General features: G+C 40.8%; 45 protein-coding genes and 8 tRNA genes (1 of these 53 cut by a window edge). 27 read left to right on the top strand and 26 right to left on the bottom strand.

Going from position 1 to position 57,671, the window contains the following annotated elements; all coding sequences use genetic code 11:
* Positions 1 to 153 carry the final stretch of an endonuclease SmrB gene (gene smrB, locus H5164_RS02530; RefSeq protein WP_124016323.1) on the top strand. 375 nt of this gene lie to the left of the window's left edge, so 153 of the gene's 528 nt are visible here — the last part of the coding sequence; its start codon lies beyond the left edge, outside the window; its stop codon occupies positions 151 to 153.
* 85 nt (positions 154 to 238) lie between these two features.
* On the opposite strand, the gene sixA is transcribed toward smrB, so the two are convergent.
* On the bottom strand, positions 239 to 712 hold the full coding sequence (sixA, locus tag H5164_RS02525) for a phosphohistidine phosphatase SixA (protein ID WP_182697072.1): 474 nt from the start codon (positions 710 to 712) through the stop codon (positions 239 to 241).
* A gap of 188 nt (positions 713 to 900) precedes the next feature.
* Here sixA and H5164_RS02520 point away from each other — a divergent pair, with 188 nt between their 5' ends.
* The 3 genes from H5164_RS02520 (at position 901) to H5164_RS02510 (ending at position 8,838) form a co-directional block, all read left to right on the top strand.
* Positions 901 to 3,690, top strand: a complete 2,790-nt coding sequence (locus tag H5164_RS02520; protein WP_182754615.1) for an insulinase family protein — start codon at positions 901 to 903, stop codon at positions 3,688 to 3,690.
* 284 nt (positions 3,691 to 3,974) lie between these two features.
* Positions 3,975 to 8,273 carry an EAL domain-containing protein gene (locus tag H5164_RS02515; RefSeq protein ID WP_259396714.1) on the top strand — a complete coding sequence of 1,433 codons (4,299 nt, stop codon included), beginning with the start codon at positions 3,975 to 3,977 and terminating at the stop codon, positions 8,271 to 8,273.
* Positions 8,274 to 8,394: 121 nt separating this feature from the next.
* On the top strand, positions 8,395 to 8,838 hold the full coding sequence (locus H5164_RS02510; protein ID WP_182754610.1) for a hypothetical protein: 444 nt from the start codon (positions 8,395 to 8,397) through the stop codon (positions 8,836 to 8,838).
* Positions 8,839 to 9,067: 229 nt separating this feature from the next.
* On the opposite strand, the gene H5164_RS02505 is transcribed toward H5164_RS02510, so the two are convergent.
* The 3 genes from H5164_RS02505 to fadI form a co-directional block, all read right to left on the bottom strand.
* Positions 9,068 to 9,358 (bottom strand): hypothetical protein, encoded by a 291-nt coding sequence (locus tag H5164_RS02505; RefSeq protein WP_259396713.1) that lies wholly within the window; start codon positions 9,356 to 9,358, stop codon positions 9,068 to 9,070.
* A 241-nt stretch (positions 9,359 to 9,599) separates the two neighbouring features.
* Complete coding sequence (fadJ, locus tag H5164_RS02500; protein WP_182754608.1) at positions 9,600 to 11,726, bottom strand: fatty acid oxidation complex subunit alpha FadJ; 2,127 nt, start codon at positions 11,724 to 11,726, stop codon at positions 9,600 to 9,602.
* Positions 11,727 to 11,731: 5 nt separating this feature from the next.
* Entirely contained in the window at positions 11,732 to 13,042 is a 1,311-nt protein-coding gene (gene fadI, locus H5164_RS02495) for an acetyl-CoA C-acyltransferase FadI (protein WP_182754606.1), read from the bottom strand.
* Between the two features lie 248 nt (positions 13,043 to 13,290).
* Here fadI and H5164_RS02490 point away from each other — a divergent pair, with 248 nt between their 5' ends.
* The 15 genes from H5164_RS02490 (at position 13,291) to H5164_RS02420 (ending at position 33,318) form a co-directional block, all read left to right on the top strand.
* Complete coding sequence (locus H5164_RS02490) at positions 13,291 to 14,247, top strand: MoxR family ATPase (protein ID WP_182723297.1); 957 nt, start codon at positions 13,291 to 13,293, stop codon at positions 14,245 to 14,247.
* Between the two features lie 41 nt (positions 14,248 to 14,288).
* Positions 14,289 to 15,224: a DUF58 domain-containing protein gene (locus tag H5164_RS02485; protein ID WP_182723296.1), complete on the top strand. Its 936-nt coding sequence runs from the start codon at positions 14,289 to 14,291 to the stop codon at positions 15,222 to 15,224.
* Entirely contained in the window at positions 15,225 to 15,773 is a 549-nt protein-coding gene (locus H5164_RS02480; protein WP_182754604.1) for a DUF4381 domain-containing protein, read from the top strand. It abuts the gene before it with no gap.
* On the top strand, positions 15,767 to 16,774 hold the full coding sequence (locus H5164_RS02475; RefSeq protein WP_182754602.1) for a VWA domain-containing protein: 1,008 nt from the start codon (positions 15,767 to 15,769) through the stop codon (positions 16,772 to 16,774). The genes H5164_RS02480 and H5164_RS02475 overlap by 7 nt, the downstream gene beginning before the upstream one ends.
* Positions 16,771 to 18,873 carry a VWA domain-containing protein gene (locus H5164_RS02470; RefSeq protein ID WP_182754600.1) on the top strand — a complete coding sequence of 701 codons (2,103 nt, stop codon included), beginning with the start codon at positions 16,771 to 16,773 and terminating at the stop codon, positions 18,871 to 18,873. Before H5164_RS02475 ends, H5164_RS02470 begins: the two co-directional genes overlap by 4 nt.
* Positions 18,867 to 20,498, top strand: a complete 1,632-nt coding sequence (locus H5164_RS02465; protein ID WP_182754598.1) for a BatD family protein — start codon at positions 18,867 to 18,869, stop codon at positions 20,496 to 20,498. The genes H5164_RS02470 and H5164_RS02465 overlap by 7 nt, the downstream gene beginning before the upstream one ends.
* Before the next feature lie 101 nt (positions 20,499 to 20,599).
* Positions 20,600 to 21,163, top strand: a complete 564-nt coding sequence (locus H5164_RS02460) for a sigma-70 family RNA polymerase sigma factor (protein WP_124016313.1) — start codon at positions 20,600 to 20,602, stop codon at positions 21,161 to 21,163.
* Positions 21,156 to 21,863 (top strand): DUF3379 domain-containing protein, encoded by a 708-nt coding sequence (locus H5164_RS02455; protein ID WP_182742607.1) that lies wholly within the window; start codon positions 21,156 to 21,158, stop codon positions 21,861 to 21,863. Before H5164_RS02460 ends, H5164_RS02455 begins: the two co-directional genes overlap by 8 nt.
* A gap of 135 nt (positions 21,864 to 21,998) precedes the next feature.
* Entirely contained in the window at positions 21,999 to 23,459 is a 1,461-nt protein-coding gene (gene putP / locus H5164_RS02450) for a sodium/proline symporter PutP (RefSeq protein ID WP_182754596.1), read from the top strand.
* Between the two features lie 441 nt (positions 23,460 to 23,900).
* Positions 23,901 to 25,184, top strand: a complete 1,284-nt coding sequence (locus tag H5164_RS02445) for an OmpP1/FadL family transporter (protein ID WP_182754594.1) — start codon at positions 23,901 to 23,903, stop codon at positions 25,182 to 25,184.
* 242 nt (positions 25,185 to 25,426) lie between these two features.
* Positions 25,427 to 26,476, top strand: coding sequence for an efflux RND transporter periplasmic adaptor subunit (locus H5164_RS02440; protein ID WP_182754593.1), 1,050 nt, complete (start codon positions 25,427 to 25,429; stop codon positions 26,474 to 26,476).
* 5 nt (positions 26,477 to 26,481) lie between these two features.
* Positions 26,482 to 29,754 (top strand): efflux RND transporter permease subunit, encoded by a 3,273-nt coding sequence (locus H5164_RS02435; protein WP_182754592.1) that lies wholly within the window; start codon positions 26,482 to 26,484, stop codon positions 29,752 to 29,754.
* Between the two features lie 44 nt (positions 29,755 to 29,798).
* Positions 29,799 to 30,011, top strand: a complete 213-nt coding sequence (locus tag H5164_RS02430; RefSeq protein ID WP_124016307.1) for a DUF2892 domain-containing protein — start codon at positions 29,799 to 29,801, stop codon at positions 30,009 to 30,011.
* A gap of 28 nt (positions 30,012 to 30,039) precedes the next feature.
* A complete protein-coding gene (locus tag H5164_RS02425) occupies positions 30,040 to 30,402 on the top strand; it encodes a rhodanese-like domain-containing protein (RefSeq protein WP_165870093.1) in 363 nt (120 codons plus the stop codon).
* Between the two features lie 462 nt (positions 30,403 to 30,864).
* Positions 30,865 to 33,318 carry a S8 family serine peptidase gene (locus H5164_RS02420; protein WP_182698080.1) on the top strand — a complete coding sequence of 818 codons (2,454 nt, stop codon included), beginning with the start codon at positions 30,865 to 30,867 and terminating at the stop codon, positions 33,316 to 33,318.
* 77 nt (positions 33,319 to 33,395) lie between these two features.
* On the opposite strand, the gene H5164_RS02415 is transcribed toward H5164_RS02420, so the two are convergent.
* The 5 genes from H5164_RS02415 to H5164_RS02395 all read right to left on the bottom strand — a co-directional run bounded on the left by H5164_RS02415 (position 33,396) and on the right by H5164_RS02395 (position 36,547).
* A complete protein-coding gene (locus H5164_RS02415) occupies positions 33,396 to 33,998 on the bottom strand; it encodes a histidine kinase (protein WP_165870087.1) in 603 nt (200 codons plus the stop codon).
* A gap of 215 nt (positions 33,999 to 34,213) precedes the next feature.
* Positions 34,214 to 34,750 carry a YaeQ family protein gene (locus tag H5164_RS02410; protein WP_124016303.1) on the bottom strand — a complete coding sequence of 179 codons (537 nt, stop codon included), beginning with the start codon at positions 34,748 to 34,750 and terminating at the stop codon, positions 34,214 to 34,216.
* 78 nt (positions 34,751 to 34,828) lie between these two features.
* Positions 34,829 to 35,740, bottom strand: coding sequence for a bifunctional precorrin-2 dehydrogenase/sirohydrochlorin ferrochelatase (locus tag H5164_RS02405; RefSeq protein WP_182723286.1), 912 nt, complete (start codon positions 35,738 to 35,740; stop codon positions 34,829 to 34,831).
* 8 nt (positions 35,741 to 35,748) lie between these two features.
* Positions 35,749 to 36,108: a rhodanese-like domain-containing protein gene (locus H5164_RS02400; protein WP_182698082.1), complete on the bottom strand. Its 360-nt coding sequence runs from the start codon at positions 36,106 to 36,108 to the stop codon at positions 35,749 to 35,751.
* Between the two features lie 118 nt (positions 36,109 to 36,226).
* A complete protein-coding gene (locus H5164_RS02395) occupies positions 36,227 to 36,547 on the bottom strand; it encodes a putative signal transducing protein (protein WP_124016300.1) in 321 nt (106 codons plus the stop codon).
* Between the two features lie 164 nt (positions 36,548 to 36,711).
* Here H5164_RS02395 and H5164_RS02390 point away from each other — a divergent pair, with 164 nt between their 5' ends.
* The gene (locus tag H5164_RS02390; RefSeq protein WP_124016299.1) at positions 36,712 to 37,113 is read left to right on the top strand and encodes a DUF3224 domain-containing protein; all 402 of its coding nucleotides are present in this window, start codon (positions 36,712 to 36,714) and stop codon (positions 37,111 to 37,113) included.
* A gap of 267 nt (positions 37,114 to 37,380) precedes the next feature.
* Here the strand turns inward: H5164_RS02390 and secF are convergent, their stop codons facing one another.
* From secF to queA, 5 genes are all read right to left on the bottom strand, one after another.
* The gene (gene secF, locus H5164_RS02385) at positions 37,381 to 38,328 is read right to left on the bottom strand and encodes a protein translocase subunit SecF (RefSeq protein WP_124016298.1); all 948 of its coding nucleotides are present in this window, start codon (positions 38,326 to 38,328) and stop codon (positions 37,381 to 37,383) included.
* Between the two features lie 14 nt (positions 38,329 to 38,342).
* A complete protein-coding gene (gene secD / locus H5164_RS02380; protein WP_182754591.1) occupies positions 38,343 to 40,193 on the bottom strand; it encodes a protein translocase subunit SecD in 1,851 nt (616 codons plus the stop codon).
* Between the two features lie 18 nt (positions 40,194 to 40,211).
* The gene (gene yajC / locus H5164_RS02375; RefSeq protein WP_124016296.1) at positions 40,212 to 40,544 is read right to left on the bottom strand and encodes a preprotein translocase subunit YajC; all 333 of its coding nucleotides are present in this window, start codon (positions 40,542 to 40,544) and stop codon (positions 40,212 to 40,214) included.
* A gap of 25 nt (positions 40,545 to 40,569) precedes the next feature.
* Positions 40,570 to 41,694 (bottom strand): tRNA guanosine(34) transglycosylase Tgt, encoded by a 1,125-nt coding sequence (tgt, locus tag H5164_RS02370; RefSeq protein WP_182754590.1) that lies wholly within the window; start codon positions 41,692 to 41,694, stop codon positions 40,570 to 40,572.
* Positions 41,695 to 41,836: 142 nt separating this feature from the next.
* The gene (gene queA / locus H5164_RS02365; RefSeq protein WP_182698083.1) at positions 41,837 to 42,877 is read right to left on the bottom strand and encodes a tRNA preQ1(34) S-adenosylmethionine ribosyltransferase-isomerase QueA; all 1,041 of its coding nucleotides are present in this window, start codon (positions 42,875 to 42,877) and stop codon (positions 41,837 to 41,839) included.
* A gap of 457 nt (positions 42,878 to 43,334) precedes the next feature.
* On the opposite strand from queA, the gene H5164_RS02360 reads away from it, so the two are divergent.
* The 3 genes from H5164_RS02360 to H5164_RS02350 all read left to right on the top strand — a co-directional run bounded on the left by H5164_RS02360 (position 43,335) and on the right by H5164_RS02350 (position 45,369).
* On the top strand, positions 43,335 to 43,934 hold the full coding sequence (locus tag H5164_RS02360; protein WP_124016293.1) for an ACP phosphodiesterase: 600 nt from the start codon (positions 43,335 to 43,337) through the stop codon (positions 43,932 to 43,934).
* A 25-nt stretch (positions 43,935 to 43,959) separates the two neighbouring features.
* Positions 43,960 to 44,550: a protein disulfide oxidoreductase gene (locus tag H5164_RS02355; protein WP_182754589.1), complete on the top strand. Its 591-nt coding sequence runs from the start codon at positions 43,960 to 43,962 to the stop codon at positions 44,548 to 44,550.
* Between the two features lie 165 nt (positions 44,551 to 44,715).
* Complete coding sequence (locus tag H5164_RS02350; RefSeq protein WP_182698086.1) at positions 44,716 to 45,369, top strand: RluA family pseudouridine synthase; 654 nt, start codon at positions 44,716 to 44,718, stop codon at positions 45,367 to 45,369.
* 78 nt (positions 45,370 to 45,447) lie between these two features.
* On the opposite strand, the gene sstT is transcribed toward H5164_RS02350, so the two are convergent.
* The 6 genes from sstT to H5164_RS02320 form a co-directional block, all read right to left on the bottom strand.
* Positions 45,448 to 46,680: a serine/threonine transporter SstT gene (gene sstT, locus H5164_RS02345; protein ID WP_182698087.1), complete on the bottom strand. Its 1,233-nt coding sequence runs from the start codon at positions 46,678 to 46,680 to the stop codon at positions 45,448 to 45,450.
* A 497-nt stretch (positions 46,681 to 47,177) separates the two neighbouring features.
* The gene (locus tag H5164_RS02340) at positions 47,178 to 48,080 is read right to left on the bottom strand and encodes a chemotaxis protein CheV (protein WP_124016289.1); all 903 of its coding nucleotides are present in this window, start codon (positions 48,078 to 48,080) and stop codon (positions 47,178 to 47,180) included.
* A gap of 523 nt (positions 48,081 to 48,603) precedes the next feature.
* Positions 48,604 to 49,083 carry a dual specificity protein phosphatase family protein gene (locus H5164_RS02335; protein ID WP_124016288.1) on the bottom strand — a complete coding sequence of 160 codons (480 nt, stop codon included), beginning with the start codon at positions 49,081 to 49,083 and terminating at the stop codon, positions 48,604 to 48,606.
* An 11-nt stretch (positions 49,084 to 49,094) separates the two neighbouring features.
* On the bottom strand, positions 49,095 to 50,378 hold the full coding sequence (locus H5164_RS02330) for a DEAD/DEAH box helicase (RefSeq protein ID WP_182754588.1): 1,284 nt from the start codon (positions 50,376 to 50,378) through the stop codon (positions 49,095 to 49,097).
* 71 nt (positions 50,379 to 50,449) lie between these two features.
* On the bottom strand, positions 50,450 to 51,001 hold the full coding sequence (locus H5164_RS02325) for a methylated-DNA--[protein]-cysteine S-methyltransferase (RefSeq protein ID WP_182754587.1): 552 nt from the start codon (positions 50,999 to 51,001) through the stop codon (positions 50,450 to 50,452).
* Between the two features lie 4 nt (positions 51,002 to 51,005).
* The gene (locus H5164_RS02320) at positions 51,006 to 52,541 is read right to left on the bottom strand and encodes a DNA-3-methyladenine glycosylase 2 family protein (protein ID WP_182754586.1); all 1,536 of its coding nucleotides are present in this window, start codon (positions 52,539 to 52,541) and stop codon (positions 51,006 to 51,008) included.
* A 223-nt stretch (positions 52,542 to 52,764) separates the two neighbouring features.
* Here H5164_RS02320 and H5164_RS02315 point away from each other — a divergent pair, with 223 nt between their 5' ends.
* On the top strand, positions 52,765 to 54,594 hold the full coding sequence (locus H5164_RS02315; RefSeq protein WP_182754585.1) for an ABC transporter ATP-binding protein: 1,830 nt from the start codon (positions 52,765 to 52,767) through the stop codon (positions 54,592 to 54,594).
* 241 nt (positions 54,595 to 54,835) lie between these two features.
* On the opposite strand, the gene H5164_RS02310 is transcribed toward H5164_RS02315, so the two are convergent.
* The 6 genes from H5164_RS02310 to H5164_RS02285 all read right to left on the bottom strand — a co-directional run bounded on the left by H5164_RS02310 (position 54,836) and on the right by H5164_RS02285 (position 55,469).
* A tRNA-Val gene (locus tag H5164_RS02310) sits at positions 54,836 to 54,911 on the bottom strand.
* A 28-nt stretch (positions 54,912 to 54,939) separates the two neighbouring features.
* Positions 54,940 to 55,015, bottom strand: a tRNA-Val gene (locus tag H5164_RS02305).
* Between the two features lie 36 nt (positions 55,016 to 55,051).
* A tRNA-Val gene (locus H5164_RS02300) sits at positions 55,052 to 55,127 on the bottom strand.
* Between the two features lie 41 nt (positions 55,128 to 55,168).
* Positions 55,169 to 55,244: transfer RNA gene (locus H5164_RS02295), tRNA-Val, on the bottom strand.
* A gap of 33 nt (positions 55,245 to 55,277) precedes the next feature.
* A tRNA-Val gene (locus H5164_RS02290) sits at positions 55,278 to 55,353 on the bottom strand.
* 40 nt (positions 55,354 to 55,393) lie between these two features.
* Positions 55,394 to 55,469 (bottom strand) — tRNA-Val (locus H5164_RS02285).
* A 256-nt stretch (positions 55,470 to 55,725) separates the two neighbouring features.
* On the opposite strand from H5164_RS02285, the gene gltX reads away from it, so the two are divergent.
* The 3 genes from gltX (at position 55,726) to H5164_RS02270 (ending at position 57,664) form a co-directional block, all read left to right on the top strand.
* Complete coding sequence (gltX, locus tag H5164_RS02280; protein WP_124016283.1) at positions 55,726 to 57,135, top strand: glutamate--tRNA ligase; 1,410 nt, start codon at positions 55,726 to 55,728, stop codon at positions 57,133 to 57,135.
* Between the two features lie 102 nt (positions 57,136 to 57,237).
* Positions 57,238 to 57,313: transfer RNA gene (locus H5164_RS02275), tRNA-Ala, on the top strand.
* 275 nt (positions 57,314 to 57,588) lie between these two features.
* Positions 57,589 to 57,664 (top strand) — tRNA-Glu (locus tag H5164_RS02270).
* Positions 57,665 to 57,671: the final 7 nt, after the last annotated feature.

The following is a 57,671-nucleotide window of genomic DNA, read 5'->3' as shown; positions in this document are numbered from 1 at the left end:
GGTTATGGAATGGGAATTTTAAAGCAACAAACGCCAATGTGGCTAGCACAACATCCAAACGTAAAAGCCTTTCACCAAGCACCAAAAGAATGGGGCGGCGATGCAGCGTTGTTAGTATTGATTGATATTGGTGATCATCCTCACCGACGTTAATTTGAGAAAATAAGCACGGACAGTAAAAAGGTAAGTAATCACTTACCTTTTTTGCAAACTGGTTTTATGCAACACGCAATTACCATTACACAACAACTTGATGTGGTGCTGTCATTGCTACGAAACTGGCATTTTGAGCATGTTTGTCAATATGAGCCACTGCAGAAGTAGCAAACAAAGGCGGTTCCATACCAGCCACAAGCTCACTAACCATAAAGCCTAAAAGAGGCATATGAGCAATAACCAAGACATTATCTGCCTTATATTGTTCGGCATAAGCCAAGACAAGATCAACCGCTCTTATTGCATCACCGGAAGGAGTAACATCGTCAAGTACCAGCAACTTACGCGGTTCAGGTAAGTGTTTACTGACTTTTTGCCATGTTTGCTGAGATCGTAAATACGGACTCACAATCACCAAGTCAAAATGACTGACTTGTCTTGCTAACCAATTAGCCATATCGCCCGTCTGAATTCGACCATTGTCAGTTAACTTTCGTTCTCTGTCTGACGGTGCATTCAAACTCGCTTCACCATGGCGCATCAAAAATAGCTGCATACTTCTCTCAAGATATTTTTATTCTCATTATGACCCAATTGTAGCGTTAATCCCCGTAACAACAAACCTAGAATTAAGCATATTAAGATAAACTTTAGTCGATAATAGGATAAAACTGCCCAAGGTAATTTGCTAAAAAGTAATAACAAGATCAATATATAACAAGTTATCTTTTCTGGAGCCTCCTCTTGCCTGAATTTCCAGCAGTTTATAAAAGCCAAAATGATCATCGCCAGTATCAATATCGAGTGTTAAATAACCAACTCAAAGTACTGCTGGTTGAAGATATGCAATCAAATCAAGCCGCTGCTTCTATGGCAGTGAGTGTTGGTCATTTTGACGATCCGGTTGAGCGTCCTGGTATGGCACATTTTCTTGAACATATGTTGTTTTTAGGGACTGAAAAATATCCAGACTCAGGCGAGTATCATGCTTACATTAATCAACATGGCGGCAGTAATAATGCATGGACAGGTACTGAACAAACAAATTTTTTCTACAGTATTAACGCTGAAGCCTTAGAAGGTTCACTAGACAGATTTAGTCAATTTTTCATTGCACCTAAGTTTGATTTAGAGCTGGTTGATAGAGAAAGGCAAGCAATCGAATCTGAATTCAGTTTGAAATTAAAAGATGACATTCGCCGTGTTTATCAAGTCCAAAAAGAAACCGTTAACCCAAAGCATCCGTTTTCAAAATTCTCTGTAGGTAACCAAAAAACCTTAGCAGGCAAACAAGCAGGCATAAGAGATGAACTGCTGGCTTTTTATCAACAACATTACAGCGCAAATATCATGACATTGTGCGTGGTAGCCCCCTGCCCTATAGCCAAACTAGAAAGCATTGTTGAGCAATACTTTTCAAACATCCTCAATAGAAATGTAAGTAAACACTATCCTTGTGAAGCGTTGATAACAAAGGCTGAACAACAAAAGCACATACAAATAATACCGTTAAAAGATCAAAAACGAGTCAGTATTAGTTTTTCCCTGCCAGAGATAGACCAATTTTATAAACGCAAACCGCTTACATTTATCAGCCACTTACTCGGTAATGAAAGTCCGGGAAGTTTGCTTTCGTATTTAAAAATACATGGGCTAGCCAATAATTTATCTGCGGGCGGTGGTGTTAACGGCTACAACTTTAAAGATTACTCAATTAGCATACAATTAACCGACAAAGGATTGATAGAACTTAATGAAGTGGTTAGCTGTGTTTTTGAATACATCGAGCTAATTAAACAGCAAGGTATTCAAGCGTGGCGTTACCAAGAACGAGCCAACTTACTTGATACGGCATTTCGGTTTCAAGAACAAATTAAAACCTTGGATCTAGCGAGTCATCTTAGTATTAACATGCACCATTACGATATTGAAGACATTATCTATGGCGACTATCGTATGGATGAGATGCTCGAGGATGAAACTACACAACTGCTTGGCATGATGTCGGTGAGCAATATGCGTTTGCTCACGGTAGCGAAAGAGTCTCAAGTCGATAGTCACGCTGATTGGTACAACACTCCTTATCAGGTTAGAGCATTACAGCCTCAGCAAATCGCAAAATGGTCATTAGTCTCCATAAGAGATGAGCTCAAGCTGCCTGAAAAAAATCCGTTTATTGTCGCCAATCCGCAAGCTCGAGCAAACAAAAGCAATACACAAGTACCAACCATTGTTGCTGAAGGCGAAGGTTATCGCATTTGGCATAAAAAAGATGATGAATTTAATGTCCCTAAAGGGCATTTATATTTATCGCTAGACTCAGAGCAAGCTAGCTCAACACCAAGACAAGCAGCATTAACAAGACTGTACGTTGAAATGCTAATTGATTACCTAGCAGAACCAACATACCAAGCAGAGGTTGCTGGGCTTAACTATAATATTTACCCCCACCAAGGTGGTATTACTCTGCATTTAACCGGTTTTACTGGTAACCAAGAAAAACTGCTCACTCTAATCATCAATAAAGCCCGCGAGCGTAACTTTACCGAACAACGTTTTAACATGATTAAAAATCAGATATTACGTAGTTGGAATAACGTTGCTCAAGCCAAACCGATATCACAGTTATTTACCAGCCTAACCGTGACACTGCAAAAAAGAAGTTTTGAACCGACCAGAATGGCTGAAGAACTTACGCTGCTGAGCCTTGATGATTTACATCAACATGTAAGTGTATTTTATGAAAAAATTTATCTTGAAGGTCTGGTATACGGTGACTGGCTGGTTGAAGAAGCGCAGCAACTAGGCAAGCGCTTACAGCATTTATTATCATTAGTCACAAAACCAAGCGCAGAAGCATCACGCGAATTGATTAATCTGGATAAAAGAGGTTCATTACTGCGGGAGAAAACAATTGCTCATCAAGATAGCGCGATTATTGTTTACTATCAGTCCCGAAAGGCGACTCCCGAACGTGTTGCATTATTCAGTTTATTAAACCATACGATGTCATCAACCTTTTTTCATGAACTGCGCACCAAACAGCAATTGGGCTATATGGTGGGAACAGGTTATTTACCGTTAAACAGACACCCTGGAATAATTTTTTATGTGCAGTCTCCTACTACGGGGCCAAGGCAACTTCTTGAAGCTATAGATGAATTCATCGCTGACTTTAATTATGCAGTGATGCAAATAACGAATGAACAATGGGAAAGCACCAAGCAAGGCATGATTAGCCAAATCATGGAACACGATACCAACCTAAAAACCCGCAGCCAACGCTACTGGGTAAGCTTAGGTAATCGAGACTATAAATTTAATCAACGTGAAATGGTCGTATCGGAAGTCGAAAAACTCACCAGAGCAGACTTGATTAAGTTTATGGTCGCGCACATGCGCAGTAAAGATTGTGATCGTTTAGTCCTATTTAACAGTGGAGATCAACATCTCAATCAAGCAAGCTTAAGTTCAGATAATATGATCGAAGACTTAAAAACATTTAAACAGCAAGCTGATAAATTTCAGTTTTAGCAAATGTCTTTAGCTAAAAGGCGTCATATACCAAGTAGGCTACCATTATGTTAACAAATCGTCTTAGCTACAATTAATAGTACGAAATACCAAATAAAACTTTCGTATTAGTTAACCAGTTGATTAAAAAATAGTTATTTAAGCATTTTATGGTAATAATTGACTAATATTCTATCAATCAGACCTTTTTTGTTAACATGCTTTTGACAAAGCCCTTAGTTTCTGAAAAAGTAGACAAATCATCGACTTCTTTGCGGCATCGAAAGAGAATAAGTATAAAAATTATGCCTAAAATTTTACTCTTCATATGTGTTTATTTTATTTTTAGCTTCGGCGCTACAGCCATTGAAGCTGACAAAGCAGAATCAAACTTCGATCTACTGCTAAATTATACTAACTACGGCGTTGCAGATGGTTTATCCCAGGACACCGTAACGGCGATCGTTGAAGATGCGGAGGGTTATGTATGGGTTGGTACAATCAATGGCTTAAATCGTTTCGACGGTAATGAATTTAAGCAATTCTATGCCAATGATAATGCAAATTCTCTACCCAGCTCATTTATTCGTAATTTACTGATTGATGACAATGGTGTTCTGCAAATCGGGACAGATAAAGGTCTCGTTCAATTTGACAAAGAAACAGAATCATTCACTAAAAACAGTATCTCAACTCAAATTGGTGAACAAGCCATTTGGTCAATATCAAAGCAAGATGATGAAGTTTTTATTGGCTTGAATGGCAAATTTATATCTTATAACAATGAAAACTTAAAAATAAACTATTCCGTTGATAATAGTATATTAGGTGAAATAAAACACATTATTAAATTTAATAATAAAATATATTTAAGAAACTATGAAGGTGTCTTGTTTTTCATTATTGATGGAACACTTAACAAGATACTATCAAATACAAATGATATTTCTTTAATCAACGAAAAGGTTATTGCAGTCACCAACGAAGGTGTATTTGATATTGCCACCTACCCAAAAAAAATATCTAACATTAAACTAACAAGTATAACCCCTTACATTGATAATAAATCATTAGCTATAAATACGAATGAAATATACATTTTAAGTTATAATGATGAATTTATTGCAAAAAAAACAGGGCAAATAAACATACAAAAAGAAAAACTAAAGAAAACATTCATAAAAGAATACGACAATAATTTTTATATATCAAATTATAACGATGGTTTTTTAAAAATTGCGCACAATGCAAACTACATAAAAAAGATAAATATCGAAAAAAGCATTTGGTCATTAACATCGAATGAACAAAAAATATTTTTAATCGGCGACAATAGTACTCTAAACATTTACAACAAAAACCTAACACTTATAGATAAGAAAAAAATTAAAGTCCCTCATGGTCCTAAATCAATATTAGTCGACCATGAAAATATTTTTATTGGGACATCATCCGGGCTGTACCAATTTAATTTAAACACTGGCGTTGAGAAAAAAATAATCAATGAAACAGTATTTAACATAAAGAAGTTTGATGATTTTTTGTATGTTTCTACATTCACAGGGAATGTGTACAAAATGAAACTTAGTGGAGAAGTATATGACGTTATAAATACAAAGTCAGGATATCCAGTTTATGACACTCTAGTAATAAATGATTCTCTGTGGATCGCGTCTCAAAATGGCTTGCTCAGATATAAAAACAATAAAATAACATCCATATTTGACGGCGATTTTGTTTTCAACATACTTAAAGGCGATAAGGGTATTTATTTTGGCACTAGAAACTCTGTTTATTTAATAAAAGATGAAAAAAATTTAGAAATATCAAAAGTTCTTGATAGAAATAAAATAATATATTCATTAACAAAAATAAATAACAAAATAATTGCCGCATCCAATAGAGAAGTTAACATTATAGATCTTGATGATAATATTAACTATACTCTCGGAATGAACAATGGTTCATCAGAAGATTATAACACTCAAGCAGCACTGGTATTAAATGATAATGTATTACTAGGCAGTAACAATGGAGTTAATTTAATTAATCCTGATGATATTATAAAAAAGTTGAAAAACGAAAAAAGAAAAGGAATTATCTTTCAAGAACTACTTCTATTTAACACCCCAGTAGGAATAGGAGAAGGTATACTAAATAAACCATTAAATGAACAGGGTGAAATAACGTTAAAGTATTCAGACTACCCTTTCACAATAAAGTTTAATATATTAGGAAATCTAAATAACAACTATGATTTTTTTTATTATTTAGAAGATTTGGAAAAAGACTGGCTATCTACCAAAGGGAATAATACTGTAACATATACTAATTTATCAGCTGGGGAATATACATTCAAAGTCTATGCTGTAGACATATTATCAGGTAAAGAATCTGATGTTAGAAGTATATCTGTTTTTATTACGCCCCCATGGTGGTTATCCATACAAGCTAAACTTGCATACAGTTTATTTTTTATAATAATAATATCTTTATCTGTTAGAGCAATTATCCGCCGTAGACAAATCCAAAAACAAATAGCACAAAGCGAAGAGCGGTTAAAACTTTCTTTGTGGGGAAGTGGCGATGAAATGTGGGATTGGGATATTGAAAGTGGCAAAATTTACCGCTCGAACATCTGGGGCTCTTTAGACTTCCCTCAAGACGGCCGTCGCTCGGGTAATCCTGATGAAGAAAGTAATATCCACCCTCTCGATAGAGAACGGGTGACCAAAGCGTTAAATGATCACTTTAGCGCACTGACAGACCATTTTGAAATAGCATATCGAGTCAAAGCACGTAACCAGCAATGGATATGGATTTTAGATAGAGCAAAAATTGTCGAGCGCGATCAAAAAGATCGACCTTTGCGTATGACTGGCACGATTAAAGATATTAATAATATAAAACAAGCAGAAGAGCAATTGCGTTTATTCGCAAGAGCTATTGAAAATATCTCTGAGGGGATGTTTATTCTTGATGAAAAATATCAATTTGTTGAAGTAAATGAAGCTTGCTGTGAACTCAGTGAATTAACAAGAGAAAAATTTGTCGATGAAATACTCAACTTCTCTCGCTATCCAGCGAGCTATTCTGAACAAATAAGAAACTTACTAAAACAACAAGGTCGTTGGAGCGGCGAAATTGAAGCCAGTAAAGGTAAAGACAATTTTTTCTTAATGGAGCTAACCATTGATGCCATCTACAATGAACAAGGTGAAACCAGCCATTATGTCGGTGTTTTCTCAGATATAACACGTCGTAAACAACAGGAAGAAGAGCTCAGAAAGCTGACCAACAATGACTTACTTACCGGTTTACCTAATCGTTCTAGTTTGCAAGTCACACTAAGTAACCTAGTCAAAAAAGATATTCATCATACGTTAATGGTGCTTGATTTAGATAATTTTAAGCGTATTAACGATTCTTTAGGCCATCAGATTGGTGATGATTTATTAATTGGTGTAGCAGAGAGAATTAAATTAGCCATTCCCAAACATGCCAGCCTATACCGCCTTGGAGGAGATGAATTTGCCTTACTCGTCGATCAACATCCTGATATAGGTGCATGCGCCGCCATTGCCACACAAGTGATTAATTGTTTAAAGCCGGCTTTTATTCTTAATAATGATTCACTCGTACTCGGTATTAGTATTGGTATTGTGCTTTACCCTGAAGATGAGCAAAACGAGCAAGCATTATTACGTAAAGCAGACATCGCCATGTATCACGCAAAATCTGGCGGTGGTAATCGCTATCAGTTCTATTCAGAATCATTAAACCAAAACGCATTACGTCAACTTGAAATAGAAACCTTAATCAGAGAAGCACTCAAAGACGATTTATTTGAAGTCTATTACCAACCTAAAATTGATGTGAAGAAAGATCGTCTCACCGGTATGGAAGCATTAGTAAGATTAAATCATCCTAAATTAGGCTTGATAGGACCGAATGAATTTATTCCTTTGGCCGAAGAAAATGGTTTGATTGTTGAAATTGGTGACGTGGTGCTAAGAAAAGCTTGCTTTGCCGCGCAAAAATGGCTCGAATCAGGCCTGTTTAGTGGCCGAGTCGCTGTCAATTTATCGTCAAGGCAATTTGCTCTTCCTGATCTGCAACAACGAATAGAGTCAATTTTACGACTCACAAAATTACCAGCTAAACACTTAGAACTTGAGATCACTGAAGGGACTGTGATTAAAAATCCAGAGCAAGCGATTAAGGTGATGCAACAATTAGCAAAAATGGGCGTTAGCTTGGCACTTGACGACTTTGGTACCGGTTACTCCTCTTTGTCATATCTAAAAAGATTCCCGATTAACTGCTTAAAAATTGATAAAACCTTTGTCGATGACATTGATAAATCCGACCGAGATCTCAAGATGGTCGATTCAATTATTACCATAGCCCACAATATGGGACTGACTGTGGTAGGTGAAGGTGTAGAACAAACGGCTCAATTAAACATCTTAAAAGCACTTAATTGTGAGGAAATTCAAGGATATATATACAGCAAACCTATTAGAGAAGCCGACTTTGAGCTAATGCTTGCTGCCGATAAACTTAAGTTTGATACCATCAACGAAATCCAAGTAAAAAAATAAATCACTCTCTCTTATATTTGGCATAACAAATGCAAATACAAGTTCAGTTGTCAAAATAATATTGTTATTTAACCCTGAGCCTGAATTACTAAATATAAGAGAGATTAAAATGATTAAAGGAATGATTACAGTAGCAGTTTTATCTGCGTTAACTTTTGCAAGTATTGCTATGCCTAATGCGGTAGATAATGTAAAAGCTAAAACTCTACTAATAAATACTACTGTTCAGAATAATGTGGATCAGATAACAGGCATTCCATATATCAAAGTCCTTGACACCCAAACTGCTGGCATTCCATACATCAAAGTCCTTGACACCCAGACTGCTGGCATTCCATACATCAAAGTCCTTGACACCCAAACTGCTGGTATTCCATACATCAAAGTCCTAGACACCCAAACTGCTGGCATTCCATACATCAAAGTCCTAGACACCCAAACTGCTGGCATTCCATACATCAAAGTCCTAGACACTCAAACTGCTGGCATTCCATACATCAAAGTCCTAGACACTCAAACTGCTGGCATTCCATACATCAAAGTCCTAGACACTCAAATAGCTTAAGGAGAACCCTATGTTTACTTCTCTAAAAATAGCACTTGGTTTAGCAAAACCAGCTCGTAAAAAAGTAAAATTGCCTGAAGGTTTAAATCACCTTGAAGTTATCCAAGCCAGAGCTTGGTGGAAGTAATTCTTAAAATACTGATGGTTAACCATCAGCCATAAAAAAGGAGCATAAGCTCCTTTTTTGTTATTTGAAATATGAATTTTGATATAACAAACTGAAATGAGATTAGCCTTCTATGCTATAACGGCCATATCGCCAAACCTTCATATCAGCTAAGCGTTTGTGTGTGCTAAACAATGGGTAAGTAAGTGGCCCTAGTATACAACCAACACATCCCCACCGCTTTACTGCTAATCCATGCTTATAAGCTGCAAAACCAAATAGAAAACCACTACTAATACTCAATAAAACAAGCATGAATAACCAACTGAACTGCATTATCGCTAACTCCAAATAAGTCAGTAAATTAAATAACTCAGTAAATCTCATCCCTACCGGCACATCATTACGACTCATCTTTGACTCGCAAGTCATAATATTAACGCCATCAGATCCAAGCTATGACAGCTTAATGGCGAAATATCACCCACATAATAGTTTACGCTATCATCATCAACAATGAGTATTATACCCTAAAGAGGCATCTATCTGATTAAAAATCAGGCAAAAGCATGCCTTAAATAAATAAAAAAGCGGCAAACAATTGCCGCTTCTTTACAACTTGATAACTTTTATTCGCTAAATAAAAACAGCCTTATTACTTTTTATAAAATTGGCTTCCATCACTGGCCATTTTGACTAACGTGTCGCACGGTGCGAAACGATCACCGTAGAGTGATTGATAGCCGTGTAAAGTTGCCACTAAATTGCTTGCACCTAAGGTGTCGATATAACGGAACGGGCCACCTAAGAATGGCGGGAAGCCAATACCGAATATCGCACCGATGTCACCATCTCTTGCAGAGGCAATAATCCCCTCTTCCAGACAACGAACGGCTTCATTAAGCATTTGAATGGTACAACGCTCTGCAACATCTTTTGCTTCTTTATCTGAAGCTATTGCGATATCGAGTACCTTATAAACTGACTCATCAACCAATTTGGCTTTTTTAGCTTTAGGCCCGTATTGGTAGAAACCTTTGCCATTTTTACGACCTTTACGGTCATCGGCTAATAACTTGTCAAAGGCTGCGGGGGCTTTAAAACGATCGCCGAGCTCTTTTTCTAAAATTGGCGAAATTTTAGCTCCTACGTCAATGCCCACTTCATCGAGCAACGTCATTGGCCCCACAGGGAAACCAAACTTGACTAACGCGCGATCTAGATGCTCAACACGCTGACCTTCAAGTAATAACTGTGCCGCTTCGTTCATATACAGGGCTAGAATACGGTTAACGTAAAAACCAGCACCATCTTGAACTACGATAGGTGTCTTTCCTTGCTTACGTGCGAACGCCACTGTAGTAGCAATGGTTTCGGGTGACGTGGTTTTATGCGCAATAACTTCAACTAAGGGCATTTTTTCTACCGGAGAGAAATAATGTAAACCGATCACATTTTCAGGACGGCTTGCCGCTGCAGCAATCTGACCAATAGGTAAAGATGAAGTGTTCGATGCAAAAATGGTGTTTTCACCACATTCACGCTCAACATCCTGAACCATTTTATGTTTAAGCGCTAAGTCTTCAAATACCGCTTCAACCACGATATCGGCATCTTTAATACCGGTATATTCAGTGGTTGTTGTCATTAATGCCATGACATTATCACGCGCGATAGGTGTCATATGACGACGTTTTACGCCTTTATCTAAAAGCTTGTAAGCATATGATAGTGCGTTACTGAGTCCCTGCTCTGAAATGTCTTTTACACGTGCTGGAATTTTAGCTTTAGTAGTCGTAACAGAGGCAATACCACCGCCCATCAAACCACCACCTAATACCATTACTTTTTTAACTTTACGTGGCACAGCGCCTTCAGCACCGGTTTCTTTTTTCATTTCCGTAGTGGCAAAGAACAAGCTACGTAATGCAGCAGACTCTTTTGACATCACCAAATTAGCAAAATGGGTCGCTTCAACCTCAAGCCCTTTCACCATGCCTTTATTCATACCTTGGCGAACACAATCAATAATTTTGGCAGGTGCAGGATAATTACCCTGAGTTTTCTTCATTACCTGTTTACGAGCTTGATCAAACATAATATCGCGAGTAAACGAAGATGATTCTAAAAACTGATTAATTTTAGATTGCACCACAGGTTTTGCAGCTTGTTTGCCTTTTTTTGCTAACTCAATCGCAGTGTCAAGCAAAATAGAGTTAGGGACAACATCATTCACTAAACCCATTTTTAATGCTTGTTTAGGACGAATTTGCTTGCCAGTAAGCATCATATCTAACGCAGTTGCAATTCCGACTAATCGAGGTAAACGCTGTGTACCACCGCCGCCAGGCAGCAGACCTAGTTGTACTTCAGGCACCCCTAGCATGGTTTTTTTATCATCGCTACATACACGTAAATGACACGCTAGCGCTAACTCTAAACCACCGCCTAAACAAGCACCGTTGATAGCGGCAACAACAGGAATGGATAAGCCTTCAAGCTCAGAAAAAACCACATGACCTTGTTGTGACAATGCTTTGGCATCAGCTTCACTCTTGCAAGCGGCTAACATTGTGATATCAGCACCAGCAACAAATGAATCCGCCTTGCCAGAAATAACCACCAAGCCTTTAATACTATTATCAGCTTTAATTTCGGTTAAAATGTCACTAATTTCAGGGCCAAATTGTTCTTTTAAGGTGTTCATGGTTTCACCAGGAACATCCATTGTTAAAATCGCAATACCATCGTCACGACGAGCTAAATTAAATGTTTTTTCCATGCTCATTACTCCACCTCTAAAATCATTGCAACACCTAAACCACCCGCGGCACAAGCTGTCGCTAATCCCGTTCCACCACCACGACGCTTAAGCTCTCGACACACTTGGGTAATCAAACGTGTTCCGGTTGCCGCAAAAGGATGGCCATAAGCCAACGAGCCCCCCAAAACATTAAATTTACTCATGTCGATTTCGCCAATGGCGCGACTACGACCTAACTTCTCTGCAGCAAATTTCTTGGAAGCAAACATTTGCATGTTAGCTAATGTTTGCGCCGCAAATGCTTCGTGCATTTCAATGAGGGTTAAATCTTCTAATTCCATTCCTGCGCGTTTTAGTGCTAATGGCGTGGCATAAGACGGCCCCATTAACATATCTTGCCAAACATCAATAGCGGTAAATGCATAACTTTTGATATAGCCAATTGGCTGATAACCTAGAGCTTTGGCTCGACCTTCACTCATTAAAATGATTGCCGATGCACCATCAGTTAATGGCGTACTATTCGCGGCAGTCACGGTACCGTGTTTACGATCAAATGCGGGACGTAATTTGGCATAAGACTCTAATACAGAGTTTTCACGAATATTATTATCGCGGTCAATAAATTGTTTAAAAGGTGGAATATGAGCTGTCATCACCTCTTGTTGAAGCACGCCAGAATTCCAGGTGTCAGTGGCTAATGTATGTGAACGATGCGCTAATGCATCTTGATCGGCACGACTGATGCTATAAGTCTTAGCCATTTGTTCTGCGGTTTGCCCCATAGACAAACCCGTTGAATATTCAGCAACCGCAGGCGGGACAGGCATTAAGTCTTTCAAACCTAAACGGCGTGCAATCGCAAATTTCTGCTTAAAAGTGCGTGCTTTATTTAAGTCGACTAAAGCATGTGCCAGCTTCTTTGATACACAAATCGGTAACACAGAAGAAGAATCCGAACCACCCGCTAAACCGATTTCAATGTTGCCAGTCATAATTGACTCAGCGACGTTAACCGCAGACTGGAAACTAGTTGCACAAGCTCGAGTGACAGAATAGGCATCAGTTGACACATTCATTCCGGTACCCAGTACAATTTCACGGGCTATATTTGGCGCTGCTGGCATTTGTACAACTTGGCCATACACTAGTTGTTCAATTAATTGAGGATCAATTTCAGAGCGAGACAGCAACTCATTTACCACCATTTTGCCCATATCTAGCGCAGATACGCCATGAAAGGCTGTTGCTTGTTTTGCAAATGGTGTTCTTAAACCGGCAACAATCGCAATGCGTTCACCCCGGGAATTCGTTACTTGTTGTCTATCACTCATGTGTCACCCTCTATTATTGTTAGCTCATCTCGGCTCAGCCGGTAAGTTTATATGTTGCCAGATAATCTGGTCAGACCATCAAAGTGTGACCTGATTCTAACTTTTTATTGAACGGTTTTAAACAGGCGTTTACAACTATCTACTTCATAAAGAGTTAAATTGTGTTAATCCTACTAGCCAAAAACCAATAGAATTCATAACATAGGATTTAATACACCCAATGCCAACTAAATAAATTGAGTACTACTATGCCGTTAAGTCGTTTTCACTCACTCCGCGCCTATTTAGATACTGTTGTCTTAGGTCAACCCGTATTAACAGAAAACTTGCTGATAGCACTTATCGCAAATGGTCATTTATTAGTTGAAGGTCCACCAGGTTTAGCAAAAACGCGAGCGGTAAAAGCACTATGCGACGGTGTCGAAGGTGAGTTTCATCGTATTCAGTTTACGCCCGATTTGCTGCCTGCTGATTTAACCGGTACCGATATTTATCGCCAACAAACCGGTACATTTGAATTTGAAGCAGGGCCCATTTTCCATAACTTAATCCTTGCAGATGAAATTAACCGAGCCCCTGCCAAAGTACAATCTGCTTTATTAGAAGCCATGGCTGAAGGCCAAGTTACTGTAGGAAAACACAGTTATCCTCTGCCGCCACTTTTTTTAGTCATGGCAACCCAAAACCCACTCGAAAACGAAGGTACCTACCCCTTACCTGAGGCACAGTTAGATCGTTTTTTAATGCATTTAAACCTCGATTACCCCAATGCCGAAACCGAATGCGAAATCTTACGCCAGTCCCGTAAAGAGGCTAAGACACACCAATTACCAACGATAGATCCTGTTGCGCAAGCAGATGTATTTGCAGCAAGAGATCAGGCATTAGATATTTATTTAGCTGAGCCACTCGAAAAGTACATCGTTGAGATTATTATGGCGACTCGCCAACCAGCAAGATATGGCGCAGATTTAGCAAAATGGCTCGAGTATGGCGTCAGTCCACGCGCCACGATTTCATTAGAACGTTGTGCAAGAGCACGCGCTTGGCTGTATGAACGAGACTTTGTATCGCCAGAAGATATTCAAGCGGTTGCGCCCAATGTTTTACGGCACCGCTTGTTACTCAGCTATCAAGCTCAAGCTGAAGGTGTTACGGCAGATCAAGTGATTGATCATATTCTGAGTCAAGTTGCCGTACCGTAGATGTTGCAATAGGTGCACTTATTATTGAGCATGATTAGATTATGATGAACCAAACCTACTCATTACCCCTTTACAGTGATGGTATGAGCTTAAATGAGCAAGAATTAATTGCTTGCCAAAGCTTGTCGCGCGCCCTCCCCGATCATAAGTCGCGGGCAAAAGCAGCCTTGTCGGGTCATCGAAGCAGTCAAATAAAAGGCCGCGGTATGGAGTTTGCTGAAGTTCGTCATTACCAAAATGGTGATGATGTTCGAACCATTGACTGGCGAGTAACTGCGCGAACCGGAGTTGCGCACACTAAGTTATTTGTGGAGGAACGCGAACGTCCTATCCTGCTGTTGATAGATTTGAGCCACAGCTCATATTTTGGCTCGCAATTAGTACTTCAATCTGTCCAGATAGCCCATTTAGCGACCACATTAGGTTGGAATGCAATCAATAATGGCGACAGGCTTGGGGCGTTAATCGCCAGTGAAACTAATCACTTAGAACTTAAACCGCGAAGTCGCCGCCAAGGTATTTTGCAATTAACGTCGGGGTTAATTGATGTTCATCAGCAGCAATTAAAGCAAATTAATCAATTGTCACCTGATCCAGGCCATATGTTTAAAGCCTGTCAACGTTTACAACGTATTGCAAAACCTGGTTCTCTAATCTGGATTATTACCGACGGTCAACATATTAACCAACAATGCTTAGCACCATTAACTGAGTTATCACGTCACTGTGATATCGGAGCATTTGTGGTAACCGATCCATTAAGACAAGGAACCTTGGCGTTACCAAAACAATTTGCCTTACCCGTTCGAGATGGCCAACAACAATTGACCTTAACTCGGCAAAGTTACGAGGCTTGGTTAGCGAATCAACAAGCGCAGCAACAACAATTTTTTGCTTTAATGAATTTGATTAAAGTGCAACCAAAATTAATTGATGCCGCTAAACCGCTCAGTGCCCAATTGGATATTTTACGTTAAATGACCACGCCAAACATACCATCACAACCAATGCCAATTGATGCCAACGCATCAGCTTTAGCTCAATTGCACGATATTGCGTTACCCGCCCCGATCAGCACCATGCCGATTGCGCCAGGATATTGGATAATCGCAGCCGTATTGATTATTTTAGCCGTTTGGTTGGGCAAGCGTTTATATAGACAACATCAATATCATGCTCCACGCAAAATAGCCCTAACACTTTTACAAAGTTATAATGTCGAAAATGATAGCTTTGCAGCACAAGTCAATAGCTTACTCAAGCGTACCGCATTAACTTATCTACCACGAGAACACCTCGCTAAACTCAATGGTCAACCTTGGTTTGATTGGTTAGATACTCGTCTCGCGCCAGATCAACAACATAAAATAGGACAATTACTCGTTAAGCGTCACCAAGCGAGCGGCTTAGATCAAGCCGAAAAAGACCAATTACTCCAGTTAGCACAAGCTTGGCTCAACAATAAGCATGCTTTTAGTGATGCGACCTTAATATCCAACAATCCACATCAGGAGGCCAAATGTTAGCATTTTACTGGCCATGGTTATTACTCTTACTGCCACTGCCGTTATTGATTAAGCGTATTCATATAGACAGTGCCGGTGGACATTTACAGTTACCAGGCATCGCTACTACGATGACGCACTCAAGGGCGGTCAATCAAAAAGTGAGTCGTAAACGGTATTGGTTAATGTGGACTTTTCTTCTATTAGCAATCGCAAGGCCACAATGGTTAGGAGACCCGATTGAATTACCCGCCAAAGGTCGTGATTTAATGATGGCGGTTGATTTATCAGGCAGTATGCAAATTGAAGATATGGTGATAAACGGGCAAACGGTTAATCGATTTACGTTAATTCAGCATGTATTAAGTGATTTTATTGAGCGTCGAAAAGGAGATCGGCTCGGACTCATATTATTTGCAGACCATGCCTATTTACAAGCACCGTTGACCCTAGATCGCCGCTCTGTAGCCACGTTTTTAGATGATGCGCAAATAGGCCTAGTAGGCAAGCAAACCGCTATTGGTGAAGCGATTGCCTTAGCGGTAAAACGTTTTGATAAAGTCGATGAAAGTAACCGTGTACTAATTCTCCTCACTGACGGTTCTAATAATGCTGGCAATATTGACCCCGAAGTCGCAGCCCAAATTGCGGCTAAACGTAATGTCACCATTTACACTATTGGCGTGGGCGCAGAAATGTTAGAACGGCGTACTATTTTTGGTAAAGAGCGAATTAATCCTTCAATGGATTTAGACGAGGAGCAACTCAAAAAATTAGCCAGCATCACTAAAGGTCGATATTTTAGAGCTCGTAACAGTGAAGAGTTAAACAGCATTTATCAAGAAATAGACAAGTTAGAGCCGGTAAGCCGAGATCAATTAAGTTACCGCCCAAAAAGTGAATTATTTTATTGGCCTTTATTAATGTCATTACTAATCAGCTTCTTAATTAGTTTGCAGCAACAATGGCCAAATCAGTTATGGCCTAAAATCAAGTCTAGCAAAGAGGCGGATCAACAATGATACATTTCATTCGCCCTGAATGGCTATTGGGCATGATTCCAGTATTGATATTAAGTGCATTATTTTGGCGTAGACATAGCCAGCAATCAGCATGGAAACAATATATCTCCCCGCATTTAAGTCAGTTACTGGTGACCCAAACCGTGGAGGCAACTCATCAACCTAAATGGGTACTGATTGCCTGCTGGATAATTGCAGTGATTGCGCTTGCCGGCCCAGCGTTGAATAAACAAAGTTTGCCGGTATTTGCTACTGAGCAAGGTAGAGTGCTCATTATGGACATGTCGCAGTCTATGTATGCCACAGACTTAAGCCCGAATCGCTTATCTTATGCCAAATTTAGAGCTACCGATTTACTAAACGAACTCAAAGAAGGCGAAACAGGACTCATTGCCTACGCTGGTGACGCTTACACTATCAGCCCGTTAACTCGTGATAGCAGCACCATTTTAAATTTATTACCCACATTATCACCTGATATTATGCCAACCAAAGGTTCCAATTTGGCGGCAGCATTATCACTGGCAGAGAAACTATTAGCTCAAGGTGGCCATGTCAGTGGCGACATTATAGTGATGACTGATGGTATTTCTGCACAGCAATTTAATCAAGCAACCAGTGCAGTCAACGACCGCTATCGTTTATCTATTATGGCATTTGGCAGTAAACAAGGCGCCCCGATCCGTTTAGCTGATGGTCAGTTATTGCGAGATAACAGTAATGAAGTGGTTGTCGCTAAAACCGATTATGGTTTATTACAAAAACTAGTAAAGCAACATCAGGGTATCCTAGTGCCAGCGCAAACAGATGGCAGCGATATTTCAACTCTTACACAATGGTTAGCCTCAGACGGCAAAGCGAGTGAAACAGAACTCGCTGGTGAGACTTGGCAAGATCTCGGGCCATATCTGGCAATGTTATTAGTCATCCCAATATTAATGAGTTTTAGACAAGGATTATTAACGGTTATGCTTAATCCTGTTTTGCTATTGTCTGCAGCAATGGCGTTTGGCCTAACTCACAGTCACCCAGCACAAGCGTCGGTGTGGCAAGATTTATGGCAAACCCAAGATCAACAAGCCGAATCGGCCTTTCAGCAAGGTGAGTTTGCTCAAGCTGCTGACACATTTAAAGACACTCAATGGCGCGCCTCTGCACATTACAAAGCGGGTAATTATCAACAGGCACTGGCAGAGTTTGAACAAAATAATACTGCCCAAGGGTTATTCAACCAAGGTAATGCATTGATGCAGTTGAAAGACTACCCAGAAGCCATTACTCGTTATCAAAAAGCGATTGCCGCGCAATCACCTTTTATCGAAGCAGAACAGAATTTAGCCTTAGCTCAACAACTGCTCGAACAACAGAAAAAGGACTCATCAGAACAAGAGTCGGATAAGTCACAACAAGACTCATCCGACTCAAAAGATGATCAAAACTCATCTTCTGAGCAATCTTCTAATAAAGACAAATCACCACAGTCAGAACCGGATAAGTCTCAGCCCGGTGAACAAAAAAACCAGCAAGATCAGCAAGACCAATCGAGTCAGCAAAACCAAGATCAGCGCGCTGAAACTCAATCTAAAGACAGTAATGATAGCTCCTCTGATAGCGATAAGTCAGCTGAAAAAGATCAAAAGCAAGATAAAAAACAATCTCAATCAGCATCAAATGATCAGCCGTCAGGTGAGCAAAAAAATGACTCACAACAAAATAGCTCAGAGCCACAATCATCACCAAATACTAATGATAACAAGGGCTCACCCAAAAATGATCAATCGCAAGACTCACCTGAAAGTAATGAATCTAGCATGCAAGCCAGTGCGAGCAAAAATGAAGATCAGCCTACTGATGATAAACAGAAGATGAGCGCAGCTAAGGCTTCTGACCTTGCAAACTCCGAAGGTAATTCGCAAGACAAACCAGCTGAAATGGTATCTGCATCGCAGATGAATCAAGATTCACTTCCAGCGGACATGGAAAGGGCTCTTCGCGCTATCAATGAAGATCCCCAAGTATTAATCCGTAATAAAATGCAACTTGAATATCAAAAACGTCGTCAAAACAGTCAACCACGTGAGGATAATGAACAGTGGTAATTAGAACTTTTTTTAGCTTATTGCTATTGATTATTGCAGCCCCTGTATTTGCAATGAGCCAAGTACAAGCAACTGTAGACCGTAACCCTGTGGTTGCAGGTGAATACTTCGTACTCGATGTAACTGCTGACGACGATCTCAGTGCCAACGAATTGGACACTTCGATATTACTGAAAAACTTTATTGTCGGCAGAACCAGTGTAGGTCGCAGTACCAAAATGGTTAATTTTGACACCACAAAAGAAACTCGTTGGCAGATATTATTATCACCTAAATCATTAGGTAATATCACTATTCCCGCATTTAACATCAAAGGCGTGAGTTCAAACCCGATTAATCTTAAAGTGATCCCACAAGGCACAACAGCCGACAAAGCTGAAAATGTATTCATGAGAATATCGACGAGTGCCTCTGATGCTTATGTCGGCCAGTTAATCACCTATAAAGTAAAATTGTATCTTGCAGTAGAATTACAACGTGGAGTGCTCAGTGCTCCAGCCATTGAAGGGGCACAAATCAAGCAAATCGGTGAGGATAAAGACGGAAGCGAAATTGTCGATGGCCGCCGTTTTAGAGTAATTGAACGTACTTATGGGATTATTGCTGATCTGCCTGGAGAGTTGGTGATTAATGGCGCCGGCTTTTCGGGTGATGTTATTGTCGAGGCTCCTAGGCGTGGAGGTATGTTTGGTTTTAATGAAAGTCGACCAATACAAACTGCAGCCGAAAGGCAGGTAATTCAAATCAACCCTATTCCCCCAAGCTATAAAGGAAAATGGTTAGTCAGCGATATTGCAGTATTAAAAGAAACTTGGCCAGAAGATGTTAGTGAATTTGAAGTCGGTAGCCCAATTACCCGTTCAATTAGTTTAATCGCATCCAATACTGATGACACCAGTTTACCAGATATTGATATTCCGCTGACTGAAGGCTTAAAAGCCTACCCAGAAAAACCAGTAAGACAAACTTTTGTTCGCGACAACCAAGTCGTGTCGCAATACAGTATCACTACCGCGATTGTGCCAACAAAACCAGGAACCTATACCCTACCTGAGATCCGTGTACCTTGGTGGAATCCACATCTTAAAAAACAACAATTTGCCACGTTACCAGAACGAACAATTAACGTAATCGGCAGCTCAACGGCAACCACAGACATACCACCCGTTGATAATTTTAGCGCAGTTCAAGGTCGCGGATATTGGCCACTATTGAGTGCCGTTCTGGGTATGTTATGGCTTATCACCTTAGTATTATGGCGTAAGGCGGTATCGGCAAACCGAGCACAGCCATACACAGATGATGACAATAAAAGTCAAAAAACAAAGCCTAAAACAACCGCAAAAGGCCTCGATGCCATTATCGATGCATGTGACCGTAACGATAGCAGTGCTGCTATTGTCGCAGTACAAGGCTATTTTAGTGAACGCTTAGGAAAATTCATGACGCTAACGCAAATCAGTGGCTTATCTGAGCAATTGTCGGCGGCACTGAATAAATTACAAGCAGATAAATACAGTAATCATCCACAAGCAATTGACAAAAAATCACTTATGGATGCCATTTTGGCTTATCGGCAACCTGATGCAGGTAAAAAATCATTAATTAAACAACTAAATCCCTAATATTTAAACGCTAAATAGCAGACAGGTTCTGCTATTTAGCTTGCTATTAATCCCCCCGCTTTTTAAGCTGTTAGTTATTATTAACTCAACAAAGTTAAAAAATGTTCGATTCCCTGCGAAAGAAAAAGTCCGAACCCGCGGTCTTATCTGAGATGCTAACAAAACAACGACGATACGATAGCCTTGTCAGGGCACTTCATACCGACATATTTCGCTACGCCTTTTGGTTATGTGGTGATAAACATGTTGCTGAGGATATCACCCAAGAGACGTTCTTAAGAGCGTGGCGGTCTTTAGACTCGTTAAACGATGATAAAGCTGCTAAGGCATGGCTGATCACAATTTTAAGGCGTGAAAATGCCAGACGTTTTGAACGTAAACAATTTAACTACAGCGACGTAGAACAAGATTTACTTGAGGATGTATTATCCACAAGTCATGAAGAAGACACTGAACAGTATTGGTTGCGTCGTCAAATTGGTAAACTCGATATTGAATACCGAGAACCTTTGTTATTGCAGCTGATTGGCGGGTTTAGTGGCGATGAAATTGCCGCCATACTTGAACTTAATCGAAATACGGTAATGACGCGCTTATTTAGAGCCAGAAACCAGTTAAAAGACGCTCTCGAAGCACCAGAGGTAAGAGGTCAATCAAATGGATGATCTACAGTTTCGTCGCCAAGCATACGGTGACCCCAATAATCAGTCAGATGAATTTTTAACTCATTTAGCTGAACATGAAGATGATGCAAAATTTATCAAAGATCTAAAAGCATTTGACCATAAACTCATGCAAGCACTCAATATTAGTGTCCCAGATGATTTAGCTGATAAATTGATTTTGCGACAGCAATTAAGCCAACATCAACAAAGCAAAAAACATACTCGCTACATGATGGCGGTGGCTGCATCAGTGGCTTTTATCGTCGGAGTCAGTTTTAGTTTATTACGTTTTACGCCAGTAAACTTAAGCGAAAACTCGCTAGCTCATGTACACCATGAAACCAAAGCATTAATCATGGAACAGGATATTGGCTTTAATGATGTTAATTTTAAACTCGCCAGTGTCGATGGATTGAGTGACTCAAAGTTTATCAAACAACCAGGGCGTGTTTTTTTCACCTCATATTGTGATTTTCAAGGTGTCAAATCATTGCATTTAGTCATGGCTGACGAGAATGGCAATAAGGTCACCTTGTTCATTGTGCCCATTGAGAAGCGTATTGTATTAGAAGAAGCTTTTGCTGATAACCAATATAAAGGTCAAAGTTTTCAAACAGCCGATGCCTATATGGTCTTGGTGGGAGAACCAGCTTCTAATCTTGAGTTTGTCAAAAAAGAAGTTGAAAATACCTTTATTTAAACACTGTCGGTGACAATCTAAAATCCGCTACTTCATTGAATAGCGGATTTTTTTTACACTTGAATAATTCAAAGTGTGAACTATCTCTAACTTCTGCTAGCATGTCGAACACAAAAATAATCTCTTGAGAACTATATGGATATTCAAACACCGATCCTCATTACCTTTATAGGATACTTGGCCTTAATGATGGGTATTGGGTACTGGGCCTACCGCAAAACCGATACTGTCGATGATTATATTCTTGGCGGACGAAAAATGGGCCCCGCAGTCACCGCTCTTAGTGTGGGTGCATCAGATATGTCGGGCTGGTTATTACTGGGTTTGCCAGGGGCAGTGTATCTAAGTGGCTTGGGTGAAGCATGGATTGGTTTTGGATTAGTGTTTGGCGCTTGGCTTAATTGGCTATTTGTCGCTAAGCGTCTGCGTATTTATACCCAAGTGGCCAATAATTCACTAACCTTACCCGACTTTTTTGAGAACCGTTTTAATGACTCTCATGGGCTATTAAAATTAGTTTCCGCATTAACGATTCTGATCTTTTTCACTTTTTATGCCTCCTCAGGCATGGTCGGCGGCGCAATATTATTTGAAAAAGTCTTTGGTCTCGATTATACCGTCGCCTTATTAATAGGCTCATTTATTATTGTATCTTATACCTTTGTCGGCGGTTTTTTTGCGGTGAGTTGGACTGACTTCTTTCAAGGCTGCTTAATGTTAATAGCCTTAATTATTGTGCCTGTATCCATCTTTAGTCAGCCAGACACACAAGCAGGTTTTGAACAGATAGACCCGGCGATGTTGTCGTTTATTAATGAGAACACCACTGTTATTGGCCTTGTGTCTTTACTGGCTTGGGGGTTAGGTTATTTCGGGCAACCGCATATTTTGTCTCGTTTTATGGCTATCGGCAGCCCAAAAGACTTAGTCCTTTCTCGGCGTATTGCCATGACTTGGATGATAGTGTCACTATTTGGTGCCTTAGCAACAGGTATTGCCGGCAGCCTTTATTTTGCCGCCGAACCACTTGAAAACTCAGAAACCGTGTTTATTCATTTAGCCCATGCCGCGTTTAACCCTTGGGTTGGTGGTTTGCTTATTGCGGCTATCTTATCTGCCATCATGAGTACTATCGATTCGCAGTTGTTAGTCTGCTCTAGCGTGATCACCGAGGATTTTTATCTTAAATGGTTGCGTCCACAAGCCAGCAGTAAAGAATTAATGTTAGTCGGTCGTATTGGCGTTATAGCCATCGCATTAGTGGCTGGAGTTGTTGCGCTTAATCCTGAAAGCAGTGTTTTAGGGCTAGTCAGTTATGCATGGGCCGGGTTTGGTGCTGCATTTGGCCCAGTAGTGCTGTTATCGCTGTTTTGGCAAGGCTATAGCCGCAACGGTGCAATTGCAACGATTTTAGTAGGTGCTATAACTGTTGTGGTTTGGAAACAAATGAATGGCGGTATTTTTGAGCTATATGAAATTGTCCCAGGGTTTATTTTCGCTATGTTAGTGGGCGTAATCGTCAGTAAAATATCACCACCCACTGATAAAACTATCGCTGATTTCAGTGCTTTTCGTGAGTCTTTGAAAACGCAATAATGGCATTAAAAGTTTTCTTGGTAACTCAGCTTCTTTAATTGAAGTTGAGTTACCTTCTCATCATACCTTGCCCAACTCAACACGAATAAATAAGCTGTAAAAACAACCCCTACCATGACGGCTAATTGAGTATTTATGAGCAACTTAATACTATGAATTTAATCCAGCAGTTGCTTAACATCCACGATGAATAAAATTTAACTTAAGCTAACCAGGGTGTCGTTATCGCCGAAAATGGAGCGGAAATTCACATATACTGCCATGCTATCAAACACCTAATTCACGACTAAAAACTAGAATTAACTTAATATTAACAATAACTAACATCTGGTCGGAGTTGTTACATAGTTCACATTTACCTAAGATGCCCTAAATTTTGACCGTCAAATGTTTAAAGCGGATAAACTTTGAACAAAACGGTAATAATAAATGGACATAATAATGAATAAATTCCACAAGACTCTCATTGCTACCACAGTAAGCTTAATCAGTGTACAAGCCTCAGCCGCCGGTTTTCAGTTAAATAGTCAATCAGCTACCGGTATTGGTCGTGCAATGGCTGGGGATGCTGTTATTGCTGACAATGCCTCAGTTTTATCTCGTAATCCTGCCGCTATGGCTCTCTTTGATGAAACCGCATTATCTTTAGGTGTCGTTTATGCTGATATCGATGTGTCGGTATCGGATGCAAAAGGCAATTTTGGCGGTCAAGATGTCGCCTTTGGCAGTGAACACAGCGCTGCTGACGCAAAAGTTATTCCGAATTTCTATTATATCAACCCGATTAACGACAAAATGGCCTTCGGAGTTGCGGTATTCAGTAACTATGGCACCGGCACTGATTTAGGCAACTTAGCCAATAAAACACCGACTATAAGCGGCAATGCTGTGCCACTTCCAACTCCAGTTGATTTATTAGGTAACACAGAAGTCGTTACCGTTAACTTCAACACGAGCATGTCTTATCGCGTCAATGATGAGTTCAGTTTCGGCTTCGGTGTTGATGCCGTTTATGGTAGCGGAACCCTCACACGTAAGAGCGACAACCCACAGATCGGCAACTTAGTGGATGTTGATGCCGATGGTTGGGCTTTAGGTGGGATTGTTGGTGTGGTGTATGAAGTTAATCCAGATAATCGTTTTGGTTTAAGCTACCGCATTAGCCCAAAACTTACCGCCAAAGGCGATGTAAATTATCAGTACACTGAATACAATAAAATTGATATTCCTATCGCAGATATTGCTCAGTTTGCCGGTTTTCACCAGCTAACGGATAAATTCGCGCTACATTACACGGCTCAGTGGACCAATTGGAGCTCGTTTGACAAAATCGTCGTTAAAGATGGTGCCAATGGTGTTGACCAAGCCGACTTAAAAGAATACCACTGGAAGGATTCATGGTTTTTAAGCTTAGGGGCAACTTATAATCTCACTCGAGATCTCACTTTGCGCGCAGGTTTAGCATCGGATCAAGGTGTTGTGAATCAGCATTCATCATTATCAATTCCTGATTCTGATCGTACTTGGTATACCGCTGGCGTCAGTTACGACTTAAGCCAAAAATCGAGCGTTGATTTAGGCATCGCTTTTGTGCGCGGAGAAGATGTTACCGTATTAGAAGACAGTAAGCTTCTTGCTCAAATACCTGGTTATAGCAGTGAAATTTCAGCACAAACGCGATCAAATGCTGTTTATTATTCAGTACAATATAACTACAGCTTTTAGTTAGCACTTGTTAATCAGTGCTCTTTAACCATGAGTATTGACTGCCTTTTTTAGCTCATTCACCACGGACTAAAAAAGTATCATCCTTTTTTATCCAAACCGCCATTTAGCAATAATTGGCGGTTTTTTTATCTCCGTAATATGATTAAGATCTAATATATAAAATAATTCTAATATATCGGTTGCGTAACGGCACAAAGTCCATTAGAATTTTCTTATAGACTCCAAAATAGGCTTTTCATATGTCTCGGTTAACAAATTATTTATTCCTCGGTGTTATCCTCACCACAATAGCATTACCTCTTGCAGTGCAAGCCTATGATGTTAATACATTAAAATTAGCATATTCCGAACAAAATCAACCGCGAATATACGATGCAAAAATTGAAGCAATTAAAGCGGCAACGATTTCAGCCCAAACCTCAGGAAGGATTATTAATATCCATTTTGATGTTAATGATTTAGTACCACAAGGCGCGTCTTTACTGGAAATCACTAATAAAGAGCAAGGTGCTGGGTTCGCGGGAGCGGAAGCTGAACTGGCTAAAGCAGAAGCACTAAACACTGAGGCACAAGCACAATATGCGCGCTATAAAGCCCTATTTCCTAAAGGGGCTATATCAAAAGGCGCCATGGATGAAGCCACAGCCAAAGCAAAATCAAGCAAACAAGCTGTGAGTGCTGCTCAAGCACAATTAATACAAGCCAAAGAAAGCTTAAATTACACAGTCGTGAGTGCGCCTTTTAGTGGCCGAATGACTCAACGTTTTGTTGAGCAAGGTGAAACAATATCTTATGGTCAGGCATTGTTCTCTGGTTATGATACTCAACACCTCAGAGCGGTATTTCAAGTCCCACAACAAGATATTGCTCAGCTTCAACAACAAGCACAAGTTGCGATTCAATTACCTAATGGTAATGAAATCACTTCCGGTGATATTGATGTGTATCAATTTGCCGATCCACTCACTCATCAACATCAAGTGCGAGTCAATCTAAATGCCGCTGATATCGAAGATATCATCGTGGGCCAATGGATTAAAGTAACCGTGGCCTTTCCCAGTAGAAAGAGTCTGGTGGTGCCATTATCGGCGATTCATCAAGTCAGTGACTTAACCTCTGTGTATCGTGTAAGTAACGATAAAATAGTATTAAATCAGGTACGAATTGGCCGAATAGATACTAAAACAAATACTGCAGAAGTGCTGTCAGGTCTTATGGAAGGCGATGAAATTGTTATTGATGCAGGACGTTATTTAATTAATTCCTCAGCAACAAAAGCTCAGGAGTAGCCCGAATGACAACCCCCAACGAACCAAATAAACTCGGCATATCAGGCTCAATAGCAAAGGCATTTCAACAAAGTGCTATCACCCCATTATTGGCTATTTTAGGCTTATTACTGGGTCTTTTTGCGGTAATTATTACGCCAAAAGAAGAAGAACCACAAATAGATGTCACTTTTGCAGATGTGTTTATTCCCTATCCTGGCGCCACGCCGACGGAAGTTGAAAATCAAGTCACCTTGCCTGCTGAACGTATCATTTCTCAAATAAAAGGGATTGATACTCTTTATTCATTCTCTCAACCTGATGGTGCGTTGATTATCGCGATTTTTGATGTCGGTATTCCACGTGATGAGGCCGTGGTTAATTTATATAATCAACTGTACTCTAACCGAGATAAATTTAATCATGCCGCTGGCATTGGTGAGCCATTAATTAAACCCAGAGGCATTGATGATGTGCCTATTGTAGGCCTGACCCTCTGGTCTAAAGACCCAAACATCACCGCAGAACAGCTTACCTTAGTGGCATCTGGCTTGGAAACCGAACTAAAGCGGATACCTGGCACGCGAGAGATTTACAGCCAGGGTGGCCACGAAATGGTGTTAAATGTGCGTATCGATCCTGTCAAAATGAGCAGTTTCGGCGTCACGTTCAACGATATTAGTGCCACTTTACAAGATAATAACCAGCTGTCTACGCTCGGATCCTTGACACAGTTTAATCAAGAAATAAAACTACAAACTGGACAGTTTTTACGTACGCTTGATGATGTCAATAATTTACTGATAAAAGTCAATCAACCAGATGCAACATCGGCTAGAAGTTCATCTCCCCATGCCGTTTATTTATCTGATATTGCCGATGTAAGCCTCAAAAGTGATATACCCAAACAACATGTTTGGCATGTCACCGACAAGGGAACTTATCCTGCTGTAACGATTGCGATAGGCAAACAAGCAGGCACCAATGCTGTTGATATCGCTGATGCGGTTTTAGCGAAAATCAAGGCTGTCGATAATGTATTAATTCCCAATAATGTTGATGTTGCCATCTCTCGTAACTACGGTAAAACAGCTGGGGATAAATCGAACACACTTATCTTTAAATTGATTTTTGCTACATCGGCAGTGGTACTGTTAGTTTTATTCACCATGGGAGTTCGTGAGTCTGCCGTGGTGGGTGTGGCTATTATTATTACCCTAGCCATTACTTTATTTGCATCTTGGGCTTGGGGATTCACCCTCAACCGTATTTCATTATTTGCGCTTATTTTCTCGATCGGCATCTTGGTTGATGACGCTATTGTTGTGGTCGAAAATATCCACCGGCATATGGCAATGAGTGATAAACCCATTAGCGAACTTATCCCACACGCCGTTGATGAAGTCGGCGGACCAACCATACTGGCGACTTTTACGGTTATTGCCGCCCTTTTGCCAATGGCATTTGTATCGGGACTCATGGGCCCATACATGAGCCCTATTCCGATAAATGCCAGTATGGGAATGATCATTTCGTTATTAATTGCCTTTATTATGACGCCATGGCTGAGCAATAAGTTATTAAAGCCTCACAAAAAATCTCATAATTCAGCTAATTCAACTGCAAGTACTGACATTGTGGTAGAAGAAGACAATCGATTAACACGCTTGTTTACCCGCATAATGAGCCCTTTTTTAATTGGCGAACATGCACCAAAAGCCCGTAAAGGTTTGGCTTTAGGCATTGCTTTATTGATTGCTTTTGCTGTCGCCTTGCCAGTAATGCAAGCGGTAATATTAAAAATGCTGCCTTTTGATAACAAGTCAGAGTTTCAGGTGATGGTCGACATGCCTGAAGGAACACCAGTAGAACAAACTCAAAGAGTCTTGCAAGATCTCAGTCAATATCTCACGACGGTTAAAGAAATTGAGCATTTACAATTGTACGCAGGTACTCATGCACCGATGAACTTTAACGGCTTAGTAAGACATTATTTCTTGCGCAGTAGCCAAGAACTCGGTGAGATCCAAGTAAATCTGGTTGATAAGAAACATCGCGACCGCGACAGCCACACCATTGCTTCATCGGTGCGTGAACCATTACAAAAAATTGGTCTTCGCTACCATGCAAATATTAAGATTGTTGAAGTGCCACCCGGACCGCCAGTGTGGTCACCCATTGTGGCCGAGGTTTATGCACCGAACACTGAGCTACGCGAACGAGCAGCCAATGACTTATTACAACGATTCAAGGACACAGAACATGTTGTTGATATGGATATTTATTTGCCAGCACAGCAACAAAAATGGCAGGTAATTATTGACCGTAATAAAGCTCGCTTATTGGGAGTCTCGTACGCCAGTATCGTCGATACCATCAGCACAGCCGTTGATGGTAAAGATGTGAGTTATTTGTATCAAGCACAGTTAGCTCAGCCCACGCCAATTAGATTACAACTTGATGAGGCATCTAAAGTAGACCTTAAGCAAGTATTGTTATTACGCTTACCAACTCAATCGGGTGAAACCGTACCATTGACAGCATTAGTCAAGGTACAACAACAGGTTATTAATGCACCAATTATCCACAAAAATATGGTACCTATGATCATGGTTATTGCTGATATGGCAGGCCCTACTGGCAGCCCACTGTACGGTATGTTTGACATGGTCAGCCAAATTAATCAACAAAATGAACAAGGTGATTCAAGTTACCCAATTCAACAAAATCTGGTTAATCAACCTGATGGATTAACTGACGTGGCTATTTTATGGGACGGTGAATGGAAAATAACATATGAAACTTTCCGCGATATGGGTATTGCTTATGCTGTTGGTATGATTGCAATTTACTTGTTAGTTGTAGGGCAATTTAAATCATATGTGGTGCCGTTAGTCATTATGGCGCCAATACCATTAACCATCATTGGCGTGATGCCAGGACACGCTATATTGGGCGCTCAATTCACGGCCCCCTCGATGATAGGCATGATTGCGCTAGCGGGTATTATTGTTCGAAACTCTATCTTGCTGGTCGATTTTATTAATCAGCAAACAGCTGCTGGAATACCATTAGAACAAGCCGTTATCCATTCTGGGGCTGTGCGTGCCAAACCGATTATGTTGACAGCATTAGCGGCAATAATTGGCGCATTATTTATTATTGACGACCCTATTTTTAATGGTTTAGCTATTAGTTTAATTTTTGGTATTTTTATCTCGACCATTTTAACCTTGGTAGTAATCCCAGTATTGTATTATTCGGTTATGAAAAATAAACACATTATCACAGCTAAGTAACAAGATTATTCGTTAACTGGGCAACGCCCAATAAGGATCTAAACATGTCATTAGAAAGAAGTATTATGGCCTTTGCAGGCTTCATGGTTTTATTATCGATAGTGTTAACCGCAACTGTCAGTCCACATTTTGTCTGGCTAACGGTGTTTGTAGGCGCTAATCTATTTCAGAGTGCATTCACAGGCTTTTGTCCTGCGGCGATGGTAATGAAAAAATTAGGCATCAAAACTGCAGCGGAAATAGCCTTAAATAAATAACAAGGAATTTATCGTGTTTAAGAAATCTATGCTGTTGTCTATTCAATCGGTATTGGCGCTATTAGTAATATTAGCAGCATCACTCATGCCGACCTGGGCGGCAGAGCAAGAGCCCAGCGTTGCATGGGAGAAGATCGACCGTGGCGTCATGTTGATTGATGTGCGTACTGCTGAAGAGTTTGCAGAAGGACATATTGACGGTGCTATGAATATCCCATTCAATAATATCGTACCCGAGTTAGCAAAGCTCAATATCACTAAAGACACTGAAATAGTGCTTTATTGTCGCAGCGGTAATCGCAGTGATATGGCACAAAAATCACTCGTTAAACAAGGATACAGCAACACCTATAATGCAGGTGGTTTTAACAGTTTAATATCTGCACGATAATATCAGCAATAAATTAAGCCACAGAGCTAATCCTGTGGCTTAATATTATGCTTCAATAGCATCCTACTCATCACCAGCACTACAGAGTAAACCACTGTTATTATTTCAATAACACCAAAAATCGTAAACTATCATTTACACTGTATTTAAGTTAATTATTTATTAGCATTAACAACTTCACTTATTCATTTCTCGGTTAAGCGCTTACATCTAGGTAACTTGATAAAAGTTATACAGATAACTTTTATCAAAATACTGCTTAATACATTTTAAATTCACAAATGTTACATAATAATTCACGAAAATATCATAAAAAGTACTTGTATTACCAAAGTCAAGGTTAACAAGTTATTTACATTTGGTGAAAATGTGATTACCTTTTAAATAGATAGGCAAAATAAGCTTATCGATAAACATAATTATAAAAGACGTTATTTAACTCTGATTAACATGGAAGATAATATGAAAAAGAATAAAAACTCAGCGGTCGTGCTTAGCATGACCGCTCTTGCTTTGGCTATTTCAACTCAAGTCAATGCTGCCCCATCCCCTTTACAGCTTTCTGCTACTAACCAACAAATTGATCAACAATCTCCGTTACCTAAACGTTATATCGTTAAATTTAAGAATGATAATGCGGCACAAACGTTAAGCAGCAGTTCTGCAACGCAAAATGTGGGCGTTCAACCTGAAACAAATAGCATGTCTTATCAGCCTCGCTCAAACGAAGTATTCAGTCAATTTCGTGCTTTGAACAGTGTAAAAGCGCGAGAAATGAAGCGTGTTGGTCGAAGTAATAGTTATTCTGTAAAACTCGACTCGCCATCAATCAAAGCATTGCGTTTACGTCAAGACGTTGAATATGTTGAAGAAGACTTACCACGTAGATTGCTTGCAGAAACAACACCTTGGGGACAAACCTTTGTTGGTGCAACTGTACTAAGCGACAGCCAAGCGGGTAATCGCACTATCTGTATTATTGACTCTGGTTACGATCGTAGTCATAACGATTTAAATGCAAACAACGTCACCGGAACCAATAATTCCGGAACGGGCAACTGGTATCAACCGGGTAATAATAATGCTCATGGTACTCATGTCGCAGGTACTATTGCTGCCATTGCAAACAATGAAGGTGTGGTCGGGGTTATGCCTAACCAAAACGCCAATATTCATATCGTAAAAGTGTTTAACGAAGCAGGGTGGGGTTACTCATCATCATTAGTAGCCGCTATCGACACTTGTGTTAATTCAGGTGGTGCAAATGTCGTCACAATGAGCTTGGGTGGCAGTGGTTCAACCACAACCGAGCGTAATGCATTAAATACTCACTACAATAATGGCGTATTATTAATTGCAGCTGCTGGTAATGCTGGTGACAGTAGTTATAGCTACCCTGCTTCATATGACAGTGTGATGTCAGTGGCCGCCGTTGACAGTAACCTTGATCATGCAGCATTTTCACAGTACACGGATCAAGTTGAAATTTCAGGTCCTGGTGAAGCAATTCTGTCAACCGTTACCGTTGGTGAAGGACGTTTAGCAGATATCACTATTGGTGGTCAGTCCTATTTTAGCAATGGCGTAGTACCGCACAATCGTCTGACTCCATCAGGAACCAGTTATGCTCCTGCCCCTATCAATGCAAGTGCAACCGGAGCCTTAGCAGAGTGTACCGTCAATGGAACCAGTTTTTCATGTGGCAATATGGCGAATAAGATTTGTCTTGTTGAGCGCGTAGGCAACCAAGGTTCAAGCTACCCTGAAATCAACTCAACTAAAGCATGTAAAACTGCAGGCGCTAAAGGTATTATTGTGTACAGTAATAGTGCCCTACCTGGCCTACAAAACCCATTCTTAGTTGATGCCAACAGTGATATTACGGTTCCTTCAGTGTCAGTAGATAGAGCAACAGGGCTTGCACTTAAAGCTAAGTTGGGACAATCAACGACAGTGAGTAATCAAGGTAACCAAGATTACGAATATTACAATGGTACCTCTATGGCCACACCGCATGTGTCAGGGGTTGCTACATTAGTGTGGAGTTACCACCCTGAATGTAGTGCAAGCCAAGTGCGTGCAGCACTTAATGCAACAGCTGATGACTTAAGTGTTGCGGGACGTGATAACCAAACCGGTTATGGGATGATTAATGCCGTTGCAGCAAAGGCCTACTTAGACGAATCATGTACTGGTCCAACCGATCCTGGCACAGGCCCTGGTACTGGTGACAGTGTACTGGTAAAAGGTGTCGCAAAAACCGGTCTAGCTGGCGCTAAAAGTGATGAGCTATATTTCTCGTTAGACGTCCCTGCAGGCGCAAAAGACTTAACCTTTACCATGAGTGGCGGTACTGGCGATGCTGACCTGTATGTGCAATATGGTGCATCACCGACCAGCAGCAGTTATGACTGTCGTCCATGGAAGAGTGGTAATGCAGAATCTTGTCCTATTGCCACACCACAAACGGGTACCTATTATGTGATGGTGCAAGGTTATAGCGCATTTAGTAACGTCAACCTAGTGGCTAATTATACCGCGGCAACAACCAGTGGTGGCAATACTGGCGGTCCAGCAAGCTATACCAATACTGGTAATTATACGATTCCAGATAATAATACCACTGGTATCACTAGCCCAATCACGGTTAGTCGTACTGGCGATTCAGGATCGGTATCAGTGTCTATCGGTATCATTCACACGTATATTGGTGATTTAAAAATCCAGTTAGTGAGTCCTACAGGTCAAACGGTTGTCCTGCACAACAATACTGGTGGTGGAACCGATAACTTAACCCAGACTTACACAGCTAATATGGCTGGTGTAGAGTCTAGTGGTGTATGGACTTTAAAAGCAGTTGATAATGCCAAACAAGATACTGGGTATATCGATACTTGGAGTTTAAGCTTCCAGTAATCTCCTCTTGTTCAATACAAAAATAGCCACGAAATGTGGCTATTTTTTTACGCTTTACTAACTAACTGATTGAAAACCTAAAAGTGAGGCTGTGGTATTTGTAATACCGCTGGCTGCTGAGTATTGGCAATAACCTTGAATATTGAGGCAAATGAGTTTGGTGTACTCACATCAACAGCAAGTTTTAATCGCCTTGCAATATCATTGGCTGATAATACTCCGCGAATAGCATGTTGTTCGCGATCAATCACTAAACAATGTTGTTGCCCTGCTGATTGCAATGTTTCAATTACATCACCAATTCGAGCATAATTTAAATCTTCAAAATCGATCGCTTTAAGATCTTCTTTAGGGATCATAAAATCAGCAACACTGAGGTGTTCACGCTGATGTCCAGCGGCCACTCGTTTTAATATCTCTTGATTATGTAATGACTCAAAACTGATTAAGCCAATAAACTGATCGTGATGGTCAATGACTAATTTAAGGCGGACATGTGACTTTTGCATTAAGTGCTCAACATTCACAGCCGATGTACTTGACTCAATAACCATAGGCGTCACTTTCTTGAAATCAGTAAACACGTTTAATGCCGAAGACTGTACTGATATGTCTTCATGGGCTTCTGGTGAAGTTAATTGGTCAATTTTTTCTACTGGGTATAGGGCTAATTTTTTCACAACAACATCCTTAATCAACAGCTACCGTTAAAATAAAACTATTATTATCAGTTATTTATATTTTTCGGTATTTACTAGATATCTTGATTATCTGCCTGTGTTTTTATTAGCACAAGGCACATTTGATTAAACTTAATTAATTTTCATAAAATTAAGGTTTAATTCACACTGTTGTGATTCGGAGTGTGTTAGGCGCTAAATTTAGGTAATTCCCATCACTTTAAGACTTCAGGTTCGATTAACACACTATTATTTGCATCTGAAAACCACACTTGCCCTTCACTAAGGCTTACTTGTAACGCCATGTTACGATTAACAAATATATCCATTTGTTTAACTGCATCTTCAGGAAAATTAATCACGCTTAAATTATCGTAACGCGCGAATGCTTGCTGATTTTGTTGCCACCAAATAGGTACACTTCGGCCGCCATAAGTATAAAGAATGACTCGTTTTGAACGACCACACGCTTTTCTGAGCCACTTTTCATCTGCTTGACCAAATTCAACCCAAAGATCAATTTCGCCACTGAGGTTTTTATCCCAAAGTTCCGCTTCATCATCAACACACAAACCTTTACTAAACACTAATGATTCTGATGCATTAATCGCAAATGCCAGCAAACGAACCATCATGCGGGTGTCGGTCTCAGATGGGTGTTGGGCTAAGGTAAATTGATGATCGGCATAATAATGACGATCCATATCTGCTATCTGCAAAGAGACTTTAAAGACGGTAGCTTTTGCGGCCATGAAGGGTTCCAACTCATATAAAAAAACCGAGTCTACTACAAAGTAGACTCGGTATAATAGGACATCATTCTTATCGAGTTAAATTGCGCCTGGACGAAGATGTTTTGCCATCGGGAAATGTGCGCTAAGCTGACTGATTTTAGCCAATGAAGACACAATTAGAATACGACTACCATGCTCATATTGATGAGTAATATCACTTAATAACGGTACCTTTTCTCTGCTAGCATCGCGCCTTAATAGTTCATTAATCTCGCCATCGAGCGGGTTATCACTGTAAACCACATCTAATGTCTGTAGCAAAGGCATTGCGGCTATAGGCAACAAATGCGTCGGAGTGTCCTCAGTTAATAAGATAATGTCGCCTTTAATACTCAAATGATCAAAAGCATCAAGATAACGCTGTTCAGTTAAGCCATCAAACTTATCTTGGTTAGTGGTAAAAAACTGTTCCCAAAATAAACGTCTATCTTTACCTGCTGATAATTTATGTTGGACTTCTTCTCGCTTGCTAGCAACAAAATCAAATAATGGTGCTAACGATGGTGGTAACATGGTTTCGAGTCTCGAACGAATCGTTCGCGCAAACACTGGGGCTGCGCCAGCAGTACTTATTGCCACGACTAACCGGCCTCGGTCAACAATAGAAGGCGTAATAAATCGACAAAATTTAGGGTTATCGACCACATTAACCCAAATTCCACGCTCAGTGGCTAATTCGGCAAAGTCCATATTAAGTTGTTCATTAGCTGTGGCCAAATAAATAATGTCGACATTGGCAAAATCAGCGCTGCACACTTCGCGGCGCGAAAGTTTAATACGTCCCTGAGAATAATAGCTTTCAATCTCATTGGCGACGTCTGGCGCAATTACATGAATATTGGCATCAGTACGAGACAAGAGATCTAGTTTACGTGTAGCGACCTCACCTGCGCCAACCAATAAGACCTGTAATCCTTGGGTATCTACAAATAATGGGAAATATTGCATTAATCTACTCAGTCTTCAACGATAGGGAATTGATGTTGTATCCAAGCGCGGTATCCACCAATCATCGAGGCGACTTGTGTGTATCCCATAATCTGTAAATTATAGGCCGATAATGCTGCACGTTGGCCGGCACCGCAGTAAAGGAGTAATGGGGTATCTTTGTCAGGGAATCGATGCTCTATATCACGCTCAATAATGCCACGGCTCAAGTGTTTTGCTTTGGGTAAATGCCCTTGCAGCCACTCATTATCTTCTCGAACATCAATTAATTGCCACTGGTCTTGTTGTTGATATTGTTCAATCGTTAGCAAGGTAACATGAGGCATAACTGAATCAACTAAACGGGCGAAAGCTGGAGATGCTTGCATAGCGTATCCTTAAGTTAGGGTAAAGTCGCTTATCAGTAACAAATGAGTACTTTATACGTCATAAACCGCAAAGTGGTTTAGTCTGTAGTTTATGAAAAAAATAAACTTATACAAGCGCTTATTCGTTATGCATTTCACTTCTTTGCGAACTACATTGCCAACACAACTCAAAACTTCCTTCATTTATTTCATGGCACTGAACGCATTGCCATTGAGGTTTTTCAATATCAAGTGCATCCAATAAACTCTGTGCTGCCACAAGCTGACTATCTGCAACCCATAACTCAACAGTCTGCATTTCAATAGGCAAACCGCCAACACCACCGATAAGCGCTTCTCCTTTAAGATCAACGTCTATTCCACTGGTTTCAAGTAACCCTTTCCATGTGTGAGCCTGCAGTAAGTTACCACCAGCCAATAATACTTTTCGTTGTTCCATGCGATATCCTATGTCATTGCTCTTGCTGGCAAATTTATGTCATCCTACTGCCTAAGCCAAAATCTGTCGAGTATTGTTTATAAATTGGACATTTATAACAAACAATGATTATCTTAATGCTACATGGGTCATTGCACTCAATAACATCAAAAACGGGACTCTACATGACAAAAATAGTCTTAAAAGGTGTATTTCAAATCACCACCTGGAATGAATCGACTTATGCAGAACACCACAACGACAGCAAACAAACCATAGCAGAAATTAGCCAAACATATTCTGGTGACGTCAGTGGTTCTGCGCAAATCCGCTATATTATGTCATACCAAAAAGAAGGTTCGGCTGTATTTGTTGGCATAGAACACTTAACCATTGATACGCCAGAAATAGCAGGCAGTATAGTTCTGCAACACAATGGCGTATTCTCACAAGGCGTTGCACAGAGCCAATTTAACGTAATCGCTGATTCAGGGACCGATAACCTGCTGCAATATATTGGCCACGGCGAATTTACTTCAACCGAAAATGGTCAAGCTGATTACATCATCACTCTACAACATGAATAAAATAACTATTTCTCGTTTAGATACTGATATCGGCACATTTAGAGTATCAGCAAACCTCATACAAACAAGATTGGTTTTTACTGGCGTTGAAATCCTCGGTAGCGACGGATGGGAAGCACTAATAATCGATCCGCAAACCCTGTGGTACAAAACCTTGTTGGTGGCCTGTAAAACACATTTAACATCTCAAAATAGTGACCTTCGATAAACAATAAACCCCAGCAAGCTGGGGTTTATTGTTAGCGATTAAATAATTAACAATGCATATTAAGGCATCATTGAAGGCTGGTCAGCACCTTCTTTTTCAATCTCTACAGGTAACATGTGCTCACGGTTAATACCCAATTTAACGGCTAAGTAACTTGCCACGTAAATTGATGAATATGTACCGACAAAAATACCTAATAGCAATGCAGTTGCAAAGCCATGGATCATCGTGCCACCTTTTAAGAACAGCGCAATAACGGTAATTAATGTGGTACCCGTAGTAATAACGGTACGGCTCATGGTCTGGGTGATTGAGGTATTCACAATCTCTTCAGGTGTGCCTTTACGCATTTTGAGGAAGTTTTCACGGATACGGTCATACACCACGATAGTATCGTTAAGTGAGTAACCCACAACTGTCAACAAACCTGCCAATACGGTCAAGTCAAATTCAAGCTGTAATACCGAAAACACCCCTAAAGTAACAATAACGTCATGGGCTAACGCCGCAACAGAACCTGCTGCTAAACGCCACTCAAAACGAAATGACACATAGATAAGAATACAGATTAGGGCAACAATAACCGCTAAGCCACCTTGTTCTGCTAACTCTTTACCTACCTGGGGACCAACAAACTCAACTCGCTTTTGAATCACGCCCGCATCAATTGATTGCGCTGCGGCTAATACCGCGGCAACCTGGACATCACTTTTTAGCTCATTTCTGACTGGTAAACGCACCAATATATCGCGGCTTGAACCAAAGTTCTGTACTACTGCACCTTCAGCTTCCGCTGAAGTCATAGTGCCGCGCAAAGCGTTCAAGTCGACAGGAGCTGAAAACTCCATTTCGACTACCGTGCCGCCAGTGAAGTCCAAACCCCAGTTAATGCCTTGAGTTGCAAGCGACCCTAGTGAGGCAATAACCAGAAGCATCGACATAATACTGATGATTTTAGCATGACGAAGAAAGTCGACTGTGTTCTTTACTGAAAATATCTGTAACATATTCAACGTCTCCCTTAGATAGACAATGACTTAACGCGCTTACCACCCCAAACCGCATTCACGATTGAACGTGTGCCTACGATGGCAGTAAACATAGAAGTCGCGATACCTATCATTAAGGTAACAGCAAAGCCTTTCACCGCTCCGGTACCTACAGCAAATAAAATTAATGCTGTCATAAAGGTGGTGATGTTGGCATCTGCAATGGTTGAAAATGCATTACCATAACCTTCATGGATGGCTTGTTGAACGCTACGACCGCCAAGAAGTTCTTCACGAATACGCTCAAAAATCAGCACGTTTCCGTCTACCGCCATACCCACAGTTAATACCATGCCAGCAATACCTGGTAGGGTTAATACCGCACCTGGGATCATCGACATCACACCAACAACCATGATTAAGTTCGCCAATAATGCAAGGTTGGCAATAAAGCCAAATGCACGGTAGTAAACCATCATGAATACAAGTACAACAACCATACCCCAAATCATTGCTTGAACACCATTTTGGATGTTTTCTGCACCTAAGCTTGGGCCAATAGTTCTTTCTTCTACGATAGTCACAGGCGCAATTAAGGCACCAGCACGAAGCAATAACGCTAAACTTTGTGCTTCAGTGTGTTCAAGACCCGTAATCACAAAATTACGACCTAAACGCGCTTGAATGGTAGCAACTGAAATGACCTCTTCAATACGAGTCATTTTCACTGTGCCATCAGGATTACGTGTACCACTGTCTTTATATTCAATAAACAATGTTGCCATTGGTTTACCGATATTGTCTTTGGTGACGTTTGAGAAAATCGAGCCGCCTTTAGCGTCTAGATTAATCGCAACCTGTGGACGGCTATATTCATCGAAAGTTGGTTGCGCACCAGTAATATGATCACCAGTTAACATCACTTCTTTCTTCAATACGGCAATCCCACCTTCACGACGTTGGTACACTTCAGCACCAGCAGGTACACGGCCACTTGCAGCTGCACTTACATCAGCTTTGTCGTCAACCATACGAAATTCAATCGATGCTGTTGCACCTAAAATCTCTTTTGCACGCGCGGTATCTTGCACACCTGGTAATTCAACAATAATGCGCTCAGCGCCTTGACGTTGAACTACTGGCTCAGCAACACCAAGCTCGTTAACACGGTTACGGATAGTGGTAATGTTTTGCTGAAGTGCTTCTTCCTTAATCTGTTTAAGATAAGCATCACTCATAGTCGCAAGCAGCATAAACTCATTACCGCTGCTAGCATCGGTATAGGTCATGTCTTTACTGCGAGTTTTTAAATATGTCTCAGCTTGGTCAACAGTTGCAGCGTCACGAAACTTAATCGCAATCCCTTTTGGGGTTTTACGAATACCAGCGTAACGAATTTTCTCTTCACGAAGTTGGCTTCTGAAATCTGCTATTTTAGCTTCTTCCATTTTACGGATTGCTTCGCCCATATCCACTTCCATTAAGAAGTGAACACCGCCACGCAAATCTAAACCTAATTTCATCGGCGAACCACCAACAGCTTCAAGCCATTTTGGGGTTGCCGGTGCTAAGTTCAATGCAACGGTATATTTCTGGCCAAGCAGTTCAGCAATAGACTCTTTTGCCAACAGCTGCTGCTCAGGATTTTGCACACGAACTAATAACTGACCACTTTCAAGCTCGGCACGCTTTACCGCAATACCCTGACTCTCTAATAAATCAACCACAGTCGTTTGAGTCGATGCAGTGACTTCAGCGCCGCGGGTTGCGACGATCTGTACTGCATGATCTTCACCAAACAAATTTGGTATTGCATAAAAACTACCAATGGCGATGATGAGCATCACCATGATATTTTTCCACATTGGGTATTTATTTAACACACCATAGCCCTCTTGGCTTTATAACGACTGGATAGAACCTTTAGGCAATACCGCTGCAATATAATCCTTTTTGATCGTGATTTGGTTGTTATCGTTAATAGCTAATAACACATAATCACTTTCTTCACCGATTTTGGTTACTTTGCCTAGAATGCCACCACTGGTTAATACTTCATCACCTTTTGAAATAGAGGCCATTAAGTTTTTGTGTTCTTTAACACGCTTTGACTGCGGACGGAAAATCATGAAGTAAAAAATTAATCCAAACATGACTAGCATGAAAATTAACTGCATGGTTTCGCCACCGGCAGCGCCACTGATTGGGTTTGCATATGCATTTGAAATAAACATAGTTCTCTCTTCTTATTAGCTAAAATTAAACGATTAATTCAGGTACTTCACGACCGAAACTGGTGTAGAACTCCTTAACAAAGGTGTCTAATGTACCTGTCTCAATTGCGCCACGCAAACCTTCCATCAACATTTGATAATATCGTAAATTATGGATGGTGTTTAAACGCGCACCTAAAATTTCATTACAACGATCTAAATGGTATAAATATGCACGTGAATAGTTTTTACAGGTGTAACAATCACACTTAGGATCTAATGTTGATGTATCATCGCGATGACGCGCATTGCGGATTTTAATCACACCTTCACTAGTAAATAAATGACCATTACGGGCATTACGCGTTGGCATAACACAGTCGAACATATCCACACCGCGACGCACGCCCTCAACTAAGTCTTCAGGTTTACCTACGCCCATCAAGTAGCGAGGTTTGTCAGCAGGGATCTGCGGACAAACATGCTCTAAAATGCGGTGCATGTCAGCTTTAGGCTCGCCCACGGCTAGACCACCAACGGCATAGCCATCAAATCCAATATCTAAAAGACCCTTTATACTCTCGTCACGTAAGTCTTCAAATACTCCACCTTGAATAATACCAAACAAAGAGTTTGGATTTTCTAAGCGGTCAAACTCATCTCGCGAGCGTTTTGCCCAACGCAATGACATTTGCATCGATTTACGCGCTTCGTCATGAGTTGCTGGATATGGAGTACATTCATCAAAAATCATCACCACGTCAGAACCCAAAGAATCCTGAATTTGCATTGATTTTTCTGGGTCTAAGAAAATCTTTTCACCGTTAATCGGTGAACGAAAATGCACACCTTCTTCGGTTATTTTACGGATGTCACCTAAGCTGAACACTTGGAATCCGCCTGAGTCCGTTAGAATTGGACGCTGCCAATTCATAAAATCGTGCAAGTCACCATGCTTGCGCATGATTTCTTCACCTGGACGCAGCCATAAATGGAAGGTGTTACCCAATAAAATATCGGCACCCGTCGCGCGCACTTCTTCCGGCGTCATCCCTTTTACGGTACCGTATGTTCCCACAGGCATAAATGCTGGCGTTTCTACGGTGCCACGATCAAAAATAAGACGTCCGCGACGTGCACGACCATCTGTTGTATCTAATTCAAATTTCATAAATCACCTTGCCAGATAAACAGTCTGACTCGTTTAGTTTCTATAGTAATGAGGGCAAATCTTAATGCTTCAAGGTTACTGAGACATTAAATCAAAAAAACGCCCACTATTGTGGGCGAGTATTTTAAATCAAATTCGTTGCTTAGGGGGCTTTTTTCGTCACAAACATGGCATCACCATAGCTAAAAAAGCGATATTTCTGCGTAATAGCATGTTGATAAGCGTTCATCACTTCATCAAAACCAGCAAAAGCACTTAATAGCATGATCAATGTCGACTCAGGCAAATGAAAATTGGTCACCATGGCATCAACGATTTTAAATTGAAAACCGGGATAAATAAAAATATCTGTGTCACCACAGAAGGCTTGTAATGGGCCATCGCCACTGGCTCTGGCTGCACTTTCAAGCGAACGAACAGACGTTGTTCCGACGGCAATCACACGATGACCATTGGCTTTGGTTTGCGCGATGAGATCAACGACATCTTGGCCAACATTAGCCCACTCTGAATGCATTTTGTGCTCAAGAATATTATCAACTCGAACCGGTTGAAACGTACCTGCACCTACATGCAAGGTCACAAAAGCAATATTGACACCTTTAGCTTTTAATTCAGCCAACATGGCATCGTCAAAGTGCAAACCTGCCGTTGGCGCAGCCACAGCACCTGGCGTTTGGTTATATACCGTTTGATAACGCTCTTTATCAGCGTCTTCATCTGGACGGTCGATATAAGGAGGCAGAGGCATATGGCCGACATCTTCAAGCACTGCTAATACACTTTTATCAGACAGAAGCTCAAGTTCGAACAAGGCATCATGACGGGCCAACATTTTCATTTGATATCCGCCATCTAAGTCGATAAGAGTATCAACTTTAGGGGATTTAGAACTGCGAACGTGGGCCAAAATACGTTTGTCGTCAAGCATACGTTCTACGAGAATTTCAAGCTTCCCACCCGTAGATTTTTGCCCGAATAATCGCGCTGGAATAACTCGAGTGTTATTAAACACCATCAAATCACCAGGATTGATCAAATTGAGTAAATCGGTGAATTGTTTGTCGGCAAGCTGACCGTTTTCGCCACTTAGCGTGAGTAAACGCGAAGCATTGCGTTGTGCTGTCGGATAGCGAGCAATCAGCTCATCTGGGAGTTCGAAAGAAAAATCTGCAACGCGCATGGTATAATCTCAACAGTAAAAACGGCCGCTAGTCTATGGCGAGCGCCGGTTAAGATCAAGTTTACTGATTACTTTTTTGTCGGTTTTTGTTTAATAACCTCTGTAGCAATATCATCTGTATCAATCGAATTGGGCTTAGCGTCATTAAATGGTTGATTCGACTTATATGAATGTTCTTCGTAGCGCATATCTATGTGTACTTTATTTCTCTTAGGTACTGTAGACCGACCTAATAACTTTTTTATCAAACTCTTCATCATCCTTGACCCTTAAGATTAATCATATACCCTTTAACGGCTGTTATATTTGAGCATGTCACAACAATAATGATGTCCAATACTCAATGACATTTTTATATAAATCGTTATGATTAAGTTCACACTCTAGCCTAATTGTAACAGTTCGTTACAAACGGCTTGTATCATACTGTAAAATAATAAAATTAGAAGTACCATTTATGAACTTTCTAGCTCACTTACATTTAGCCGACATCAGCAATACTCACCTAGTAGCTAATTTGTCGGGAGATTTCGCCAAAGGTAACATTAGCCAACATCCGAAGCATCTGCAGCAAGGAATATGGCTACACCGTCAAATAGACCAAATTACTGACAGTCATGAAATTATTATCGATTTGCTCAAGTTATTCCCTAAAACCTCACGTCGGGTAGCCCCCATATTGATTGACCTAGTATTTGATCATTATTTAGCCTTTTATTGGGAAGAGTACCATCATCAGCCACTAGATGAGTTTTGTCAAAAAGCCTACCACCAGCTCAATACGACACTTGAACTCCCTTCGACATTACAAGCAATAGCGCCACAAATTATTGAGCAGGATTGGTTAAGTAGTTATCAAACAAGGCCGGGGTTAAACCAGGCGATTAAGGGGGTAAGTAAGCGATTATCAAAACCTGAATTGTTTGACCATGCCATTAAAGATATTGATAAAATTTATGTTGACATCGAAATTGCATTTAGAACCTTTTATCCGCAATTGATGGCCTATAGCAGATTGTATAGTCGTAAAACGCCTGCTGAATATTTACCATTATAGAGAGTAATAACAGGAGTGAATTAAGATGCCATCATGGGTAATCAACCTAAAATCCACCCTCAAATCCAAGCGATTTTGGCTTACAAGCCTTCGTGATATCACACTCATTGGAATAGCATTATTTTTTATTGCCAGTTATTTGCAACGAGATATGCGCAAAGGTGCTGCTGTCCCAATTGAAGCACACTCGATAACTAATAAACCCATATCACTGTTTACCTCAACATCTGTTGAGATGGAACAGCAATCCAACTCTTTGAGTATCAGCAATAAACCTACGTTGGTATATTTTTGGGGTACTTGGTGCCCGATATGCCAAGTCACCTCGCCTATGGTTAACTCGGTCAGTTCAGATCAAGATTATCAAGTGGCTTCTATTGCAGTTGCATCAGGTACCGATGCTGAAATAACAACCTTTATGCAGCAGCATGATTATCGTTTTGAGGTGATCAATCAACAAAACCAACCTCAGGCAATATCATTAAGCCAACAATGGGGCGCAATGGCTCTACCCGCGATTTATATCATCGATACGAATAACAATATTCGCTTTGTCACCTCAGGCGTAACCAGCAGTTGGGGCATGTCGTTGCGCTTGTGGTTAGCGACTTGGTAAACAACCTTTAGCCAAACATCTCTATATCAATTGGATAATTGATTTTTTTGTTATTAGCAAAATTTTGTTATTATTCGCGCCATAAGTGCGCATGGCTGAGTACTCATAAGCATCAGTGCCACACATCTTACCTGAATCAGACTCAATCAAAGAGAACACCTTATCATGCACATCTTTACATATAAGCCGCCATCTATTCCTTGGTTGGACATTCGCTATAAAGACCGTGATATTATCGTGATTAATAAACCTTCTGGGTTATTATCAAACCCAGGACGCTCGCCAGACACATTTGATACCGCAATAACCCGCTTGCAACTATGCCATCCTGAAGCCATTTTGATCCATCGTTTAGATTGCGACACCTCGGGTATTATGATTTTTGCGCGAACCAAAAAAGCCGAATCACATTTAAAAATTCAATTTCAAAATCGCCAAGCCAAAAAAGTGTATATTGCAGAAGTCACTGGCCACGTCGATGAACAGCAGGGGAAAGTAAACTTTGCTATCGGCCCAAACCCTGATTCGCCGCCATTTCAAATGCTCACCAGCACAGGCAAAGCTGCGTTAACCTACTTCCAAGTACTTGAACATAGACCACACTCAACCTTGATGGAACTTAAGCCGCATACGGGTCGAACTCATCAACTTAGGGTGCATATGTTATCCCTTGGTCATGCTATTTTAGGCGATGAATTTTATGGTGATGCTGCAACGATCAATGCCAGTAAACGTTTAAACTTGCATGCACAGTCACTCACAATTACTCACCCTTACAGCCAAGCTGAAATGACTTTTTTTAGTCAGCATCCATTTTAATAATATGAGTGAAGCCAGATTAGACGAAAAAAAATGCTGACGCGGTGACGTCAGCATTTTTTAATTAGTGTCATAACATTAACTAGCTTGAGCAGCTTCTTTCGCTTCAGCGGCTTCACATGCTGCAGCGGTAAATATTACATCCGTAGAGCTATTCAATGCTGTTTCAGCAGAGTCTTGGATCACTCCAATGATAAAGCCAACAGCCACCACTTGCATCGCAACATCATTAGAAATACCAAATAAGCTACATGCTAATGGAATCAACAATAGCGACCCACCGGCAACACCTGATGCACCACAAGCTGAAACAGAAGCAATAACACTCAATAACAGTGCCGTCATAAAATCGACTTGAATTCCCAATGTATTTGCAGCAGCTAAAGTTAATACCGTAATAGTAATCGCTGCACCGCCCATATTGATTGTTGCACCAAGAGGAATAGACACTGAATAGGTGTCTTTATGCAATTTAAGTTCTTCACATAAAGCCATGTTTACCGGGATATTGGCTGCACTAGAACGAGTAAAAAATGCCGTAACCCCACTTTCACGTAAACACTTAAACACTAATGGATAAGGATTACGTTTAATTTTGACATACACAATAATAGGGTTAACCACCAAAGCAATAAATAGCATCGATCCCACTAACACCATCAGTAATTGACCATAGCCCGCTATGGCTTCAAAACCTGTTTCGGCAAAGGTAGCAGCCACTAAGCCGAAAATACCGATAGGTGCTAAACGGATAACAAAGCGGACAATATTCGACACTGCATCACTGACATCAGAAAGCATTCTCTTAGTACTGTCACTGGCATGATGCATGGTTATCCCTAAGCCTGCCCCCCACACCAAAATGCCAATATAATTACCGGTTAATAATGCATTAACTGGATTATCGACAATTTTAAATAATAAGGTATTGATAACTTCACTAATGCCTTGAGGAGGATTTGAGCCTTCAATTCCGGCGGTTAATAGTAAAGTGGTTGGAAACGCAAAACTAAATAACACTGCGGTTAATGCTGCAGCAAAGGTTCCCAGAAGATATAGCCCAATAATCGGACGCATATTGGTTTGGCTATTTTTCTTTTGATTAGCAATAGATGATGCCACCAAAACAAAAACCAGTATTGGCGCAATCGCCTTTAAAGCTCCCACAAAGAGTGAGCCTAAAAAAGCCACATTGTTGGCACCAGTTGTGGAAATACTTGCCAGGACCACACCCAAAATGATCCCGCTGATAATTTGAAGCACAAGGCTACCGTGAGCGATACGAGCGAATAGTGATGTTTTTTGATTCATTACTTAACCTATGATTATTATATTTATAGCTTTTTATGATCAAGGTTTTACTTATCTTTAGAAAGGGAAACATCAAAATGTTAATCATATCTGAACAGTTATCACCCACTGCATGTGGTGATATAAAACATACGTTTTAATACTGACAACATCATTGATAATATCAATGCTATTACTGAAAACACCCTGCTGTTTTACTCATTGATGTACGATCAATTCAACACGCTCAATTAACACACTTCAATCATTCCGTTTTCAGGGATAGCACTCCCTCATTAAAGTTAAGCATTACCTTGTGAACAGCGAATATACTGAACACTGTAAAAGCCTCATAGCTATATATCAGGATGGTGTGTGATAAGTCTAGTATTGATACAAAATGAGTAAAAAAATTTAAGCTTCGCTCATAAAGAAAGCATTAAATTGAAGCTTACCGACAACTTGCTGCAAAATTGTTAACCATGTTAAAAATGAATAAATATCAAAAAATATCACCATTAACTTGGTTGTAATGCCTGTGCGCCTCTAAGCATTGCTTCAATCAGCTCTTTAGCATCAAATTTCGTTAATGCCTCATTTGCGCCAACTTGCTTGGCTTGGCTGACACTTATTTCACTCGATAATGAGGTATGAAGAATAATATATGCATGCTCAATTGCCGGATTATTTTTAACTTCGAAGGCTAATTCGTAACCATCTAGACCTGGCATTTCAATATCACTTACCAATAAGTCGATAGGTTTTCTTTCTGCGGCGGCTAGCTGCATCATTTGCAATGCATCACGGCCATCTGCGGTGACTTGATACGCTATATTAATGGAGTCCAGAGCATCGGATAATTGTTTACGGGCAACTTTGGAATCGTCGACCAGTAAAATACGCAATGGTGATAATTTTTCACGTTGAACATCAGTTAATATTGCTCGATTACTAATGGGATCATCAGGGAATATTTTCGATAATAACAATTCGACATCAAGTAATTGCACTAATTGATCATTAAAACGAGTGACACCAGTTAAAAAGGCATTTTTGCCTAAGTTGCCAGAAGGCGCCTCAATATTACGCCAATTACACTCAATGATCTTATCAATGCCACGTACCAGAAAACCAATGACCATTCGCTGACAATCGGTAATGATGATGTAGCAATCTTTTCGCTCAGACTCACTCACAGGTTTATAACCAATAGAAGCCGCCATATCAATAACCGGTATAGTCATACCACGAATAGTCGCCGCGCCAAGAATAGCAGGGTGAGAATGCGGGATTTTAGTTAAAGGAGTATACGGTACGAGTTCACGAATTTTTAGAGTACCCAAGGCAAATAATTGTGTTTGATTCAACTTAAAAAGCAATAGCCCCTGTGATTGATTCGCTTTGCTTATTTTAGGACTCATTATTACCCCTTCATCTGAAGACTGAAATCAACTTCACTATAGCATTTATTGTCAATATGTAGACTAGCTTTTATCGGTATTTATCTACAAATAGCATTACAAATCACAAAATTAGCAATTCACCTGATAATAGTCAGCACTGATATAATGCCGATTGCGATCACGCTTCAATACATCATTTTTTGTCATTAACTCTTGATAAATATTACCGAGTTATCAAGTTACGTTAACCGCTTGCCGCTGATGACTATTGCTATCAATACTCTTGTCACCACGATTAGTCTATATAGAACGGAAAAGGCAGCTCAAAAAATAACGTAAACTTCAAATAGCTAAATGCTGTGTGACAATTCACATTATAGGCATTACCTGGCATAACTGCCTAAAATATATATCAAATGACTCATGAGCATAAATATTTACGCTGATCTAAGCCCTTTAAAACTACGAAGGGAGACATAGATGAAATCAATGATTGATCTCACCTATTGTCTCCCTGATGCAATATTTAAATTTAACTCAATTAGTTTGAAGCAGATTGGAGCTCGTAGAGCACGTCATACACAAACTGATCCCAACCATCAGCATCAAACGCTAAACCACTGGCATTACGCACTTGGCTAACAGCATGTAAGGGCGCTGCACCATTTTCCATCATGTAATAAGCCATTACCACTTCAGTACGATTAATGCCTGAACGACAATGAAGTAACACAGGTAAATTATCAGCTTCACACTCACGAATAAATGCGAGTACCTGAGGTAGTATTTCAGCACAAATGGCTAAATCCTCAGGCTCAGGTGGAATATTGTCAGGTAAATTAAATACTTTATGACGAATACCTAACTCTGCCATGGCCTTAGTGTCGCAACCTTCACCATTGTTTAATGATGCAATTGCACCGAAACCCGCTTGCTGTAACTCAGCTAAGTTCCATGCATCTTTGTTTGGACCACTACGACCTGCAACTTGTCCATCAACTAACCAAAAAATATGTTTCATATTACCTACTACTAATCTGGTTTTTTAGCCCAAATATCAACATTAACTGAGGACAACTTTTTACGTTTCTTTTTACCACTGCCTTCAGGCTTAGCCATTGGCTTAGGTTGTTCCAGCACGTTTTCGGGCACTACATCATCAGCCTCAAATCCAACAACTTGTTCACGCTCAAGGCGGATCTGATTCTTCTTCTCGATAACACTGAAGTGATGATACTCATCATGGGACAGCAAGGTCAACGCTAAACCGACCTCTCCTGCACGTCCACTTCGACCAATTCGATGCATATAATCTGCTGGACTGCGCGGTAAGTCAAAATTAATTACCACTGGTAATTTTTCAATATCAAGACCACGGGCAGCAATGTCTGTTGCAATGAGCACTTGAATCTCGCCGGCTTTAAAACCTTCCAATACCCGACTTCGCGCACCTTGCGCTTTATCTCCGTGAAAGACTTCAGCAGTGATACCACGTTTAGCTAATTTTTGAGCTAAATGATTACAACTATTTTTAGCGCCGACAAAAATGAGCACTTGACGCCATTGATGTTGTTGAAGCAGATGAGCCAGTAAGGCAGTCTTTTTTTCACGATTAACCGTCATGACACGCTGAACTAAGGTGCTTGCTTCAGCACTTTGTAATTGTATCTCAAGCGGATTGACTAACAGCGCTTGCGTTAGTTGGCGAACTTCATCAGGGAAAGTGGCAGAAAACAATAACGTCTGTTTTTTCTTAGGAAGTAAGTCAAGCACCTGAGTAAGCTCTTCAGTAAAACCTAGACTTAACATACGGTCAGCTTCGTCAAGCACTAAGGTTGACACTTGAGATAGCTTTAATGCGTTAGACGAAACTAAATCGAGCAGACGACCTGGTGTTGCGACCACGACATCAGCACCACCGCGTAATGCTAACATCTGAGTGTTAACAGACACACCACCAAAGGCCGCAACCACTTTAATGTCACCATTTAAGTGAACCGCATAGGATTTAAAGCTGTCGGCAACTTGCTTGGCTAACTCTCTTGTAGGCACTAAAACTAACGCACTAACAAAATTTCCTTTAGATGATACAGCTTGACGACTGACTAATTGATGCAATATCGGTAGCGCAAAAGCAGCTGTTTTACCCGAGCCGGTATTGGCACCTGCTAGTAAATCTTTACCAGTTAGCGTGCTTGGAATAGTTTCAGCTTGAATAGGGGTCGGCTGATGGTGATTAAGCTCAGCCAATCTTGCCAACAATGGAGTATGCAGGCCAAATTCAGCAAAAGTCGTCGCGAGAGAAGCTTGGGTCATGTATCAAATGCGCTCAAAAAATGAATATCAATCGCGCATTTTAACGTACTTTACCCCAGCAGTCAGATAAATTAACGAATTTGTTCAATCCCTTCTAAGTCGAGTAACCACTGTTTCATCTCAAGCCCATAAGCATAACCAGTTAGCTTGCCGCCCTTGCCTATCACGCGATGGCAAGGGACAATTATCGCTATCGGATTGGCGCCATTTGCTGCACCTACCGCTCTGACCGCTTTAGGCCTACCTATGGTATTAGCGATATCACTGTAACTGCAACGCATTCCAAATGGCAATTGACTCAATGCTTGCCAAACCTCTTGTTGAAACACAGTCCCTTTCGGCGCTAAGGTCACATCAAATTGTTGCCTGGTCTTAGCGAAATATTCAGCTAACTGAATCACAGTTTCATCAATGTGGCGCTGCGCCTCTAGTAATATGGCTGGATCAGGCTCGATATCTCTTTGCGGCAAAGTAACTTGAGCATGAACGTTTACCGTTAAACTCCTTTGAGCCAGATCCTCAACCTGTAAATGGGTTAATCCGTGCTCAGATGCTTTAAGCGATAGTAAGCCAACAGGACTCGTAACTAAGGCATGGCACTTAGGCGACGTAAAATGGGTCATAAAATTATCCGTTTTTGGCAGCGACAGGATCGTGATCCCAAAGCTGAAAGGTTAAGTAACTGCCCCAAGGTGATGCTTGTTTTGTCATATCTGCAGCAATACTTAAATATGATTTTGGTGTTTCAATGGATTTACCCGCCTGCTCATGCAACGCATACAAGCGCTTTTTGATAACTAAATCAGAACTCAAAAACATATCTGGATCACTTAAGCCGCGCATCTTAGCGTACGCGACAGTCCACGGACCAATACCTTTTACTTCAAGCCAATCGTCAGGTGTTGAGTCTGCATGTTGATGTACAAATTTCCCCAAAGCATTCAATGCTAATTTTCGAGCACCAGGCATGTTTAGTTCATCCAATGATGCTGCAGCAATAGTTTCTGGCGTCGGAAATAATCGCCAAGTCTTACCATCAATGAGAAGTGTTGCACCATAATGCTTAACCAGTAAATTTAATAACTTAGTCGCTTGCAATACACTCACTTGTTGCCCTAACACAGCTCTACAAGCAGCTTCAAACACACTGCCCGTGGCTGGAATACGCAAGCCAGAGTCAATTTGAGCTCCTAATGTAATAATGGGTAACAATGCTTGGCGGATAACTACCATGTCAGCATCTAAATCGAACATACGCCGTAATTGCAATACAATATGATGTAATGATTTAATATCGTTAGCATCAAGTAAGTAAATACTCACATCCAGCTGGGGTTTATCGATATTAGGCGAAACATAAAAAAAACCGTCAACCCCATCAAATGAAAATGTTCGACCATAACGACCTAATTCATCGTCAATAACTTCCATATTGTCGACTTGACGAAAGGCATAAAAAGCTAACATTTTACTCCAACTCAGAGGCGGTCGGTAAGCTAATGCTAATGTAATTGGTTTACTGTAAGTTCTCACTTGGTTATCTTTATAAGGATGAGTATCGTCCGTTGAACCTCGGCTTTTTTGGCGCAAATCACTCGGGGTTAACAGTAACTGTTGTTTAAAAAATTCATTAAACCGCCTGATGCTATTAAAGCCTGCAGCCATAGCAACTTCAGTCATTGATAATTGTGTTTGGTGTAATAACTGTTTAGCAAACATCAACTGCTGATATAACGCAAAGCGTTTAGGCGATGTCCCCATTCCTTGATTAAAGAGTTTATGTAGATAGCGACTGCTAATGCCGAGCTTTTGTGCCAACGACTCGACAGTTCCAGCGTTGTCGCCACTCAAAAAGCCTTGTTCAATTAACTTGATGGCTCGCATTAATGTTGTTTGAGTGCCTAACCACGCAAAGGAGCTTGGAGCACTATCTGGTCGACATCTCAGACAAGGCCGGAGCCCTGCATTCGCCGCTTTTATAGCAGAATCAAAGTAACGAACATTTTTTTCATAGGGCGCTGGGGCGGGACAGATTGAGCGGCAATAGATCCCGGTGGTAAGTACCCCAGTAAAAAATTGACCATCAAAGCGTGCATCACGACTCAATCTCGCCTGTTGGCAGATCTGAGCTGTAATATTGCAATCGCTGTTAATCTGTACCATTAATTACGTTAACCTCGTTAACTTTAGTCAAGTGCAATAGAAAAACTGAACCTTTTTCAGTGCACTGCGTATTTGAGTAATTATCTTACCTAAACACAACAACCACGACTAGCGGAAAACGGAACTCAATCGTTTCGTATAATGTAACAATTTAACCGATTACATTTGGTAGATTTACGTTATCCTAGTCAGCAGAATTTTCACCATTACGTTAGAGCATTAGATGTTTAAATTTTTTGAATCATTGACCCAAGCACTGCCACAAGAAGAGCCGACCCAGCCCCCCAATACCCTGTATGCATTTTGCCGCCATTATACCCGCGGATTTGGGTTACCTTTAATTGTGATGTCGGTGCTAACGGCCATATTGGCGATGTTGGAAGTCTCGCTCTTTGGATTTATGGGCAAATTAGTCGATTGGTTAGTGACCAAAAACCCGCAAACTTTATGGCAAGATGAAGGTACAACATTAATCATCATGTCGGTGCTTGTGTTAGTGGTTATTCCGCTGATTGTCTGGCTCCATGCGTCTATCGTGCATCAAACACTATTGGGCAACTACCCCATGGCGATTCGCTGGCAAGCACATCGCTATTTGCTTAAACAAAGCATCTCATTTTATCAAGATGACTTTGCCGGACGAATAGCCACTAAGGTTATGCAAACATCGCTTGCGGTCCGTGAAACTGTGATGAAATTACTCGACGTTCTCATGTATATCTTGGTTTATTTCACCTCGATGCTGGTGATGATTGCCGCTGCTGATGTGCGCCTGATGCTGCCCATGCTGGTATGGTTGGCTGCTTACGTCTTAATTCAGTGGAAATTAGTGCCAAAGTTAAAGGCGATATCCACAGAGCAAGCCGATGCTCGTTCAACCATGACCGGGCGTATTGTTGACAGTTATACCAATATTTCTACCGTAAAGCTGTTCTCACATACCACCCAAGAAGCTGACTATGCTCAAGACAGCATGACACATTTCTTAAAAACTGTTTATGGCCAAATGCGCCTGGTAACGATCATTAATGTCTTAGTACAAATCATTAATTACGTATTGGCGTTTACTATCGCTGCGGTATCTATTTGGTTATGGGCTGACAATGCGATTACGGTTGGCGCAATTGCCATTGCTGTAAGTTTAGCCCTTCGTTTAAATGGTATGTCACAGTGGATCATGTGGGAAATCAGTTCACTATTTGAAAACATTGGTACCGTTACCGATGGAATGAATACTTTATCGAAACCGATTGCGATTCAAGATAAACCCAACGCCAAAGACATTACTGTTGATCAGGGTAAAATCGATTTTAACCAAGTGAGTTTTCATTATGGCGAAAAAGCAGGAGTCATTGAACAGCTAAACCTGAATATTAAAGCTGGCGAAAAAGTCGGTTTAGTAGGACGCTCTGGTGCAGGAAAGTCGACGTTAGTAAACTTACTAATGCGTTTTCATGATGTTGAAAAAGGCCAAATACTCATTGATGACCAACTTATAACAGATATTACCCAAGACTCATTACGGGCAAACATTGGTATGGTTACTCAGGACACATCTTTGCTGCATCGCTCAATTCGTGAAAACATTTTGTACGGCGATCCACATGCCAGTGACGAGCAACTAGTAGCTGCTATCACTCAAGCACAAGCAGCAGAGTTTATTGATAATTTAACTGATCCATTTGGTAACAAAGGACTCGATGCCCAAGTTGGTGAGCGCGGAGTCAAGCTATCTGGTGGCCAACGCCAACGCATTGCCATTGCAAGAGTATTGCTAAAGAATGCACCCATTTTATTACTTGATGAAGCAACATCAGCGCTCGACTCTGAAGTCGAAGCCGCGATTCAAGAATCATTGTATGAATTAATGGAAGGCAAAACAGTGATCGCGATAGCGCATCGACTGTCGACGATTGCAGCTATGGATAGGCTAATTGTATTAGATAAAGGCTGTATTGTTGAGCAAGGAACCCACCAAGAACTCATTGACGCTAAAGGCATATATGCACAGCTTTGGGCTCACCAAACCGGTGGTTTTTTGGGTTTAGATTAAAACCTACCCGAGATAGTTTGTAACTCACCTCTACTGCAAAAGCCACTCACACAATGAGTGGTTTTTTTATTGTGGTATAAACAATAGGATTCAACATAAACAGCTATATTCGCGACTAGGCCAATAGCAAAAATGAACAGATATGATAATGGAAATCAAAAAATTACAATGTTTGGTTTAATTAGGTTGGGATTATTTTTGATTGTGTTTGATGATGTTGGATATTGAGGATGAGGCTAGATGGTGGTCGCTACTGGGCTCGAACCAGTGACCCCCTCCTTGTAAGGGAGGTGCTCTCCCAGCTGAGCTAAGCGACCTGGGATATAGCGCAAAACTAAATTGATATGGTGGTCGCTACTGGGCTCGAACCAGTGACCCCCTCCTTGTAAGGGAGGTGCTCTCCCAGCTGAGCTAAGCGACCTGGGATATCAATTTTTTTATAACTATTGGTAAAATATGGTGGTCGCTACTGGGCTCGAACCAGTGACCCCCTCCTTGTAAGGGAGGTGCTCTCCCAGCTGAGCTAAGCGACCTGGGATATTTTACTTTTGAGTCCATCAATCTATAAAAGATATGGTGGTCGCTACTGGGCTCGAACCAGTGACCCCCTCCTTGTAAGGGAGGTGCTCTCCCAGCTGAGCTAAGCGACCTGGGACTCTACACAAAAACTTCTGAAAATTATATGGTGGTCGCTACTGGGCTCGAACCAGTGACCCCCTCCTTGTAAGGGAGGTGCTCTCCCAGCTGAGCTAAGCGACCTGGGATAATAATTAACAGTAATGTTCCATAAATAAAAATATGGTGGTCGATACTGGGCTCGAACCAGTGACCCCCTCCTTGTAAGGGAGGTGCTCTCCCAGCTGAGCTAATCGACCTCGCTGTGTGGGGCCGTATTATAGGGGGCAAGCAAAACCTGTCAACGCTTTTTATTTAAAATATTGCCAGTCGGGCTAAAATTGTTCGCTTTGATGCTTTGTTGAACAAGGGATTGTACTCAATAATAAAGAAAATTCAAAAACAACCCTAGGTTTAGATGTCCGCCATTTCAACTGTTGGGTTTGACTGTTAGAATAGCGTTACATTTTTTTGTTTGTCTTCTTTAGACGTTTATAAATAGGTTAGTGTCCGATTATGACTACCAAGACGCGTTTTGCTCCAAGTCCAACTGGTTTTCTTCATGTAGGTGGTGCTCGAACAGCACTTTATTCATGGTTGCACGCTCGTGCTAACAATGGTGAATTTGTACTTCGTATTGAAGACACTGATATTGAACGTTCAACTCAAGAAGCCTGTGACGCTATCCTTGATGGTATGAACTGGTTAGGTTTGACTTGGGATGAAGGTCCTTACTACCAGACTAAGCGTTTTGATCGTTACAATGAAATTATTGCGCAAATGCTTGATAAAGGCACTGCCTATAAATGTTATTGTTCTCGTGAACGTATTGAAAGCATGCGTGAAGAGCAAGCTGCACAAGGTCTACAACAAAAATATGACGGTTGCTGTCGTAACCTTGCGCCTCGTGATACTGATGAGCCCTTTGTTGTTCGCTTTAAAAACCCTATCGAAGGCAGTGTGATATTTGATGATCACGTCCGTGGACGTATCGAAATTTCTAACGATATGCTTGATGACTTAATTATTAAGCGTACCGATGGCGTACCTACTTATAATTTCTGTGTTGTAGTCGATGACTGGGATATGGGCATCACCTGCGTTGTACGCGGTGAAGATCATATCAATAATACTCCACGCCAAATCAACATCCTTAAAGCCTTAGGCGCACCTATTCCTGAATATGCTCATGTGTCGATGATTCTAGGTGACGATGGCGCCAAGCTATCTAAGCGACATGGTGCTGTAGGCGTTATGCAGTACCGTGATGACGGGTATTTACCTGAAGCACTATTAAACTACCTTGTTCGCTTAGGTTGGTCTCATGGTGATCAAGAAATATTTTCAATGGACGAGTTGAAAACGCTGTTTAAATTAGATGATATCAATAAAGCGGCTTCAGCTTTTAATACTGATAAGCTCGTTTGGCTAAACCAACATTATATCAAGTCTCTCGATCCTGTTTATGTCGCATCGCATTTACAGTGGCATATGGATGATCAGAAAATTGACACCAGTAATGGCCCAGCGCTAACTGAAATTGTTACGGCACTATCTGAACGTGCGAAAACACTAAAAGAGTTAGCCGCTTCAAGCCGATACTTCTATGAAGACTTTGCAGATTTTGATGAAGCCCAAGCTAAAAAGCATTTACGTGGCGTTGCACTAGAGCCTCTAACATTGTTTAATCAAAAATTATCTGAGCTAAATGATTGGAGTGTAGAGAATATTCACCACGTTATTGAAGCGACAGCAACTGAACTTGATGTCGGTATGGGTAAAGTGGGTATGCCTTTACGTGTTGCCGTGACAGGCGCAGGGCAGTCTCCTGCGTTAGATTTAACCTTGTTCTTAATCGGAAAAGAAAGATCTGCACAAAGAATATCCAAAGCGATTGAATTTGTAGCAGATAGAATAAATTCCTAAAAAACGAGTTGACACTTTTGGGTATGCTGCATAGAATGCGCCTCGCAGTTGAGACATGATGTTAGTTTTTTCTAGTAGCATATCCAAAAGCATTAAGTAAGAGGGGTTATAGCTCAGCTGGGAGAGCGCTTCGCTGGCAGTGAAGAGGTCCACGGTTCGATCCCGTGTAGCTCCACCACTTACTTAACTATCTTTAAATAGATATTAGCATTGATGTTTAGCCTACAGACACCAATGAGTATTCACTCGATACAGAGTATAACGTATCAACTGTGTCAAATTCGTCTAGAAATAGAGCTAAGGACATCGCCCACTTTGGTTTATAAAGAGTCAGCGGTAACAGGGGTTCGAATCCTTAGGGTTTTGTGCTTCATTATAGGTAACTAGCACTGGTGTTTAGCCTACAGACATCAATGAGTATTCACTCGATACAGAGTATAACGTATCAACTGTGTCCCATTCGTCTAGAGGCCTAGGACACCGCCCTTTCACGGCGGTAACAGGGGTTCGAATCCCCTATGGGATACCATATTTAA

The sequence above is a fragment of the Shewanella sp. SG41-3 genome, assembly GCF_014164545.1.
Classification (GTDB): domain Bacteria; phylum Pseudomonadota; class Gammaproteobacteria; order Enterobacterales; family Shewanellaceae; genus Shewanella; species Shewanella vesiculosa.
Note: the sequence above shows the minus strand (reverse complement) of the source record. Positions and strands in the feature narration are given on the sequence as shown.

Coding starts and splice junctions, on each gene's coding strand:
- H5164_RS02390 (WP_124016299.1), top strand. CDS start 36,712: ATGACAAAAATAGTCTTAAAAGGTGTATTTCAAATCACCACCTGGAAT.
- sstT (WP_182698087.1), bottom strand. CDS start 46,680: ATGAATCAAAAAACATCACTATTCGCTCGTATCGCTCACGGTAGCCTT.
- H5164_RS02410 (WP_124016303.1), bottom strand. CDS start 34,750: ATGGCCGCAAAAGCTACCGTCTTTAAAGTCTCTTTGCAGATAGCAGAT.
- H5164_RS02405 (WP_182723286.1), bottom strand. CDS start 35,740: ATGCAATATTTCCCATTATTTGTAGATACCCAAGGATTACAGGTCTTA.
- tgt (WP_182754590.1), bottom strand. CDS start 41,694: ATGAAATTTGAATTAGATACAACAGATGGTCGTGCACGTCGCGGACGT.
- H5164_RS02400 (WP_182698082.1), bottom strand. CDS start 36,108: ATGCAAGCATCTCCAGCTTTCGCCCGTTTAGTTGATTCAGTTATGCCT.
- H5164_RS02420 (WP_182698080.1), top strand. CDS start 30,865: ATGAAAAAGAATAAAAACTCAGCGGTCGTGCTTAGCATGACCGCTCTT.
- H5164_RS02445 (WP_182754594.1), top strand. CDS start 23,901: ATGAATAAATTCCACAAGACTCTCATTGCTACCACAGTAAGCTTAATC.
- H5164_RS02360 (WP_124016293.1), top strand. CDS start 43,335: ATGAACTTTCTAGCTCACTTACATTTAGCCGACATCAGCAATACTCAC.
- H5164_RS02455 (WP_182742607.1), top strand. CDS start 21,156: ATGGATGATCTACAGTTTCGTCGCCAAGCATACGGTGACCCCAATAAT.
- H5164_RS02320 (WP_182754586.1), bottom strand. CDS start 52,541: ATGGTACAGATTAACAGCGATTGCAATATTACAGCTCAGATCTGCCAA.
- H5164_RS02355 (WP_182754589.1), top strand. CDS start 43,960: ATGCCATCATGGGTAATCAACCTAAAATCCACCCTCAAATCCAAGCGA.
- queA (WP_182698083.1), bottom strand. CDS start 42,877: ATGCGCGTTGCAGATTTTTCTTTCGAACTCCCAGATGAGCTGATTGCT.
- H5164_RS02515 (WP_259396714.1), top strand. CDS start 3,975: ATGCCTAAAATTTTACTCTTCATATGTGTTTATTTTATTTTTAGCTTC.
- H5164_RS02395 (WP_124016300.1), bottom strand. CDS start 36,547: ATGGAACAACGAAAAGTATTATTGGCTGGTGGTAACTTACTGCAGGCT.
- H5164_RS02430 (WP_124016307.1), top strand. CDS start 29,799: ATGTCATTAGAAAGAAGTATTATGGCCTTTGCAGGCTTCATGGTTTTA.
- H5164_RS02470 (WP_182754600.1), top strand. CDS start 16,771: ATGATACATTTCATTCGCCCTGAATGGCTATTGGGCATGATTCCAGTA.
- H5164_RS02460 (WP_124016313.1), top strand. CDS start 20,600: ATGTTCGATTCCCTGCGAAAGAAAAAGTCCGAACCCGCGGTCTTATCT.
- H5164_RS02485 (WP_182723296.1), top strand. CDS start 14,289: ATGATGAACCAAACCTACTCATTACCCCTTTACAGTGATGGTATGAGC.
- H5164_RS02510 (WP_182754610.1), top strand. CDS start 8,395: ATGATTACAGTAGCAGTTTTATCTGCGTTAACTTTTGCAAGTATTGCT.
- sixA (WP_182697072.1), bottom strand. CDS start 712: ATGCAGCTATTTTTGATGCGCCATGGTGAAGCGAGTTTGAATGCACCG.
- H5164_RS02505 (WP_259396713.1), bottom strand. CDS start 9,358: ATGAGTCGTAATGATGTGCCGGTAGGGATGAGATTTACTGAGTTATTT.
- H5164_RS02350 (WP_182698086.1), top strand. CDS start 44,716: ATGCACATCTTTACATATAAGCCGCCATCTATTCCTTGGTTGGACATT.
- fadJ (WP_182754608.1), bottom strand. CDS start 11,726: ATGGAAAAAACATTTAATTTAGCTCGTCGTGACGATGGTATTGCGATT.
- yajC (WP_124016296.1), bottom strand. CDS start 40,544: ATGTTTATTTCAAATGCATATGCAAACCCAATCAGTGGCGCTGCCGGT.
- H5164_RS02425 (WP_165870093.1), top strand. CDS start 30,040: ATGCTGTTGTCTATTCAATCGGTATTGGCGCTATTAGTAATATTAGCA.
- fadI (WP_182754606.1), bottom strand. CDS start 13,042: ATGAGTGATAGACAACAAGTAACGAATTCCCGGGGTGAACGCATTGCG.
- secF (WP_124016298.1), bottom strand. CDS start 38,328: ATGTTACAGATATTTTCAGTAAAGAACACAGTCGACTTTCTTCGTCAT.
- H5164_RS02475 (WP_182754602.1), top strand. CDS start 15,767: ATGTTAGCATTTTACTGGCCATGGTTATTACTCTTACTGCCACTGCCG.
- H5164_RS02315 (WP_182754585.1), top strand. CDS start 52,765: ATGTTTAAATTTTTTGAATCATTGACCCAAGCACTGCCACAAGAAGAG.
- gltX (WP_124016283.1), top strand. CDS start 55,726: ATGACTACCAAGACGCGTTTTGCTCCAAGTCCAACTGGTTTTCTTCAT.
- putP (WP_182754596.1), top strand. CDS start 21,999: ATGGATATTCAAACACCGATCCTCATTACCTTTATAGGATACTTGGCC.
- H5164_RS02480 (WP_182754604.1), top strand. CDS start 15,225: ATGACCACGCCAAACATACCATCACAACCAATGCCAATTGATGCCAAC.
- H5164_RS02440 (WP_182754593.1), top strand. CDS start 25,427: ATGTCTCGGTTAACAAATTATTTATTCCTCGGTGTTATCCTCACCACA.
- H5164_RS02330 (WP_182754588.1), bottom strand. CDS start 50,378: ATGACCCAAGCTTCTCTCGCGACGACTTTTGCTGAATTTGGCCTGCAT.
- H5164_RS02490 (WP_182723297.1), top strand. CDS start 13,291: ATGCCGTTAAGTCGTTTTCACTCACTCCGCGCCTATTTAGATACTGTT.
- H5164_RS02435 (WP_182754592.1), top strand. CDS start 26,482: ATGACAACCCCCAACGAACCAAATAAACTCGGCATATCAGGCTCAATA.
- H5164_RS02325 (WP_182754587.1), bottom strand. CDS start 51,001: ATGACCCATTTTACGTCGCCTAAGTGCCATGCCTTAGTTACGAGTCCT.
- H5164_RS02340 (WP_124016289.1), bottom strand. CDS start 48,080: ATGAGTCCTAAAATAAGCAAAGCGAATCAATCACAGGGGCTATTGCTT.
- H5164_RS02335 (WP_124016288.1), bottom strand. CDS start 49,083: ATGAAACATATTTTTTGGTTAGTTGATGGACAAGTTGCAGGTCGTAGT.